This is a genomic window from Bradyrhizobium sp. 26S5 (assembly GCF_036923295.1).
Classification (GTDB): Bacteria; Pseudomonadota; Alphaproteobacteria; order Rhizobiales; family Xanthobacteraceae; genus Bradyrhizobium; species Bradyrhizobium septentrionale.
On record NZ_CP145948.1, the window covers coordinates 4974875 to 5032545 of the forward strand.

A 57671-nucleotide genomic window follows, 5' to 3' on the forward strand; every position below is an offset into this window, starting at 1 on the left:
GAACTCCTCATTTGCCTGAAAATGAATGACTGGGACTCGCCATCGGCGGTGCCCCCGCAAAGGCGCAAGCAGGATTCAAAAACGCCAGGTAATTAAAGGTTTCCGGGCCCCCATCCGCAAAGTGCCCAAACGCTTCGAGGAGTTTTTACGTGCAAGGCATACGAAATGGATTTTTGGCGCTTCTGGCCTTAGGAGCGTTGCCCCTGGAAGGTCACGCGCAAACTCTGGTCGCAGCATTGGAGTGCGATTTTCCGCTCGCTTCAACTGACGATTGGAGCGTGGCCGCGTCGACCCTGCAATACTACATCGATACAGCAGGAGGTTGGAGAGTGAACCAAGATTCCTTCTCCTTCGATGGCCCGATAAAAATTACTATCGGTGGAAAGGATACCGCAGCTTCGCTTTCGATCACTATTTCCCGACAGTCAGGCAAGGCTACCAAAACCCTGTCGTCGGAAGGGAAATCCCTTACAGTCAGCGGGGAATGCAAAAAAATGGATTCCTCCGGACGTAAATTCTAACCGCCTCGAGTCATCAGCGAGCTTTCAGCCACCGAGTGGTTGCCTCATCGATAGTTGGTGGGAGGTCGGTTCTGACATATGGCAGTTGGATGGTCGCGCCAGCGTGCGTTGAGAGTGTCCGGGCTGCAAATCCTGAATATGTCGGCCAAGACGCTGGAGGGCTTAAGGGCGAAGATCCGGTGTCCCGAGGCATGGTCGGGCGGAAAGATCGACTGCATCGATGGTTGCGCCGAAGAGATGGTGCTCTCGATCATCGAGAACATGGCCGCGGCCGGCACCAGTTAGATGCGCGAAACTGCGCCGCCGGGCTCGAAATACGTTGTCCGGCGGCGTCATTGTTTTCCAGCGCTGGGCCCTGAATTCCCAGTGCCGTCAATTTAGCAGGTACGTGGGCAAATGACTGTTGCAGTGCATACACAGACTTTGAGAAAGAGGAGCCGGCAGGCGGGACAGCGCGCCAGTTCCTCCGAAACGGTGACCGCAAGGCGTTCCGAAATCGGTCCCGTCCCTCCGGGAAGCCTGCGCCGACCTGCTTGCTGATTTGCTAACGGCTTCGGTTGGTCAGATGGAGAATAGATATCGTTTTCCGGCGAGGCTCGACGGGCCCGCCGCGCCGGGATCGCTCTCGTTGTACGGTCATTTGTGCGCTAGAAGCGCAACATCGATTATTATTCAGTATTTTCAATTTGATATGGCGGAAGGGGTGTCCTGTCAACCGTGCTGAAATAACGTGACTTTCTGACTTATGGTATCGGAAAGCTACGGTCTCGGCCACGGGCGTATCCGAGGGTGGAGAGTAGGGGATCTTTCTGCGAATCCGGGTCGGACGTCAATCGAAGGCAAAGATGCGCTTCCAGTCTTTCTTCATGTCGACCACGGTCCACTTGTTCACTGCTGCGGCGTCTAGCGCTACGTCGAGCTTCCCGAAATGCGACTGGCGGTCGTAGGCATATTCGCGCTCCGCGTCAGTATGGTGGACGATCAGGCCGAACCGCGCGCCGTTGGCGCCGAGCGTTGTCCATTGCAGCATTTCGAGATCGCCGTCGGAGTTGCCAAATGCAGCGATCGGACGGCGGCCGATGTGCTCGTTGATGCCGATCGGCTTCCCTGTCTTGTCGTCGATGAAATTGATATCGGGTAGGCGGAACAGAACCGGTATGGTGTCGCGCATCTCGAAACGGGTCTTTATCGACGATCCGATCACCTGCTCGGGAGGAATTCCGTAAATCCGCTCGATCCAGGGCCGCATGAACTCGATACCGCCGCCTGACGCGATAAAGGTCTTGAAACCATTGGCACGCAGATAGGTCAGCAATTCCAGCATCGGCTGGTAGACCAGTTCAGTATAGGGCCGCTTGAAGCGGTGATCGCGCGCGGTCGCCAGCCAATCCGTGACGATCTTCTCAAACTCCGCCGTAGTCATGCCGGCATGTGTCACGGCGATGATTTCGACCAATTCTTTTTCGCCGGAAGCCATCACCGCCTTCAGGTCGCCGTTCAGCACCCCCGCGAACGGCTGCTTGGTCTTCCATTCTGGATGCATCGGCGCCATGACCTTCACGCGGTCGAGGGCGAAAGCCAGTTGTACATACATAGGCTGTTCGACCCATAATGTGCCGTCATTGTCGAAGGTCGCGATGCGCTGCTCGACGGGTACGAAGAAAGGCCCGCCTTGCGTCGTGACGCGCGCGACAAAATCGAGGATCGAAGCTTTGGTCGCCCCCTCGTTCCAGGACGGGAGCGGATCGCTTGCCTGTGCCAGCGCGGCGGTGGAATGGAACGAGGCAGAGAGCAGGGGAAGCATCGCCAGCGACGAGAGCAGGGCACGGCGATCGATAACGGGAAGACGAATAATCGGCTTCATGGTGGGCTCCCTTTCGTTACCGAGCGGGCGCACAGGAACTCGGCGCGCCCGCCATAAATCAGTCGAAGCCAGGCGACTACTTCCCAACTGACGCGCGGGCCGCCTCGATTTTCGCCTTCACGGCATCGAGATTGAAACTCGCGCCTTTCTGCATCGGCGGAAACTCGATCGCCGTCATCGCCAGCTTTTCCACCTGCTGCTGAACAAACACAAAGCGCCAGAATTCGTACTTGAACCAGTCGAAGTATTGTTGCGCGCCTTCTTTACTCCCGTTATCGGGCCAGCCCGTGCGCTCGAACGGATCGAGACGAAGGTTGGTCAGGTAGGGCACGTCAACCTTGGATTTTTCACCAAGCCAGCCTCTGGGCTGGTCGATGAAACGATACTTGAAGTCGTCGATGCGCACGGCGCCGAGCTCGCTCTCTCCGAAGTAAAAGATCTCGTGCCGGTTCGACGGCCCCTTGCCGGTGATCATGTCCATCTGGTTATAGCCGTCCAGATAGCACTTGTAGGTTCTGTCACCGATCTGTTTGCCCTTCTTCAGCTCTTCCGCAATGTTCGGGTTGCCGGCCGCCGCCAGTAGGGTCGGAAACCAGTCCAGACCGGAAATGATGCCGTTCTCGACCTTGCCGGCCGGTACCTTGCCCGGCCAACGGATCATGCAGGGTACGCGGAAGCCACCTTCCATGACGGTACCTTTGCTCTGCGCGAAAGGCGTCTGTCCGCCATCAGGCCAGGTGAAGACCTCGGTGCCGTTGTCGGTGGTGAAGACGACGATGGTGTTGTCGTCGATGCCCATATCCTTGAGCTTCTGCATCACCATGCCGACGTCGTCATCGAGCTGCGCCATGCCGGCTTCATGTATCGACCAGCCGTTCCTGGAGTTTCGCAGGCCCTGGTATTTGGGCGAGAGGTGGGTGACGATGTGCATCCGGGTTGGATTGAGCCACAGGAAGAACGGTTTGTTGTCGCTCTTGGCCTTCTCGATGAACTTCAGGGCAAGATCGCGAATTTCGTCATCTACGGTTTCCATCCTCTTGGGATAAAGCGTTCCGGCGTCTTCGATCCTCTGTTTACCGACCTTGCCCCAGCGCGGATCGACAGTAGGGTCGTCCACGGCGGTTGCGTAGGTATGGAGCATGTTGCGCGGACCGACGACGTTCAGCAGATCCTGCGGGTAGTTCGGATGTGCAGGGTCTTCCATGGCGTCGAGGTGATAGAGGTAACCGAAGAATTCGTCGAAGCCGTGCACCGTCGGCAGAAATTCGTTCTTGTCGCCGAGGTGGTTCTTGCCGAACTGACCGGTGGCGTAGCCCATGCCCTTCAGCGCGGTGGCGATGGTAACTGCCTCCGCCGGTATACCGATGGCTGCGCCGGCCTGGCCGACCGTGGTCATGCCGGTGCGAATTGGCAGCTCACCCGTGATGAAGTTGGCGCGACCCGCCGTGCAGCTCGCCTCGGCATAATAATCAGTGAACAGCATGCCTTCCGCAGCCAGCTTGTCGAGATTGGGCGTCCGGCCGGCCATCAGGCCGCGGTGATAAGCGCCGATATTCCACATGCCGATGTCGTCGCCCATGATGACGACGATGTTCGGCCGTTGCCCCGCCGGCGCGGGTGACGGTGTTGGTTGCTGCGCCTGCGCAGAACTTGTGAGCCCGACCGCGGAGAGTGCCGAAGCGGCGACGAGAGAACTGCCGCTCAACAACAGATCGCGGCGTTTCATTCTGCCGCCCGATTGTGGCGCAACGTCGTGGGATTCTTCCGGCGGACGCTTGTTACTCATGACGTATTCCTTCCGTTGTGATGCAATCGGCTCCGTTCGCTTGATGCATCGGAAGCCGACGTCGCTGTGGAGGTGCCGACCGGTCCGGCGGCGGCTTCCTTGATCACTTTGCTCGCTGTCCGCTGGTGGGCGCCCCGTCGCGGGGCGCCCGCTTCATCCGATCACGCTCGTCGCACCCGACTAGTCGCTGCGACCGGCCGTCTTCATTTCCCGAACCTGCTGCATCACCTGTTCCAGGTTGTAGCTGGCCGGGTCCTGCAGCGGCGGGAATTTGATGTAGGTCTCGAGGTGCATCAGCCACAACTGCTGGCCGATAGGCAGCATGTTCCAGTCATAGACATAGGCGGTAGACGGAGAAGCAATCGCCCCGCCCATACCGAACAGCGTCTTCTGCTGTGAACCAACGGAGGTCTCGAAGGGATCGCGTTTGATGTTGACGACCTGTGTCCAGTGGTAGGGCAGCACACCGGAAATGAAGCCCGAGGGCGCGTCTGACACCATTGCAAAGTACATCTTCCAGTTCTGGTAGCGGACTGCCGACGGCTCCTTGCCGGAGTAATAGAGGAAATGGTCGCGTGCCGACTTCTCGGATTTGCCGGTAAGATAGTCGATCTGGTTCACGCCATCGAGCGTCGTCTTGACGAGCCCGGGATACTCACCGGCCTCGAGCCGTTGCTTCAGTCCGTCGCCCTTGGGCCCGCCGGCGATCTCCACGAACGTCGGTAGCCAGTCGAGGGAGGCAAACATTTCGTTCTTGATGGTGCCTGGCTTGATGACGCCGGGCCAGCGGATGACGGCCGGAGCGCGCATGCCGCCTTCCCAGGTGCTCAGCTTGCCACCCTTGAACGGAGTTGTGCCGCCGTCCGGGAAGGTGATTGTCTCGGCGCCGTTGTCGGTGGTGAACACGACGATCGTGTTGTTGGCCTGGCCCATGTCTTCGAGCTTCTTCAGCACCACGCCGATGTTGTCATCCATCTGCTTCATGCCGGCTTCGTTGACTCCCCAGTCCTTGCCGCCTGGCTGGCCCACCATGGCCTGGTACTTGTCCGACAGCACGGTCGTGATGTGCATGCGCGCCGGGTTGTACCAGGCGAAGAACGGCTTGTTGGTCTTCTTCGGATCGTTGCGGTCGAGGAAGTCGACGACCCTTGCTGAGATTTCTTCGTCCACCGTCTTCGAACGATCGAGGGTCAGCGGACCTTCGTCCTTGCACGTTTGTTTAGCGCCAGTGCCGTCGGATGACGTGCACGCGAGCACCGGACGCGGCGGTGTCAGGCAGACCGTGGTCTTGGGATCCACGGAGCCAAGAACCTCGGGCAGGCCGGGGACCGGGGTGTTCTTGCATGGCGGCGCGAGGCCCTGCTGGGTCGGCGTCTTGTTGATGTCGGGGAAACTCACACCTTGCATGGCGTCGAGGTGATACAGATAGCCCCAGAATTCCTGGAAGCCGTGCGCGGTGGGCAGAGAGTCGGCGTGGTCGCCCAAGTGGTTCTTGCCGAACTCGCCGGTGTTGTAGCCGAGATCGAGCAGGAACTTGGCGAGCGTCGGCGTCCCAGGCCGCAGATAGGATGGGCTGCCGGGAATTTCCGGCAAGACCATTCCAACGCGAACCGGCTGCATGCCGGTGATGAAGGCCGTACGCCCAGCCGTGCAGCTTTGCTCGGCGTAATAAGTCATAAAGGTCGCGCCTTCGTTGCCGATGCGATCGATATTGGGCGTCTCCCCGACCATAAATCCGCGGTGGTAGATGCTCGGCTGGAACAGGCCAATATCGTCGCCCATGATGAAGAGGATGTTCGGCTTCGCCGGCGCTTGGGCCACAGCCGGTGTGGTGGCCGGCCCGGACAGCGACATCAACATCGTCGCGCCGAGCAGCGTGGCACAGGACTGCTTGAGCAAACAACGCGTCTTGCGTGGCGGCGTCGCAATAAATGGCCGCTTGGCAGCGAATACGGTACTCAACATGGCTTCGCTCTCCCTTTTTTATGATGCTTCAGTCGCTCCTCGCCTGATGCATCGAAAGCCGAGGTGACTGGTGGAAGTATCGACCGGCTCCGCGTGGCGCGCTGCCGGCCGGTATCGCCGGCAGTAGTTCGGCGCGCACAAATGCGAGCCGCCTTTGATGACCTTTCGTGGAATTTTCACATTGGTCGTTCTGGGGTCGTAACTGTCGGTCTCGCGGCCGCCACGCGGGTTCTGCGGAATGCAGCAGGCCTTCGGCGCATCCGCCTGATGCTTCGGTGAATACCAGTCGGCCGTCCACTCCCAGACGTTGCCGATCATGTCGTGCAACCCGTAGCCGTTCGGAGGGAATGCACTGACCGGCGAGGTGCGCTCGAAGCCATCGGCATTCGCATTCTGGCGAGGGAATTCTCCCTGCCAGGTGTTTGCCATGTGACGGCCGGCCGGCGTGAATTCATCGCCCCACGCAAATTCCGCGTCCTCGAGCCCGCCACGCGCTGCAAATTCCCATTCCGCTTCGGTCGGCAAATCCTTGCCGATCCATTTCGCGTAGGCGAGGGCGTCGTTGAACGCGACATGCACGACAGGATGGTCGTCCAATCCACGAATGTTGCTGCCCGGGCCGTAGGGGTGTCGCCAGTCAGCGCCCTTGGCGAACGTCCACCACTGGCTGAAGTCGTGCAGGCTGACCGGATGGTTGGGCCGCGAGAACATCAGCGAACCGGCATAGACCATGTGCGGGAGTATTCCGGGATAGTCCTTCGGGTCGGGCGCGATTTCGGCGAGTGTAACGTGGTCGGTAGCCTTCACGAACTCCTTGAATTGCCGGTTTGTCACCGGATAGCGGTCCATCCAGAAACCGTCCACGGTGACGCGGTGCGCCGGAGCTTCTTCGGGATAATGCCTGTCCGATCCCATGCGAAAGGTGCCGCCGGGTATCCAGATCATTTTATCGATGTCTAAAGGACCGTCACAAATGGTGACAGCGGACGCAAGCTTGGTCGCAGGGTGCGCTGTCATCAATCCGTTACCTCCCCACCGATGCACGCGACGCGCATTCTGAGCGGAAATACGCTACGTGGAAGGATCCTGCCCCGCTATTGGACCGTGGGCCAATAGCGGGGCACAATCTGCATAGTACCTATCGGTCGACTTTCCATGTTCGCGGGGGAGCAGAGTGCCGTGAAGGGCTTGCCCTCGAGGTCAATGTCGCTTCGTTGATATTGCTGACAGAATGCGACGACCCAGCTCGTTACCATCGCCTGAAAAACGCGTCGAGCCTCCGCTCGCAGCACGAAGAGGTCAAAACATGATCAGCCTATCCATTCGGCGGAAGATCATGGGCATCGCGGTCGTATTGATCGCGCTGATGGCGGTTACCGCCCTTCTATCGATGGCGTCGGTCATACAGGTGGGCGGCCAGCTAGATGAACTTACCCAGAGCTACATTCCTGCTTACGGCAATCTTGCGCGAGCCAATATTCGTTCAGTGGAGCGCGCGCTCGAGCTGCGGCGGCTCATCATCGAAAAACTCCTGTCGTCATCGAATGACGTCACCGCACTCCGCGCCAGATTCGATGCCAAGGGTGGTGAATTCGACAACGAAATAGAGGCGGCGCGCAAGCTTATCGGCGGCCTGATAGAAAAGAACGCCGCCTCCGGCGATACACGTTTGCTGGTTCGGCTTCAGGTGCGTCTCGATGCGGCCGTTGACGACTCCCGGCGACATCTGAACGATGAAATCAGCCGTCTGCTGAATCTGCTGGAAGCGGGCAACGCCTCGACGATTGACGAGAGCCTGAGCCGTGTGGATGCGCTTCGCGATGAGCTCAACAGCAAGCTCGACGGGATCCGGGCAGACATGCTGGTGCTCCTGCGCGCGGATGCGGATCTGACCGCGCAAAGGCAACGTCGTGTGACGTTGATTGCCGCATTCCTGACGCTGCTTGCCGCGGTTCTCGGACTGGTGTTTTCGCTCTTGGTCAGCGCTGGGGTCACGCGCCCGGTCAGGCGGCTACTCGAAGGCGCAAAGGCGGTGGAAGCGGGCAACCTGGATGAACAGGTGCCCATTACGTCGAAAGACGAAATTGGGCATTTGACGACGGCTTTCAATCAGATGATAGAGCAATTGCGCCTCAAGGAGCGAATCCGCGAGACCTTTGGAAAGTACATCGATCCGCGCATCGTCGAAGGACTCATTGACCGGCCCATGCTGGCGGTGGAGGGGCAGCGGCGCGTCATGACCGTGCTGTTCTGCGACGTGAGGGGATTTACCAGCACAAGCGAGGGAATGACACCGCAGGGTCTGGTGAAGGTTATGAATCGTTACTTTTCGACGATGTCTGCTCCGATCCGCGATCATGAGGGAATCATCGACAAATATATCGGCGATGCGATCATGGCGTATTGGGGCCCGCCGTTTACGGACGACGCCGCGCAAGCGCGGCTCGCCAGCCTGGCTGCCCTGAAGATGCTCGAGTTAGTTCCACAGTTGAGGACTGAGCTTCCCGAACTTCTGGGAGTTCGCACTCTTCCCACCGCATTCGATCTGCGCATAGGCATTGCGACCGGCGACGTGCTCGTGGGCAGCATCGGCTCCGAATGGATGAAGAATTACACCGTGATGGGCGACACCGTTAATCTCGCCTCCCGTCTGGAGGGCGCCAACAAGGAATATGGCGGCCGCATTCTGGTGTCGGAGGCAACGATGGCCGGCGCCTCCGACGCGGTGGACGCGCGCGAGATCGACCGAGTTGCCGTGCTGGGACAAAATCAACCCCAAGCAGTATTCGAGATCATGGCGCGCAAGGGCGAGCTTTCGCCGGCGCAGCTTAAGCTGCGTGATCGTTTCTCGGAAGGATTGTCCTGCTACCGGCGTCGAGAATGGGACGAATCGCGTCGCGCGTTTGCGGCGGCGCTCGCTATCGTCCCCAATGATGGCCCGTCGATAACCTTCATCAATCGTCTCGATAAATTCATCCTGCGCCCGCCCGGCGAGAATTGGGACGGCTCGTGGCGGCTTGAGCAGAAGTAACGCGCGAACGCGTAAGTCCATCAAAGACTTGATTGGAGAAAAGGCCATGAATCCAATACCATTCGCCATTGTTAGCCTTTCGCTGTTTATCAACCCGGCCTTGGCGCTGACGCAGCTTCCGCCGCCAACGTCCGTACCTCCCGCGACGGAATCCGCAGCCAAGGCTGCGTTTGGCGTTCTGCAGGGTCGCTGGGTCAGGGTGCAGGGAGGCTACGTGATCACGATCAATTCGGTAGACGCCGATGGCCGGCTTGACGCCAGTTACGCCAATCCGAGGCCGCTGCCTTTTCACACGGCCGTCGCTACCAGCGACGGCAACAGTCTCAAACTTTTCTTTGAGCTACGCGCCGCCGGCTACAACGGTTCTACCTATACGCTGAGCTATGATGCGGCGAATGATCGACTGATAGGTGTTTACGATCAGGTCGTCGTCAAACAGAAATTCGAGGTTATGTTCGTCCGCTCCAAATCGTGACGCAGCAGCCGATTGGCGACAATATGGTGCGGTCACTGCATGCGTGGCCCGCAAAATCGAGCGGACGGGTCAGGCAAGCGACTATCCGTTTGATCGCGCTCAGGAATTGCTAGAGAGGTATGCCGGGAAAACGTGGTAAGGTTATGTATCTCCAGGCGCTTTGTGAATCCGCATCGGTGTATTTTCGGCGTAGCGGTCTTTTCCGGAATGACGAGGACGACGCGCATAGTTTGGCGGAGCTTGGCGCTCCTTTTTCTTTTCGCGGCGGAGTCGTATGCCGCTGAGCCGCGACGCGTGCTCATGCTGCATGCCTTCAACTACACATTCCCCGCCACGACACTGATTGCGGATGGCGCTCGAAAGCGATTATTGGAACGTTCGCCACAACCACTCGAAATCGATGCGGACTTTCTTGACCTGGCGCGAAACACGGATGCCGAGTACGAATCCCGGATAGCGATGTTTCTGCTACTAAAGTACGGGAAACGCCCCCCCGACGTCGTGATCACGCTGGGCAGCGCAGCTTTGCCATTCGTTGTCAGGCACCGCGACAACATCGCGCCAAATGTCCCTGTCGTATTCACGGCCATATCCCCACAAAGCTATAGTGCGTTGCGGCTACCGCCGAACATCACCGGAATCGTTTCCGAGTTTAGTCTCGACAAGACGCTTGCGCTTGCGGAGCGACTGCAGCCTGAAGCGACCCGTCTGTTCGTCATCGCCGGCAGCGGGCAGGTGGATCGGCGGTGGCAATCGGTCGCTCGAAGAACCATCGAGGATCGTGAACGAAAATTCGAGGTGACATATCTGTTCGATCGCTCCCATGCGAAGCTGATGGAGGAGGTGGAGAATATCCCCCATGATGCGATCGTACTATACTTGACGTTTTTTGCCGACAATGGAGGCAGAGCCTTTGTCCCTGCTGAAGTGGCAGGCTCTCTGGCCGCCGTGTCACCGGCACCGCTCTACGCGCCTTATGACACCTATATTGGCAACGGTATCGTTGGTGGCTTCGTTGAGACATTTGAATCGGTTGGTGTCCGAGCGGCAGACATGGCGCTTCAAATCCTTGCCGGGAGAGACCCCGCCACGATTGCCCCGGAAACAAATCCGGGACAGTCCTATCGAGTCGATCACAGGGCTTTGGCGCGGTGGAAGCTTCAAGAGAGCCGACTTCCTCCCGATACTGTTGTGCTGTTCAAAGAACCGACAATCTGGAGTGAGCATCGAGGCATCGTCAGTGCCGCCATCCTGATTGTTGCCTTGCAATCATTAGTTGTTGCCGCGCTGCTGATTCAGCGGCGGAGACGGTTGCGCGCCGAAAATCTGCTCAAGGAAAGCGAGGAGCGGATGACGTTCGCAGCCGCTGCCGCTAATATCGGGCTTTGGCAATTTGACCGGCATCGCAATGAGCTTTGGACGACGGAGCATTGCAGGGCGCTGTTTGGTCTTGCGCGCGATGCGCCGTTGACCCGCGACGCGTTCCTTTCGGTCGTTCACCCCGACGATCTGCAAACTGCCACCCAATCGCTTCAAAAGTCATTCGAGACGGAGCAGCCTGCCATCAGCGACGTCCGAATTGTCCTGCCGGGTGGAGAGGTGCGTTGGGTACGCATGCGAGCCCGCTCTCGTTCAGAGGGCGGCAGCCGACCGGATCACCTCGGCGGCATATTTATCGATATCACCGAACAGAAGTCGGCCGAAGCTGAGGTCGCGCTGCAACGTCGGGAAGTTGAACATTTGATGCGCGTCTCCGTGCTCGGTGAACTTTCCGGATCGATAGCGCACGAAGTCAACCAGCCGCTCACGGCGATCTTGTCCAATGCCCAAGCGGCTCTGCATCTCCTCGCGCAAGATTCACCGGACCTCGTCGAAATCCGCGATGCGCTCGAAGATATCGTTCATGAAGACAATCGAGCCGGCGAGGTTATCCACCGTCTCCGCGGTCTTCTGAAGAAGGGCGAGCGGAACGCGGAAAACGTCAATATCAATGACCTTGTCAGGTCAACCATCAGCCTGCTGAACAGTGAGCTCATTGGCCGCGATATTAACGTCAGGCTTGATCTGGAGAACAGCGCGTTTTTTACGCGGGGCGATTCTGTGCAGCTACAGCAAGTCCTGCTGAATCTTGTCATGAACGCGATGGATGCTATGGCCTCGACCCCGATAACACAGCGCTCAATCTTCGTCTCAACACGAGGGGATCAAGCTGGAATGGTAGATGTGCGCGTGAAGGATCAGGGACACGGCATCGGTCCAAAGGAAAATGGCCATTTGTTCGAGCCATTCTACACCACCAAGGACCATGGTCTCGGCCTGGGTCTGCCGCTCTGTTCGACGATCATACAGGCGCATCAGGGGAAGCTGAATCTGATCAACGATGAGGGCGGGGGCGCCATTGCGGTATTTTCGTTACCAATCCAGCAGCCGGAAATGGGTAATGCATGACGGAAAAATTTACGGTTTACCTTGTCGACGATGACCCCGGAGTGCTCAAGGCGCTGTCGCGCCTACTCCGCGGCAGCGGCCATGACGTCAAGGAATATTCTTCGCCGCGGGTATTCCTCGAAGAGCACGACGTAGCTCTTCCCGGCTGCGCTGTGCTGGACGTTTCGATGCCCGGTCTCGACGGTTTGGAGATTCAGCGGGTGCTGACCGTCGGCGACTATCATCGTCCTGTCGTGTTCGTTACCGGAAAAGGCGACATTCCCACCAGTGTGCGTGCCATGAAGGCCGGCGCGATCGATTTCCTGACCAAGCCCGTAAAGGATAGGGAACTCTTCGATGCGGTTTCCCGTGCTGAAGCCAGGGACGTCGAGTCGCGTCGGCTTCATTCCGAGTTGGAATCGATGCAGGCGAAGGTAGGCACGCTGACCCCGCGCGAACGAGAAGTGCTTATCCATGTGGTGGCGGGGCGGCTCAACAAGCAGATCGCCGGCGATCTGGGTACGGTCGAAAAGACCATCAAGGTCCACCGCAGTCGGATGATGGAGAAACTGGGAATTCGCACCGTGGCCGACCTAGTTCGGATGGCCGAGAAGCTCCGCCTTACGAAATAGGGGAACATTGGCCCAAGGGCCAACTCGACGCGCGCTCGCCGCACCAGCAATAATCATTTATGGTGGAAGCTTCCCCGTGGATTGCGATTGTGGACGATGATCCGGCCGTGCTCAAGGCTTTGAGCCGGTTGTTGCGTACGCACTCATTTCAGGCGCGAACTTTTGCATCCGGACAGGAATTTCTCGCGGCATTGCCAACTGGTCTTCCCGAGTGTCTGATTGTCGATCTTCAGATGCCCGAGATGAACGGTTTGGAACTGCATCAGCATCTCGTAAGCAACGGCATAACAATTCCGACGATTCTGATTTCTGCACATGACAACGACGTGTTGAGCGAGCACAAACGAGGGTTTGTGGCCAGCCTTCGAAAGCCGCTGCAGAAACAGGCTTTGTTTGAGGCTATCGGAAAAGCGGTAGGGACGCGGAGCACAAAGTAGCGCGGGGTGAGCACGCTAAGCGAGCCAAAAGAACATACAAGGAGCGCAAAGACGCCTATATCGATTTCCATGATCGTCGTGAGTTCGCAGCTGGTCGTCGCGGTCGCGGACGGGGTGCCGGCGTTCGATATTTCGCGAAGCTGCAGGTTCGACCTGGCGGCGACAGCAGGGCTCACTGTCGATCAGTCATCAAAGACCTGCATAGGAGACGAAACCAGGGCGCGACAGCGGCTGGCGCGCCAATGGTCGAAATATTCCGCTTCCAGTAAGGCGCAGTGCGTACCGCAGGAGAGTATCGGCGGCACACCGAGCTACGTCAGTCTTATGACTTGTCTAGAGATGGGGCAGTGGGCTCGCTGACGGTTCTGCGGCATTCGCTGCGGGGCGCCAGCAAACGTCAGTCGGACGATGAAGCCCAGGCGAACATCTTGTCCTTCACCTGGATCAGGGCCGGCACCGGCAGCAGTTTGGCCGGCGCCGCAGCTTTCTCGCCGCGCGCCACCAGCTGGGCCATCCAGATCTCGCCATCGGTGTAATAGGGATCGCCTTCGCCATTGCGGCCGTTCAAGGTCGGACCAATTCCTCTGATCTGATAGATTCTAAGCACCGAACGGCCGAGGTCCAATCCGGTAATCAGGCGGTCACGCTCTTGATCGACGTTTGGTGCAATCTTGTGCGTTACCTGTCCTGTATCGCGGCTCAGGGTTACACCGGTATCGAAGCTCGCCGATCCGAGCCAAACAGGACTGCCATCGGCGCCATTTGACAGCACCAGCCATAACCGGACGTGCTGCCGACGGTCCGCGCTTATCCCCTCTGGCTTTTCGAACGCCAGATCCTCACGTCGTCCGTCGAAGTAGAGCGGGCTGACAGGCGCGTCCTTGTAGGAGCGGTCAAGCAACACGCTGCCGATGATCTCCAGGCTGGTCCGCAACGTAATCGGATCGGCTGGATACCAACCTGCGGCATGAAATGCGAAAACCACATCCTCTCGCGTTCCGATCAGACCGACGTTGATCGGGTCCCCCGGCATGCCCTCGGCCGTCGACGTCACCATCGGCCGCTTTGATAGGCCTGGCTCATGTTCGATCCGAGCCCAGGTTGCAGGCAATATCAGATAGCTGACCAACACATAGATCGAGATCACGGCTAAGGGAAGCCAGAGATAGCGGTGCCCATGTGCCACAAATGACGGCTTCATGGATGTACCTCCTATGAAGTGCTGACGGCGAGACGCCCGACGTGGTGGCAGAGGGCTACCCGACAGTTGATAACACGCCGCGACGGCGTTGCCTTGGTCTACGGCATTCCGAAACGACAAAATTGCCTTAGTAGGTCCTACGTCACGCCTTTGCCGTCGCGAGACAGGACCCCGAGGTTGGTTTGGGCGAAGGCGTGGCGTTGCTCCGCCGCTTTCCGAAACCATTATGCTGCAGCTGAGTCGTCCCATCGCACGCCGCGGCCTGTCGCATGCGCTACCCCGGGATCGAACTGGGCTGTGCCGTTGCCAATCACGGGCCAGCGGCCGAATAAGACGCAGAGCATCTAAGTAATCGCGTCTAGCAATAGCATCAATCCCATCCTCGAACGTGCGGATTAGACGAACTTGCAGGCCCAGGAGAAACAGAGCGTTGGCACAACCTGCATAGTGGCTCCCTGGTCTCAGTATGAACCTTTTTCCTAGCCAATCGAGCCGGGCTGATTTTTACATGGTGAGCCCTGCTTGCTCTGGGTTACGCTGTCACTGGATTCTATTCGGAGGCAACGTGCTTACGGAGTGTAACATGACAGCGGAACTGGTCGTACCGAAAAGAGGGCGGCCGACTTCAGCACATCGACGCGGACTTGGCGTTGCTGCGATCGTCTTGGCGCCTGCGATCATGCTTTCTTCCCATCGTGCGCTGGCCGACGAAGGCGGCATTAGCTTCTGGATCCCAGGCCTCTTTGGGAGCTTGGCGGCCACGCCGCAGCAGCCGGGATGGTCGCTGGCGAATATCTACTACCACACCTCCGTATCCGCCGGCGCCGACGTCGCGCGGGCGCGCGAATTCACGCTCGGCAGGGTTCCGGCCAACGTTACCGTAAACGCGAATCTGAATTTGAATGTCAACGCCACCGGCGACCTTGGCTTTGTGCTCCCGAGCTATGTATTTGCAACGCCAGTGCTCGGCGGCCAGGCGTCAGTGTCCCTCCTGGCAGCCTATGGCGTCGTCGGCACCAGCCTGGCGGGGACCTTGTCCGGCGTGGCCACGGGCCCGTTCGGCAACACCGTTCCCTTCGCGCGGTCCGACACCATCAGCGACACGACATGGGGCTTTGGGGATCTGGCGCCGCAATTCGCATTGCGCTGGAACGCCGGCGTCCACAACTACATGACCTATATCACCGGCGACATCCCGGTTGGCGCTTACCAATCCGATCGCTTGTCGAACCTGGGTATCGGACACGGCGCGATCGACGCCGGTGGCGGCTACACCTATTTCAACCCGCAGACCGGACACGAATTCTCCGGGGTGCTCGGCTTCACCTACAATTTCAAAAATACTGCGACGCAGTATCAAAACGGCGTCGACATGCATTTCGACTGGGGCGCATCGCAATTCCTGTCGAAGCAGGTCATGGTTGGCCTCGTGGGCTATGTCTACAAGGAGCTGGGCTGCGACAGCGGCTCAGGAGACCGTGTCGGCTGCTTCCAGTCCCAGGTGGTTGGCGTCGGCCCCCAGATCGGGTTTCTGTTTCCGGTCGGCGACATGCAGGGTTATCTCAATTTTAAGGCTTACGGCGAGTTCGCTGCGGAAAACCGGCCATCCGGCTGGAACACCTGGGTGACCTTCGCTATCTCGCCGCCTGCGCCCGGAGCGCCTCCGACAACAAAGCCCATCGTCAGAAAATATTAGGATCGACCAACCTGCGGCTTGATCGCTGACCGATAGTTCGGGTGGGCTGCTCGGAGCGACCAAAACCCCAACGGACCCGTGGTTTTCAACCGTAGCTTGTAAACTCACTAAAGGCTGCTGACTGAAGAAAGCAAGCATTTGTAATGGTTTCTTAGATCGCGTTCGGAGGATGGACGTTCCGTCGCGGGGCTCACGTTGAAAATCTGATGTCGGCCAGGTGCGGACAGCGCCCAGCATCCATTCTGCGCATTCGTTAGGGCCGTCCGTCAACACACCTTGCCGGGCACCCCTTCCTTTTTGGCGTCGATCCGGGAAGGGCCGATCTTGGTGAAAGCAGACATCCGGCAGATTGCCGATGTGGGCTAAGGGCCAAAAGCGGTCAAGGAGCCCCGCGTGACGACTGCACGCGCATTTGGCATCGAGCCCGCGGTTCCTTGATCGCTCCATGGTTTTGGATTCACAGAACGAGTTCGACCTCGCTCGGCCGCCAGGTTTTGGTGAAGAACGGCTCAAGCGGGCTGTAAAGCCGCAGACATGGGATGAAGCCCTTGCCCGGCATGGTCTGTATCCAGTTGCCCCGTTTGACATTCGCTGGTTGCGTAGCGCCGAAGTAGACCGTCGTCGTGCCGTCGGCGTTCGCTTCCGCAGCGGGTACTTGCCGCGGACCCATCATCGATTCAAGTCTCCCGCCCACACCGACAGAATGAATCAGTGATCTCCTTCGGATTCAACGGTCGAGTTTTTCAACACAATAGGCGCAAAGCGGTCATTCCAAATGTCGGCTGCGTCGGGATGGCCGGAGACCGAATTGTCGTTCGAAAGGCCACAAAAGGGGGAACAGAGGAAAGGTGCATAACATGGGACTTCGAGAAGCGGTCGCTATTGAGCAACGCATCGCACAATGCCGTCGTTTATTCCGATCGTTCCTTCGAAACATCGGATCGCGGTAACAGCGATCTGGCTCAGACCTGATCGCTTAGTTGCTTCCTTGCTTACCGACCCTAGGCGGTTCGAGCGTGACCTCCTTCAAGCGATCACCACTGGCGATGACGACCACGAAGTTGAGTTTGCCATCCTGGTTCATCAGACCTCCGGCAAGAGCGCTTCCCGCTGCAGCCTTCTCAGCGATGCGTACGGCGTCGGACAGCTCTTGCTCAACTGACTTCAGGGCAACGATGTTGCCCAGATCCTCTCGGTCGAGGTCCCTCAGCGATGACGAAAGTTCCTTTTCTGTAACGCTTCCGGTGTTCGCATCTATCACATTTTCCCAAAGTCGCTCATTGCCTACCGTCCGCACGCGATAAATGGCCGGACCGGAAATCTCAAAGCTAACATCTGCGGTCCTTGAACCGTCATGCAAATGCTCGGCGATCGCCACCGCCTGACTGAGCGGTATTTTTATTGTGCGAAATTGCGCGAGCAGGCGACGAATCGTCGCCTCATCGGCATCGCCTTGGGCGGCTACGCCTCTATTTGCGGCGTCCAAAGGCGAGTGGGTGACGTCGGCTCTCGCGCCCGTAGCAGCAAACGTGGCGGACAGAACGATAATCGCAAACAATCGCTTCTTCGACATGAGGTAAATCCCTTGGCTGTCCGTGAAAAACTGATCGGTGGTCTTATGGGTGTGCGAGGGTCCACGACGGGCCTATCGACATGAACCTTGGCCCAGTGAAGCGCTCCGTTCGAGAGTGGTATCCAAACTCGAATGCCGAGCAGGTCGCCGTCGCTTCTCGGAGTGAGTCCGAGCGAAATTGCGCCGTGGTTTCGAGGCAGGCCTGACTGGCCTCGCGCTTGAGCCGGCTTGATCGGAGACTCCCAGACCGAACTGCGCCAACGTTTCATGGAGATGGGTCGGGATTGCAGGGCTACCGTCACTCGCATAAGCTTGCTCGGATATAGACGCGGGCGGCTGTCGTACGGCATCGGCCACATCCGAGCTAAGCGGCGAGGGGACTGCAATCTCCCGGTCCGGGAGCATAGGCAGGAAGCCGGGCTGGCTGGTATCGATGACGACTGCTTCCGGTACCTTCAACTCGGAGGCGATCCGGATCGGCGGAAGCGTGGAATGCGATTCGATGAGCCCGCTCGGCGGGGTCGCGGGCAGCAGGGAATTGGCTGCAAAGAGCAGCACGAGCAAGGCTCCGCCGACCCACAGAAAGTAACCCCGCACGGGAGCTTGAGCCTCGACTGAACCGGGCGCACGCATTGACAAGACGGATGTTCTGCTCACAGCGCTCGGCTCCCGCGCTGAAGTGCTTTCGGCGCAATCCAGGACCGCCCGCCGGCGAACGCGTGCAACCCGGCAAGCAACGATATCGTAACGCCCAGCAACAGGCTCAGGCCCACGAGAGACAGAGCCACGACCAGGTTCAGGCATGCGAGCGCAAGCCCCGGCCACGGATTTTCCTTCGCGAGCGACCACAAAAGTGTTGACATTCTCGGCTCCATAACTACACTAAACCGTATAGTTCATATACATCCCGAACCGCGGGGTGTGTCAAGAGCGAAGACTCACAAGCTCGTGTTCAGGCAGTTCGACGGGCGAAGAATCGGAGCATCACGCTGCGTTTCCCGTCGGGTCTCAGGAGAAGAAGGGATTTTGTATGTTCAAGTACACATTAGTCGTCATGCTGGCGGCGACGTTCGGCAATGGAACTGCCTTTGCGCAGGAGAACCGCGGCACTCCCGAACAGAGGGCCGCATGCGCGCCTGACGCCTTCCGGCTGTGCCTTAACTACATCCCCGGCGCCACGAATGTGGAGGCCTGTCTCAGGCAAAGAGAGTCAGACCTGAGCGATGCTTGCAAGGCCGTCTTCGACCGCGCTGCGGGAACTGCTGCGGTCAGGACCATCGGATCGCCCCGCTACCGCGGCGCAAGAGATGAGGACTGATCGTATGAACACGATTTATGCTCCCGCTTTCGCCGCGTTCGGGGGCTCGGCCTTCGGAGCGATCTCCACGATCGTGACCGGATGGGCGAGTCGGCGCCGCAAGCTTCGCGAGCGTCACTATGCCCGGTCGATTTCCAAGCGCGAGCGGCTCTATCGAAGCTTTATCGAGGAGGCCTCCCGGGTCTACGCCGACGCGCTCGTCAGCGACAAGTCCGAGATTCCGCAACTGGTCAATCTGTATGCGCTCATAGGACGGATGAGGATTCTGTCCAGCGATCAAGTGGTTCAAGCCGCGGAGCGGGCGGGTCGCCTGATCATCGAAACCTACTTGTCGCCAAACCGCGAATTTGGCGATCTGCCTGAGTTCCTGGAGGAAATGGATCCCTTGCGTGGCTTCGGGGAAGCCTGCCGACGCGAATTGCATTCGCTCCCATCTCGCTGAGGTCTCAAGCGATGCCGCATCGGATACGCCAGGCCGGGTCGTCGTGCATCCGTCGGCGGATCGTACAAGCCGCGACCCGATTGCACCGCGAGATCGGCTTCAGGAAGACCACCGTCGCCGATATCGCTCGCGGGGCGTCGATGTCGCCCGCCAACATTTACCGCTTCTTCCCTTCAAGGCAGGCGATCGAAGAGGCGGTCGTGGCAGATTTGTTCGAACAGGTCTCCGCGGCCGCAACGCTAGCCGCTCTCTTGAGCGGCTCGGCTCTGGACCGTCTAACGGCCGCTTTGAGCGCAATCTCGCAGCTGCACGAACATCGGCTGGAAAACGACAGCAAGCAACACGAATTGGTCGCTGCCGCGGTACGCGAGAACTGGGCGGTCGCCCTGTCTTACGCAGACCGGATCCAGGGGCTTGTGCGCGCGATCATTGCTGGCGGACAGGCGAGCGGCGAGCTACGACCGGGAAGTGCGGTGGCAATGACCTGTTGCCTGCTTGAAGCAATGGAGGGGCATCTCAATCCGTCGCGGATCAACGCGGCTGCCGTTCGGCCCACGTTTGACGAGATGATGGATTTCTGCGCTGGCGCCCTGCGTCATGGACCGCGGAGGTCAGTCGACCTGGCCGCCGATTTACGTCCCAAAGCCGTGGCGCAAGGATAGCGAGCGGGGTCTGTGGCTGGTTCACTGCCTCCAGTCCGCCTCGCAAGCCGCGAGAAAGAAATTGACCCGTTCGTGCAGGAACGTCGGCAGCTCTTTTTTTAGATCCTTCAGTTCCTCACCCATCAGAGATCTCATCAGCATCGGAAGCAGAATGAGATCCATAAACATTTGAGCTGTCGCAACGCTCCGCTTTGCGCTGAAAGGTCCTTTGGCTGTGCGCGCGACCCTCTGCGTCGCCTCGTTCAAGAGTTGCGAAACTGCCCCAGCCGCACGGTCGCGCGCGGCGTCGTGAACATTTCGACTCAACTCGGGAAATCGCCGTGCCTCGGCGATCGTCGCGCGTGTGAGGTCCAACGTGTCCTCAACGAATCTCTCCACGATCTCGATGCCGAGATTGGCAAGCTTTTCCTGGATGGTGCGGCCCGCCGGCGTGAACCCCTCGAAATCTGTCAATCCGTTGATGGTCCGGGCCACCACAGCAACGAACAGCGCCTCCTTGCCGGGGAAATGCGCATAAATGGTCGGTTTGCTCGCAGGAGCCAACTCGGAGATATCGTCAATGCTGGCACTCCGAAACCCTTTTTCGAGAAAGAGCTGCTGGGCTGCATCGAGAATCCGCGCCTGGACGTCGCCGGCAAGGTCCTTGGGCGGTCTGCCGCGTTTCGGGCTCTTGTTCTTCGCCATCACCGTCTCCTCATCATGAGTTTTTGCGTGTCTGGATTCCACTTGACATGCCCGGGCAGGAAATGCAATGAAAAGAAAATATACGGTATAGTGTGTTTTTTGCGCGGATAGGCCGACTTCGTTTGCCAGGCTTGCGCCAGCTCATCCGGAAGACCGGTCGGCCGCCAACAGGCGCGTTCGGGATGCTCATCCGGTACAACCGAAAGGAGATCGTCGTGACGATGTGCGGCCCGGAGTCGCCAATTGTGCAGCAGGGCATCCTGCTGCGCGAATTGAATCATCGGATTAATGGTGGACTTGCCTCGGCGATCAACCTGGTCTCGGCCGCGGCCGTCCGGGTCGAGGGGGCGGAGGCCAAGCGCGCCCTAAGCGACGTCGTCGAGTTGTTGCATGGCTATGCCGATGTGCAACAGGCGCTCGCAGTGCCCAAGGGCAAGGCGCTGATCGACGCCGCGACATGCATCCGAATGATGGGCTGCGCCATGCGCCGTTCGTTGCTGGATCGGATGAATATCCGGCTGGCACTCGCAACCGAATCTCTTCCGCTCCAACCGGAGCGATGCCGGCAACTCGGATTGATCGTCCACGGGCTCGTAACCAATGCAGCGAGGCATGCGTGCTTCGAGGCCCGGACCGCGGAAATCAAGATCAAACTGTCAAGAATCGGTGCGCTGGTGAACTGCGTCGTCCTGAACAATGGATCGCGGCCGTCACGGAGCGCTGCGGGGCGCGGACAGCGGCTCAGCAATGATCTTGCCAAGTGCCTCGGCGGCCGGGTCGAGCACGGCTTCGGCGACGAATTCACGTCCGTCGTTCTGTCGTTTCCGCTGGCCGCACGTGAGCGGCAGGCGAACGGGGCGATGGTGAAGTCGCCTCGCCGGTCAAACGTCAGCACGTCCGATGCCTCGGCGATTTGCACCGGAGCGAACTGCTCCGGTCGGGACAGCCGCCCCGTTGCGACCCGACCGGATTCCACTCCGACCCACGGAGCCCAACCGGTTTCTCCCCGTCCAGCGGCGGATGTGCTGGGCGCCTTGTTGTCACCCCGTCACCGCATGGACCTGCTATGACCCATCATTCTGCGAACCTCACCGAAATCGATCAAGCTGCCCGCAAACGCAAACTGAGGGGCCCCGGTGGCCTGGCGGCCGCGCTTGTCGCCATTGCGTTGAGTGGCTGCAATGATCATTCCGCCGCTCCCGTCACGCACGCTGCGATGGTGCGGACGGAGATCGTGCAGTCGCGCGACCGGCAAGCCGCCGTCACGCTGACCGGCGAAATCCAGGCCCGTTTCCACGCCGACCTGTCATTCCGCGTCAGCGGACGTGTGCTCGCCCGCTATGTCGATGTCGGCGCCCACGTCGAGGCTGCTGAGATCCTGGCTGTGCTCGATCCAGCCGAGCAGCAGGCCGACGTTGATGCCGCGACCGCAGCGGTGCTGGCCGCAGAATCTCAGCTGCGCGTGGCCAAGGTGACTTTCGAACGACAAAAGGCGCTGATCGCAAGCGGTTTTACCACGCGGACGGTCTACGATCAGGCGCAGGAAGGGTTGCGAACCGCAGAAGGTGCGCTTGAAGCCGCAAAAGCGGAGCTCGGAACGTCGAAAGACGCCCTTGGCTATACGGCGCTGCGCGCCGAAGCGGCAGGCATCGTCACCGCGCGCAATCTGGAGGTCGGCCAGGTCGTACAGGCCGCGCAACCCGTATTCTCGCTCGCGCAGGACGGTGAACGCGATGCCGTGTTCGATATCTACGAATCTCTCTTGTTTGGCGATGTCGACGACCGCCGCATATCGCTGGCGCTTGTCTCCGACGCAGGTGTGGCGGCGAGCGGGCATGTCAGGGAGGTCTCGCCCGCGATTGACGCGAAGAGCGCGACCATCCGCGTCAAGGTTGCCATCCAGGATCCGCCGGCAGCGATGACGCTTGGAAGCGCCGTTGCGGGAACTGTCAAAGCGAAGCCCCAGCAGCAGATCGCGTTGCCCTGGAGCGCATTGGCGGCGGCCGGATCGAAGCCCGCGGTTTGGACCGTCGATCCAGTGACCAAAACAGCTGCGCTCAAGCCGGTGACGATCGGCGGTTATGAAGCCCGTGAAGTGCTGATCAAGGCGGGACTCAAGCCGGGCGAGCGCGTCGTGATCGATGGCGGCAAGTTGCTGAGCAATGGCCAGGCTGTAACATATGAGGGAGACCCGTCATGAAGAGGCGCGTCACGATTGCAGCCGGCACGTTTGTATCAGCGCTCGCGCTGGCTGGATGTCAGCAGGATGCGAAGGCGCCCGAGCCTGTGCGACCCGTGCTGTCGATGGTCCTTGAGCCGAGCCGCCCCGACGGCATTGTCGCCGTGGGCGTTGTTGAGCCGCAGTACAAGACCAATCTCGCGTTCCGTCTCTTGGGACGTCTGACCGGGCGTCCCGTCTCCGTTGGTGACGTCGTCAGCGAAGGACAAACGGTCGGTGTCATCGATTCCATGGCTCTGGAGCTTGCGGTGCGCTCGGCGAAGGCTGAGCTCACCAAGGCCGAAGCGCTTCTGTCGACTGCCAAGGCGACGGAGGAGCGGCAGCGAACCCTCATCACAACCGACGCCACCACAAAGCAGACACTGGACAATGCCGAGCAGGCGCGAGCCGGTGCCGCCGCGTCGGTCGCGCACGCACGGGCGAACCTGATCAAGGCCACCGAGCAACGGGGCTATGCCCAGCTCAAGGCCGATTTCGCCGGCGTCGTCACTGCGGTGAGCGCAGAAGTCGGACAGGTGGTCTCTCCTGGCCAAAATGTCGTGACGGTTGCGAAGCCCGACATCCGGGAGGCGGTGGTCGATATCGGGGAGGATTTCCCGGTGCCGCTTGAAATTGGCTTGCCGTTCACCGTCGGCTTGCAGTTGCTCCCCGCCGTCCGGGTCGAAGGCAAGCTACGCGAGATCGCTCCGCAGGCAGACCCCGTGACGCGCCTGCGGCGAGTCCGTATCGCCCTGAACAATCCGCCTGAAAGCTTCCGCTTGGGCACGACCGTCGCCGCGACGTTCGACAGAACGCAAAGTCCGACATTGCGCGTTCCCGCCTCAGCGGTGCTCGCCAAGGATGGCGCAAACTTCGTCTGGGTCATCGATCAGCCGGCCAGCACCGTCTCGCTGCACAAGGTCGATCTCGCCGGGGACCCCGCAGGTGCCCGCGTCGCCGACGGGCTTTATCCCGGCGCGCGCATCGTGACCGCCGGAATCCACAGCCTCAAGCCAGGACAACACGTCCGTATCGAACAGGATCAGAAGCCATGACGTCGTTCAACCTTTCCGACTGGGCGCTCCGTCACCGTTCGCTCGTCTGGTATTTCATGATCGCCTTCATGGCGGCAGGCCTCTTTGCCTATCTTCAGCTTGGTCGTCAGGAAGATCCCGACTTCACCATCAAGACCATGGTGATCCAGGCACAGTGGCCGGGCGCCTCGCCCGAAGAGATGACGCGCCAGGTCACCGACCGGATCGAAAAGAAGCTCGAGGAGCTGGAGTGGCTCGACTACACCAAGAGCGTGACGGTCGCGGGCCAGACCACCGTATTCGTCTATCTGCGCGACACGACAAAGGCGGCTGACGTCAAGCCGACCTGGGTCCGCGTCCGCAACATGATCGCGGATATCAAGGGCGAATTCCCGCAAGGGGTGATCGGGCCGGGCTTCAACGATCGCTTCGGCGACGTGTTCGGCAATATCTATGCTTTCACCAGCGACGGCTTGACCCAGCGTCAGCTGCGCGATGAGGTCGAAGGCATCCGCGCCAAGGTCTTGACCGTGCCTGACGTGGGCAAGGTCGACATTCTGGGAACGCAGGACGAGGTGATTTACCTCGAATTCTCCACCCGGAAGGTCGCCGCCCTTGGCCTCGACGTCCACTCGATCATGGCCTCCCTGCAGGGACAGAACGCGGTCGCGCCGTCCGGGGTGTTCCAGGACGGGCCCGAGCGGATCAGCGTGCGGGTGAACGGCCGGTTCACATCGGAGGCAAGCCTGAACGCGGTCAATCTTCGGATCAACGACCGCTTCTTTCCGCTGACTGACGTCGCGACCGTCACGCGCGGCTATGATCCGGCCAAGACCTTGTTCAGGTACAACGGTCAGCCTGCAATCGGGCTCGCCATCGGCATGAAGTCCGGCGCAAACCTGCTTCACTTCGGCGAGGCGCTGAAGGAGGAGATGTCAAAGGTCATTGCCGACCTGCCGATCGGCGTCGGCGTTCATCTGGTCGCCAATCAGCCGGTTGTGGTCGAGCATGCGGTGTCGGGCTTCACCGAGGCGCTGTTTGAGGCCGTGGTCATCGTTCTCGCTATCAGCTTTCTCAGCCTGGGCATGCGGGCCGGGCTCGTCGTCGCAATTGCGATCCCGCTGGTGCTCGCCATTACTTTCGTGGTGATGGCCTATGCCGGCATTTCATTGCAGAGAATTTCGCTGGGCGCACTGATCATCGCGCTCGGCCTTCGGGTCGATGACGCCATGATTGCCGTCGAAATGATGGTGGCCCGGCTGGAGGTCGGCGATCCCCTGGAAAAGGCGGCGACCCACGTCTATACGTCGACCGCATTTCCCATGCTGACGGGCACGCTTGTCACCGTCGCGGGCTTCATTCCGATCGGGCTGAACAGCAGCAATGCCGGTGAATTTACCTTCACCCTGTTCGTGGTGATTGCGGTCTCCCTGATCGTGTCTTGGATCGTCGCGGTGCTGTTCACCCCGCTGCTCGGCGTCACCATTCTGCCGGCAAAGATGAAGGGGCACCACGGGGAGAAGGGCCGGCTGGCGCAGATTTTCTCCCGTCTGCTGCTCGTCTGCATGCATCACCGCTGGATCACGGTCGGCGTGACGGTTGCAGCGTTCTTCGTCGCGTTGTTCGGCATGAATTTCGTGCAGCAGCAGTTCTTTCCCTCGTCGGATCGCAGCGAACTCGTGATCGACTGGAATCTCCCGCAGAACGCTTCGATCGCCGACACCAATGCGCAGATGGCGCGTTTCGAGCGCGAAGAGCTGCAGGACAACGGCTCCGTGGAACATTGGTCGACTTATGTCGGCACCGGCGCGCCGCGGTTCGTGCTGTCGTTCGACGTGCAGACGGCCAATGCATGGTTTGGCCAGCAAGTCGTGGTGACCAAGGGCGGCATCGAGGCCCGCGATCGCGTCAAGGCGCAATTCGAAGAATATCTGAGGAAGACGTTTCCAGGCACCGACAGCTACGTCAAGTTGCTCGAGGTCGGCCCGCCCGTGGGGCGTCCGGTGCAATACCGCGTGAGCGGACCGGACGTCGCGAAGGTCAGAGATCTTTCGCAGGAACTCGCTGGCATCGTCCGGAGCAACCCCGATCTCGGCAACGTCGTGTTCGACTGGATGGAGCCTGCGCGGGTCGTCAAGGTCGACGTTCTCCAGGACAAGGCCCGCCAGCTCGGCGTGACGTCGGAAGACATCGCCACAGCCGTGAACTCGGTGCTCGAGGGCACGCAGATCACACAGGTTCGCGACAGCATCTATCTTGTCAATGTCACTGGACGCGCGACCGCGGTCGATCGCGGCTCGATCGATACGCTCCGGGATCTGCAGTTGACCGGGCAGGGTGGGCAGTCGGTGCCGCTCGGGGCCGTGGCCAATCTGCGCTATGAGATCGAGCAGCCGACGATCTGGCGCCGCGCCAGGATTCCCACGATCACGCTAAAGGCCGGCATCGTTACCAGCGTCCAGCCGAAGACGATCATGGACGAGTTGGCGCTGAAGGTGGCGGAGTTCAGCAAAGCACTGCCGGCGGGTTATTCGGTGGCGATCGGCGGCTCCGTGGAGGAAAGCGCCAAGAGCCAGTCGCCGATCGTCGCCGTCGTTCCGCTGATGCTGTTCGTTATGGCGACCGTCCTGATGATTCAGTTGCAGAGCTTTCACCGCCTGTTCCTGGTGTTCGCGGTCGCACCGCTTGCCGTGATCGGCGTCGTTATGGCCCTGTTGCCGAGCGGCGCACCTCTCGGCTTCGTTGCCATCCTGGGTGTGCTGGCGCTGATCGGCATCCTGGTCCGAAACTCGGTGATCCTGATCGTGCAGATCGAGGATCTAAGGAAAGAGGGGCGCCCGGCCTGGGATGCCGTCGTGGAAGCGACGGAGCATCGCATGCGGCCGATCCTGCTGACCGCGGCCGCCGCAAGTCTCGCGCTGATTCCAATCGCGCGCGAGATTTTCTGGGGTCCGATGGCCTACGCGATGATGGGCGGCATTATCGTCGGCACGCTGCTGACGCTGCTCTTTCTGCCGGCGCTCTATGTGGCGTGGTTCCGGATCCACCCTGTCCAAGACGATGGCCGGCCAATGTCTGAGACGGTTGAGCCGGCGCACGAGACTCATTCGTCGAACCCGACTCTTGCGCCGGCCGCGCCGGTGCCGGTCCTTGAAACGCAAATCTGAAACGGAGACTATCATGTCCAGGAAGACACTCTTGACGCTGTCGGTCAGCGTAACGCTCGCAACGATTTCGTTGGCGCCGACTGCGGTGTTTGCGCAATTCCCCGGTCTGCCTCCAATGGGGCCGGGTGGTCCTCCGCCGATCGCGGCCGGCGGTCCTCCCGCATTCGCAAGTCCACCTCCCATGGGGCCCGGCGGTGCGGCCCATGCCGGCCTTGGCGGTCCGACTCCTCGGTTGGGCGCCGGCGCTGGTCCTCGCGGCGATCTAAGGGCGCTTGGCGGCGTCCCCGCCGGCGGTCGTGACGGACCCGCGGTTGCAGGCTCGGTCCAGGCTCGCTCTGCATCGGTCAGCTATAGCCGTTCCGGAAGCTTCAGCCATGGCTATGGCGCGCGGCGGTACGGTTATGGTGCAGCCTACGTCGCTGGAGCCTCTGCCGGCTATGCCTATGGCAGCTCGAACGATGTCAATTATTCCGATAGCGATTGCTACTACGCCTACGGACGCCACCGACACGTTCTAGTCTGCAACTGATAATCACGAACCCGGGGGCTGCCCTTGACGGAGATCGCTTTGTTAATCCCAGCTGCGCGCCCGGCATTGCCTCAGCGTGTCGAGCTGGTTGCGACAGTCGACACAAGGTCGGACGTAGGTGGGCCTCGAGCAGTTGCAGCACGAGCTTGTGAACGCGCCCTCTTGACGCAATAATAACGAAACTATACGGTATAGTATATTAAACCGGCAAAGCCCGCGATCCGGACAGAGCGCGGGCTTCGGCAACCGCAAACCAAGAGCACAGAACCATGAACTTTCAGCCTCGACCACACTTGGCGACCGCCGACCGGCGTCTGCCATTCGATTGCATCGCGTTGCTCTTGCAAGGCGGCGGCGCTCTGGGGGCTTATCAGGGAGGCGTCTACGAGGCCTTGGCCGAAGCCAACATCCATCCCGATTGGATTGCCGGCATTTCGATCGGAGCGATCAACGCTGCGATTATCGCGGGCAATCCTCCCAATACCCGCGTTGACCGGCTTCGCGAGTTCTGGACGCAGGTGACGTTGGATGCGCCGTTCACCGATTTGATGAATAGCGATCACACCCGCGATTTTCTCAATCAGGTGAACGCGAGCTTTGCGGCGGTGTTTGGCGCGAACGGGTTCTTTTCTGCGCGGCCACTGGCGCCATGGCTGCAAGCGGGCGGAACGCTTGCCGCCACCAGCATTTACGACACGAGCGCGTTAAAGACGACATTGGAGCGCCTCGTCGATTTCGATCGCATCAACGCCGGTATGACGCGGTTCAGCGCAGGTGCCGTCAATGTGAGGACCGGCAATCTGGTTTATTTCGACACGGCCAGGCACACGATTCGGCCCGAACACATTCTGGCAAGTGGGGCGCTGCCGCCGGGCTTTCCGGCGGTCGAAATCGATGGCGAACATTATTGGGATGGCGGCCTCGTATCCAATACTCCGTTGCAGTGGGTGATCGAGTGTGGCGCCCGTCAGGACACGCTTGTGTTTCAGGTCGATCTCTGGAGTGCGCGCGGCCAGATTCCGCGCAATATGGCCGATGTCGTTACGCGTCAAAAGGAGATCCAATACTCAAGCCGGACACGAGCGAGCACAGACCAGTTCAAGAGCCTGCACCGGCTGCAGCGTGAGCTGGCGGCTCTCCTGAGCAGGCTGCCCGAAGATCTGCGCGAGCAAGAAGACGTCAGACTGCTCAGGACGGCTGTCTCTCACAACGTGCATAGCCTCGTCCACCTGATCTATCGCGCGCGGGACTACGAAGGTCACTCCAAGGACTACGAGTTTTCCCGCCTCTCGATGCAGGACCATTGGCGCGCCGGTTATCACGATGCGTTGCGCACCCTTCGTCATCCCGAGGTGCTGGCCCGCCCGACCAGTGCGGACGGCGTCTCCACATTCGATCTTGAGCAGGATGGTCGCGAGTAGGCCAGCCGCTCATTCCCACTCATAGGAAAATTGATATGCACGAGAATGAAGTGGCGAGGCGGGCGTTCGCGATGCCGCTCACCAATCCCGCCTATCCGCCGGGACCGTATCGCTTCGTCAACCGCGAATACCTGATCGTTACCTACCGCACCGATCCGGCGAAGCTGCGATCGGTTGTTCCGGCTCCGCTCGAATTTGACGAACGCGAAGCGCTTGTCAAATACGAATTCATTCGTATGCCGGATTCCAACGGTTTTGGCGACTACACCGAGAGCGGTCAGGTCATCCCGGTGTCGTTCCGGGGGCGCAGGGGCGGCTACACCCACTGCATGTTCCTGAACGATGAAGGACCGATCGCGGGCGGCCGGGAGCTCTGGGGCTTTCCGAAAAAACTCGGCCAGCCGACGTTGCGCACCGAGGTCGATACGCTGATCGGCACTCTGGATTACGGACCGTTGCGGGTAGCAACCGGCACGATGGGATACAAGCACCGCGAAGCCGACCTGGCGCAAGTCAAGGCCGCTCTCGAGGAGCCGAACTTTCTTCTCAAGATCATTCCGCATGTCGACGGCAGTCCGCGCATCTGCGAGCTCGTCGAATATCACCTTGAGCAACTTGTCTTGAAAGGAGCGTGGACCGGACCCGCGGCTCTCTCCTTGATGCCTCACGCGCTGGCTCCCGTGGCCGATTTGCCGGTCCTCGAGATCGTGTCCGCGATTCACATCCGCGCAGACCTTACGCTAGGGCTGGGCAAGGTCGTTCATGACTATCTGCAACAGCCGGTCCGACGCCCGCTCCGGAGCTACGAGAAAACCCTGGTCACATGATGGACGGCTGCAATTGGCCGCCAAGAAATACCTGCGGCCACGAACCGGCGGACTGTCACAGATCAACAAGGAAAAGCAATGAGAATTCTGAAAGGTAAAGTCGCAGTTGTGACCGGCTCGACCAGCGGCATCGGTCTCGCGTATGCGCGGGCTTTTGCGGGCGCCGGAGCCAACATCGTGCTCAACGGGATTGGGGCACCGGCCGATGCCGAAAAAACGCGGATTTCAATCGAGAACGATTTCGGGGTGAAGGCCATCTATTCGCCCGCGAATATGGCCGAGCCAATCGAAATCGCCAACATGATCTCATTTGCCGAGAGGACGTTTGGCCGCGTGGACGTGCTCGTCAACAACGCCGGCATCCAGCATGTCTCGCCAATCGAGGAGTTTCCGGTCGAAAAGTGGGACGCAGTCATCGCAATCAATCTCTCCTCCGCATTCCATGCAATCCGTGCCGTTACTCCTGGCATGAAGAGGCGCGGCTGGGGCCGTATCATCACCACGGCCTCGGCGCATTCGCTGGTCGCTTCGCCCTTCAAGTCGGCCTATGTCGCGGCCAAGCACGGCATCGTGGGACTCACCAAGACTGTGGCGCTGGAACTCGCCCGGTCGAAGATCACCTGCAACTGCATCAGCCCCGGCTACGTCTGGACTCCGCTGGTGGAGAAGCAGATCCCAAACACGATGAAGGCGCAACATGGATAGGAATCAGGTGATCAACGACGTCCTGCTTGCCGCGCAGCCGACCAAGGAATTCGTCACGGTCGAGCAGGTAGCTTCGCTGGCGCTGTTCCTTTGCAGCCAAGACGCCGCTCAAATCACCGGCGCCAATCTCTCTATCGACGGCGGCTGGACGGCCGCGTAGGGCCCGCCGAAATGCACACCGGCTCTTGAAACGCAGCGATAGACCAAGAAGACAACAATACCCAACACCTACGACTGCTTCTTTCTAAGCATCAACCAATTTCTCTGGAGAGAAGATCATGAACAGGGGCGGATACTAGGAAGGCTCCTGATGTAGCAGAGCAGGGAAGTGGATTCTGCGCCATCTGAAGCCAAGCGTTTCCAATGACGAGCGGCGCTGGCTGACTGAACTAGCGACACCAACGGGCCCTTAAAAGTAACCTGCGTAACCTCGAAAGACACGCTCGTAACCTTAGCCGCGAGCACAAATACCATGGTCGATGTATAGCAACGATCAGCCGTTACGTACGCAAACCGTAGATTCCGACCGTAGCGTTTTTGTTGCCCCTTCGAAATACGTAGTATGGACAATAGAGTGTGGAGGAGGCGATCTCCGCCAAGGCCCGGGATAACGGTCTGTTCTTTGTTGTGGACGACTTTCTCGGTGGTGGAGCTAGCGAGATCGGCTACTTCGCCTGCGTCGCTGCCTTCTCCCTCTGCCCGCGCTTTATCGCGAGGAGCCGGTGGGCTTCCGCAAAGCCCTCCAAACGATGCTTCTTCTTGCCGCTCGCCTTCTGAGCGTGAGCGCGCATCAGGCCGGCCATCCTCTGGTGCTGCTTCGCGGTCAAACGCATCGTATCCCCTGGGACCGATTGTATCATCAAATTCCGCCGGTGTTGCGGCCTTGTGCAGGCCGCAATCGGGTAGTCTGGCCGCAGTGGGAAGTAGTGGGGAAGCGGTGGAAGACTTACCCGCCGGCACGTTCGATTCATCGGTTTTTATATGAGCGAGCCTTTTTGGATCCCAAGACCGGTCAAGACTTCAATACGCGCTGATTAGGAACGCGCGGTCGCACGTAGGTTTGCCCGTCTCAGGGGCGGAGAGGCGGCCACTTTTCGAAGCTGTTCCAGTGCCCCGCGTACGAAGAAATAGCCTGACCAATCGCCATGATCGCGTAGTGGGCCCTGTGGCGCCAGATTTTGCGAACCTCCTCGCTGGTCCACTGATGATCGACAAGACCGGAGTTCTTTTCGTAAGTTGCCATGTATTTTGCGACGGCTTTGGTCAGATCTTGCTCAAAGACGCGGACGGGTTCGGTCATCGCTTATGCTCCACGGTCGGTGATAGCTGGCAGATGGCGAGAGCGACAAGTTCGCGCAAGGTCGAACAGTCGATGAGACTATCTGCAGTGCCACGTAAGAACGCAGTGGGCCCCGCCAAGCCGTTTCAGGGAGTGCCTCACTCTACCGCCGTTGAAGGTAAATCAGCATCCAGCGGACGAGACATTGGGACATGAAAAACTGTTGGCAGAACTGCGAAAATCACCTCGGTGTCCCACTGTTCCGTCGCCTGACTCGAAACACCTTTCTTCGATTGGAACGCGCCAGGCCTCTGCACTTCAGCGACAACATTGGTTGGGCAACAGCACAAGCGGGAAATTTGGATGAAGTTTGGGTTCATCCACAATCGGCAGATTCCCCCAAAGCCCTGTAGACGGTAGCCCGGCCGATGCCCATAGCCCGTGCAATCTCAGTCGCTCCGAGACCTTGCGCCTTCAGTTCACGCACCCGGTCCACTCTAATCGAGGGTGGGCGGCCCCTATAATTCCAACCTCGTTCGCCCTCGCAATTCCCTCGAGCTGCCGCTCCTTGCGTAGATTTGTCTCGAACTCGGCGGTCATGCATCGCGAACCGTGGATTTGGACCGTAGTTTTTTGTCCGGCGACGCGAACGCTCAACGAAATCAAGCCGGTGAGGAGGAGCGGTGATCCGTTGGAGAAAACGATGGAGGGACGAAGCAGCAATAGCCCGCACCGGCCAGCCGCAGGCCTTCTGTCGTCCCTTGTCCCCTTACGTCACCTTCGCAATTGCCCCCTAAAGGGGGCAACTGTGACGTGACGGGAGACAGACGCCGTCACAGAGCGCCATTGTGACGGGTTGTGACACTACGTGACGGGCCAAACGAAATCCTCGCAAATGTCGATAAAGCCTTCCTTTTTTAGCGTCACATGAATGCGGCGAAATTGCTCTCGCGGATTGCCCTTAGGGTTGATGATGGAGAACTCTTCTAGGCGACTGCGCCACGTTTTCATTGTCACGCCTGTGACGCCTGCCGGCAGCTGTTCGCCTGCAGGTCGAAGTGCGGCACTCTCGGCCATGCATTTGTGCAGCGCCTCTAGTGCAGCTTGAAGATTAGGCTTCGAGGGGAGCTTCTTCGCACTAATGTAGGCAGCACCAATGTCATTTCTTTCTTGGGCGAACTCGGTGGTCACGATCGCGGTGGTGATCGGCTCGCCGTCATCGTCCCGGCCTAGTTCGAAGGCCTCGAGCTTGAATCGCGCCACGGTGCGCTCAGGTTGATCGTTGCCTTTAATGATCCGCGCGACCTTGGTGACCTTTCCGCGGATCTGTACCATGACGTCGACGTCACCAACATGGGCGTTACTGCCACGCGCGCCGCGGTTCTCGTCTTTACCGGTGTGGCCGACGAGGGCGATGTGCACTTTCAGCTGGGCATGTACCCTGCGCAGATTGGCCGCGGCACGGTTCTGATCACGGGCCTTGTCTTCGTCGCCGCCGTTCGCCGCGATGCCTTTCGCGTAAGTGTCGACGATGATCAATCCTACTTCGCGACCAAACTGCCGCTCGGCTGCCCTCACTGTCGAAACGATGATATCTACGCAATTTGGATCGATCAGATCAATGATTGCGTCGGCCACCGCGATCGGCAGGCCTTTCAACTCGTCGCGCTTATGGTACACGCGCAGCCGGCGTTTGAAGAGGTCGCCCCGCTCCAGCGCCAGCACCACCACGCCATAGCCGACTTTTGCCCGATGCCCTCGCCAGTCGACTTGTGCCGCGCAGTGTACGGCTATCTCGGTCAACAGCGCTGACTTGCCAGCGCCTGGCGGCGCAATCCAAGCAGAGGTTTCGCCAAGGGCAATGATTCCCTTGAGGATCCAACGTTTTTTTTACGTAGGCGCCGCACTCGTCGAAATAGGTCAACTCGAGCGGCTTGGCCGATGTTATATCGACGCCGACCTTCGGCAGCACGCCAGTGAATTCGGACGCCCCCGCACGTGCTCCATTGCTTGGCGGGTGATCGGGTGGCGCAACCGTCGCCGCTGCCATAAGGGTTTGCATAGTGCCAACCGAAAGGCCGTGGCGCTCACCCATCGCATGCAGACGATCGACGAGATGCTGCCAAAGGTCAGGCATTTTTTCATGGGATGCAAACCGAAGGACCTCGGTTGCTGCGCGGGTGAATTGCTTCGCTACGAGCTTTCGCTCAACGTTCGCCAGTATCCGGTCCCAACTCTGGAGCGCTTGAGAGACCTCACCTGGGATTACTAGAGCGTCCGTTTCAACGTCGCTTCCAGTGCCATCGTTTGCTGTCTCCGCAGTCGCAAGCTCCAGCGGATAACCTTCGTCCGCTGTTTGGGCCTCCGAGGCGTGCAGTGGTAGGAGTTCATCGAGGCCACGCGCGACGACTTTCGATTGTTCGATCTCCATCGCAAGTTGGGGCAGCTGCAACACGGGATGGACGGTCCTTACGCGTTGGGTGGCGTCGCTGATTTGATAGCAAGGTGCATTGCCGGTGGTTACCCTGCTATGCGGCACGCCCGCGGCGCTTGGCTTCCTCGGCCAGCCGGCGCTGCACATAAATCTCAATGCTGCGCCACGGTATCTTGCGCGACGCACCTTCGAGATAGCTTTCCAGTTCCCCCGAATTCAGGAGCTCATAAAGTTTTGCGCGTCCGATCTTCAACGCGGACATTGTTTCGTTCACGCTGGCAACAATCGGGCGAGTGTGGCCGAGCTTGATTTCTTCGGATCGGTTTACGGACATTTGCCGTGTTCCCTTTGTTCTTACCTGTTCGAATGAACACCAGAGAACGGCGTAGATGTAAATCTAAAAATCGCCGTAACGCACTGACAATATTCGTATATTACCCCTCTGGTGGGGGACGGGTTCTCTACCGGTAGAGCACCGCTTCTCTACTCGGGGAGAATTGGGTTCTCTACCGGTAGAGCACCGGTTCTCCACTCGGGGAGAACTGGTCTTTATTCAAAGGGCAGCGCTTTCCCACCGGGGAATGCACGCATCATTCAGAGACAATGTCCGCATGGAACGAGCTAGCGTCTCTCGTATGAGTTAAGCGCTGCGGTAATACTTATGCGGGCATCGCGAGCACCGGTCGCGGATATCATCCTCCGAAGCAAACTGATTACGTTGAGCTTTTTTGTTCGACAACCAAAGCTACGGTGAAAACCTACGGCTAGCGAAGGAAAATCGCCGACCGCTGCAGGCGAGAGGGTCCGTGTCGCGTCCATTTGGAATGGCGGCTTCCGGACGTTCGTTGAGGGCGCAAAAGAGCAGGGGCGGATTACGTTCGTCCCGCGCGATCCGCTCATGCAGACGCGCGCCTATTTCGAGATCGGAGGGACCGGCGCGCGCGCGGACGCGGTGTCGATCTGGATCGCCCAATTTGTCGGGCAGGCAATCAACGTCCTGGACTACGAGGCGCAAGGCCAGCCGCCATCGGTGCATGTCGACTGGATGCGCTCCCGCGGGTACGGCAAAGCGTATAGGCGGAATGTCAGAATGAGACCGGTTGTGCTTCGTGGGAGACTCGCGTCGCGGCCTTCAGGCTGTTAACTTTGAGCATTGCCTGTAACTCCGGAAGGGGACTTTTATGACCACCTATATTGGAACGCTGGGCGACGACAACCACACCGGGTCCGAAGATGTAATGTATGGCCTCGATGGCAACGATACGTTGTTTAACCCTGGGGCTGTGTCCATCCTCTATGGTGGCGAAGGCAACGACATTATCAGCGTCAGTGCCGGAACAGCCTACGGTGGTAACGGAATTGACCAGATGTCCGGGTTGGGCCCCGGCGTAACTCTCTACGGCGATGGCGGCGACGACTACCTGTTGGGCAGTGGCCTGATTGAAGGCGGCGACGGCAACGACTTGATCGTCTTTAATGGCAGCGGCAGCTGTCTATTCTATGGCGGCGCTGGCAATGATTATATTTATGGGGGCGCTGAATCTGACACGCTGGTCGGCGATGCGGGTATCGATTTTCTAGAGGGCAGCGCTGGAAACGACTATCTCTATATGCCGTCGGGCGGCGGCTCCGGCTATGGTGACACCGGCGACGATGTTGGCGTTGGCTCGCTCGCCAACGATATCTTCATCATGTCTGACGGCAATGATGTTGCCTACGGCTATGGCGGCAGTGACTATTTCTACGGCGGCTACGACAACGACACGATGTTCGGTGGCGAGGGCGTGGATGTCCTGATCGGCGATGCCGGAAACGACTATTTGGATGGCGGCGCCGGCGTAAATTACTACTTTGGCGGGAGCGGTGGCGATCCGGGGACCGGTTTGGGCAACGACACTTTTGTCGTCAATGACGTTCCGGGGGTGCAGGTCGTTCAAGACTGGTCGCCAAGCCTCGACGTCGTGCGGTTCGAGGGATCCGGCTTCACTTCATTCGCCGATGTCCTGTCGCGCTCCTACCAGAACGGTGCCTACTTCGTGATCCAGGTGGACGGCGACACTGCGGTCTGGCTGAACGGCGCCACCGCAGCCACGGTCACGACGGGGAATTTCTCAATCGTGAGTTAGATGCCAAACCACGGCTTCTGCGGCTTCGGCCTGATGTGCATTGACTACGTTCAGCCGGCCGGCGCGCCGCCTCCGCGCGATCGGTACCGCGACCGCCGCAGCTCGGGCGGTGGATCGTGGCAAGCGCCTAGCCTTGGGCCGTCCAGGTCAAGGTGACGAACGCTTCCGCCGCCACTCGATCCGCTGCAAGTCGTCCGATCGCTCGAAAACCGTCGAGTCGATGTCCGGCAAATAGATCAGGATCCCGTGTTCTCCTGACATGATCACGTGCCCTTGTACCGTCCCAGACTTTAACGTGATTTCAGCGGGGCGAATCCGTCCTTGCTTGTATTTCCGAATCATCAACTTCGAGATGTCCTGTGACATGGTCAGCGCGAGCATGATCGCGATCGCAGCGAATAGCGGTAAAAGGACAGGACCGGCCCACGGTTGGTGGAAAAACGTGAGGTTGAGAATAACGAGAAGCGCGAACATCATGAGTACGTACTTCGTGAGCCGCACATTTGCCCAAGCGGTGGAGTTGAAAGAGAAATAGGCGAACCACGCATTCAGAGCGATGAACACGATCACAAGGGCAACAGCGATCAGGGCTTTCGCAATCTTGGATTTTGGCATCCGCTTATAGAAAGCTGCGATCATTGCCTGCCCTTCGGGTTGTTGGGCAGCAGCGGCCAGCACGTTGGGGATGTGAAACAAGAAAAACATTGCTGCGCAAGCAACGGTTACGATCAACGCAAACGGCAGGGCCTCCATAGCCGAGAGCAAATGTTCCGAGAAGGAAAATTGCAAGAAGCCATCAAATGGCAAAAAGCGCCCCACCTCCCAAGCTATTGCTAGTGAACTTGCGAAAAGGGGTATGATAACAACTGCGTCCTTCAATGTTGGTGTTTTGTCGTCGGCCATCCTGTCCCCATAGAAATTCGCTTCCCGCGCGATGGTAGCACCGAAAACCAATCCAATCGGATGACTTTTGATGCTGAACGACGCGGGGGCTACGAGGGCGAGCCATGCCGTTCGTTCCGCCCTCCATGTCTCAGGCCGCCTAAATGCTGTTGCCGCGAGTGCCCTACGAGATCAAGCGCGGACAATCTTTACGAAACGCCTGATGCACGGAGTGGGACGATATTCGCGGGGGTGATGAAGTCGGCCCAGTCCTTCATCAGGGTGCGACGCTTCTCCAGCTTGGCCCCGCGTTGGTAGGCCGCTGTTGTCTCTGACTTGTACTTGTGCGCCAGCGCCGCTTCGCGGACGCCGTCGGGATAATCCGTACACTCCTCGGCCCAGGTCGCGAAGGCCGCCCGGAAGCCGTGCACAGTAACGTGTCCGTAGCCCATGCGATCGAGGACCGCGAGCATCGCATTTTCGGAGAACTCTTGGCCGTCTGGGTTCGTAAAGATCAGATCGCTTTGCTGGCCATTGCCAAGTTCGTCGAGCACGGCGAGTGCAGATTGTGACAGAGGAACGACGTGATCCTGGTCCATCTTCATTCGCTCGCCGGGAATCCTCCACACTGGACCGGTTGCGAAGGTGCGGTCGACTTCTGTCCATTTGGCGCCAACGATTTCATTCGTCCTGCAGACGGTGAGGATCAGGAACCGTAGCGCCACCGCGGCGCGCCCCTCTACGCTGCCGAGCTTGCCCACGAACTGCGCGGCCTCGGCGTAGGGTAGGGCCGGGTGGTGACGAACGACTCGCTTCGGCCGCTTGGGCAGCTTTTCCCGCAGCTGCTTGGTGAGTTCGGCGGGATTTCGGAATTCGGGATCGTCGATATTTGCGTGCTTGGCTATGATGGTTTCGATACGACCGCGCACGCGGTTTGCGGTCTCGCGCTTGGTCACCCAAATCGGCTCGAGCAATTGATGGATGTGGCTCGGCTTGATTTCCGTGATGATTAGCTTTCCTATCGTCGGATAGGCATATCGCTTAAGCGAGGAGGGCCACTGGTCGCGGTGTTTTTCGCTCCACGTGGACCACAGCGCGCGGATATAGACCTCAGCGCACTCCTCAAAGGTCGGCGCCGCGTTCTGCACCTCTACTGCCTTCGCCTCTTTGCGGGCCTCTCGGCGCTCTTGCACGATATCTACGCCGGCTGTGTTACGATCTCCCTTCACGCGTAGGCGGGCTGCGTCACGTGCGAGACGGGCATTTTTGAGGGTTACATCCTTGAAGGAACCGAGCCCATGCCAGCGCTCCCTGCCGTCTTTCCAATAGCGATAGGACCAGCTCTTCGCCTCGGGGCCGGTGACGATCAGGTAGAGCCCGTCACCATCAGCGTACTTGCCGGGTTTCGTTTCGCGCTCGACATCGAGCGGCTTTAGTTTTCCAGCCACGTGATCCTCCAGTCAAAACCATCCTCCGAACCTACGGTCCCAAGCTACGGTTTGCGCTTTGATTGTGGGGAACGACGGCGAACTAGGGAAGACGGTCGGCCGGCGAAAGCGCTGATTTTGCTGGGGATTCCGAACAGTGGAGAACAACGGAGAACACTGTACTGGCGGAAGGGGTGGGATTCGAACCCACGGTACCCTTGCGGGCACGCCGGTTTTCAAGACCGGTGCCTTAAACCACTCGGCCACCCTTCCAAAACTTGAAATCGTTAGGCTTTTTGTCGGGGTCGGCAGCACAGATCTAGAACTGTGCTACCAGCTTGCTACCCAACGGTCGTCGCTTTCTATGCAGCAAGCGCTCAAACGTCAACGCGCTGTACCCGAGCGCGTACGGGGTGGGCTAATCGTCCTTCTTTGGGCGCTTTAGGTCCAGCCGCTCGATGCGCTCATCGATCAGTCATCCTTCCGCGTATCCCTCCTGTAGAGGCTACCATGCAGGCCAATGGCAACGAGGCTCAGGACAACAGCAAGGACCAGGAGATAGTAGGACCAGTCCATGTCGGGCAGCTTCTCTGCACGTGCCAATGAGGAGAGAGCAGGGGAACCTGCGGTGAATTTTCACGGTTTTCCGATGTCGAGCTCAAGATAGCTTTGATGAAGGCTGACCGGCGTTTTCATGCCGTCAAAGAGCACGCGAACAGCTAATTTGCTTGCTTTGCCCGCGCCAACGACCGATCCGGTCGTATAGAGGGCTCTCTTCATTCGACTAGCGCCGAGTTCGCTCAGGTGGACCCGATCGCCGATCTGAAAAATTGGCTGTTCGGTTGGCAAATGATTGAAGCCGCGCAATTGAAAAACCTCGATCCGGAATTCCCTCTCCATCTTGTTTGGTGAAGTGGGCGGGACCGTCGCTCCGTGGCCCGGAGCGGCGATCCCTTATCGCGCGATGGTCGGGGTGTGGTGTGGATGTCGGCCAATCCGCACGACTAGGGATACAGTAAATCTGCAAATGCTCGTGGCAATTGCCATTCTGAACTAGCCCCAACCAGCGGCGCGATAGTCTGGCCCGTGGCGCAAAGGTGGTAGCGCGCTGCAGCAACAGCGAATCCTGATGGATGAAATTAGAAAGAGTCGTAACGTCATGGTCGGAGGTTGGCCGCTACAGCCTCCGGTGTCGCCGTTAGCCCCAGCTCGCCCCCTGAGCTGGGGCTCGCCGTACCACTGCTTCTCGAATTTTCTCCTCGAATATTCGGATCGTATCCAGGCTCGTTGGGATCGGTGATCGCAATTTCAACAGGGAACTATCCGCCCCCAGAATGATTAACCGAGTTAATCTTGGAGACTCGAGAATGTCGGATGAAGACATCGCTCTGCAGGCCGTAAGCGCCGCCCAGGAAATCCTTGAAGAGTATCTCGAACCTCGGCCGCGCACCAATGAACGGCTGATCCTTGACCGACTGGTTGAGGTACTTGAACAGCCCAGTCTTATCGTTGCAGTAAATCGGATGCAGCGCGGCTATCGCTGAGCGTGCAGTCTGTGATTGAGTTGGACTGCGCGAGCGCTAGCCAATCTCTGGCCAACGCAAGCCATGCGATGCGATCGTCGGCATGCCGCGCTTCCGAAGCGCGCCTTTCACAATGCGCTGCCAACTCACGTAAACGAGCCAGATCGTCGAGCAGAACGGGGCCAGCGTAGCGCGACGTCATGGTACGCGCTCTGGATTGGGTCGGGATACCTGCGCAATGAGGGATTCCGTCAGCGTCTGCTTGACGTATTCGGCCTGCTCCTTCGTTAGCTTCTCGGCGAATGGGCCATTTTTTTTGAGCTGCGCCGGCCCCTTGAGTTCCCGATCATAAACCATCCAGTCAGCGCTTCCTCGCCGAACGAGGAACCTGGCTTGTTGATGTGCTGTGTAATGCAACGATACCTCCCGAATGGCGGTCCGCCGGTCCTAAGTATACACACCAGGTGACCGCTTATTCCCGAACCGGGACACTGAAATTCCCGGCAGCCAATCAGTTGCACAGTTCATGCCACTCCAATGCGGTTAGCTCGACCACTCCAGTCGCAATCCTGGCGGTTGGAAAATCCGGCTTGACCGACGTCTTGCGCCAGAAACAGCCCCGTGCGCCAGTTGTCGCAGATTGTGGCCCGCACCAGGGATCCGCGGTTCACTTGCACGGTCGCCGGCAAGCGAGGTTCGATCATTCGTTCGGTGGACGCGCCGCCCAAAATGCGTACCGGTCAGGTCGCTGCCGCGCCCGATCGCGCGTAGGGTGTTTGTGACCTGAACGATCTGTCGGCCGGAATGATCCGCAGGCGAAGATCAGCCAGCGCGGTGTTCATGTTTCAGACGGAAACATGAGAGGCCGACGACATCCATCTTCAATGGGTGTGGATGGCGTCGTAGACGTGGGCGCTAAAGATAGCCGCGCTCAAAAGCAGCAGCCCGATGACTGTGGCTTCGATCATGACACTTCCCCTTATCTTTTGCGGACGGTTTACCGACCAAATGTTTCAGGCCTGTTTCGCGGGCCGGTTAAAATGGTTTCACGGGGTAGGGATTAGGCTGGGTGCCGCGGCCGACTGCGCGTCGTGGGGAGGGATAGAATGCCCAAGTGTGGCCGAAATGGCCGGCATGCTGGCAAACGCCATTCTGCCGGCGTCACCAAACCCGGGCTGCGGCTCATTGCGGCATGCACGCAACGGCGTTGACCGCGAGCGCCCGGCTTGGCCATCATGATGCTCATGAAGCGAGTCCTCTTCCTTTGCACCGGCAACTACTATCGCAGTCGATACGCCGAGGAGCTGTTCAATCACCTTGCAAGCGCCGAACGGCTGGTGTGGCGCGCATTCTCCAGAGGCGCGGCCGAACGCGGATCGCCCGACAATGTCGGGCCGATGTCAGGCTTTGCTGACGAGCGTCTCCGCGCAACGGGCATCATACCGGAGGGCGCGGCACGCTATCCGCAGCCATGTTCGCTGGCTGACTTTGGCGATGCGGACCTGGTGATCGCACTCAAGGAGGCGGAGCATCGTCCGCTCATTGAGCGCCGGTTCCCCGAGGCTGCCGGCAGGGTGACGTACTGGCATGTCGACGATATCGACGTTGCGCTTCCCTCGGTTGCGCTGGCCATGATCGATAACCGCGTCCGCGAACTGGTTTCAGCCCTCAGGTAATCGGTTCGCGTTTCAGGAAGATCGCCAGCGCATACTCCGCGGGGGCCGCCAGCGTGCCGCTGAGACGTTCGAGTTCGTCGATGGCGACGATCACAAGGCGGCCTTCGGTGACGGTCAACCTCTCGGCGGGCACGTCCTGCGCGAGAAACACCTCGCCGCGAAGGCTGCCGTCTGGCGTTGAATAATCCGGTCCGGAATACCGGCCGATGAGCTCAAAACGCTCGGGCGGCAGGTAATAGCCGATCTCCTCGTGGACTTCGCGCACCACGCATTCCAGGAAGGTCTCTGTGCCTTCCCGGCGTCCGCCGAAGAGGCTGATCTTTCCCGGATCGGAGATGTGAGGAAGGTCGTCGCGCCGCTGCATCAGAAGGCGGCCATCGGTGCTGACGAGGAGGGCGGATGTTCCCTCTCTTACTTTCCCGCCCAAGACATTCAATTGGGCATCCAATGGGTCAGCCGAAAGCGAAGGCCAGCAGGCTCGAGCACAGCAGCACAAGGCTTGCTGCGGTCAGGGTCAGAAACCCGTCGGAGACCAAATCGTGATTACGCATGATACACCTGCCTTGATGTGATGCTCATCCGAATTGATTAAAGCTTTCCGAACATTCGCTCCAGGAAAGGGTGACGCGTCTTTCCGCCGTTCAACGGACCGTCAGGCCCGGTACCGATAGCCTTCCACGGCATGCGCCAAGAAGATCGCCGCACTCACCAGGCCCATCACCGCTGTAACCGTCTCGATCATCGCAAACTTCCTTTGCGCCCCACGCTCGGGAGAAAACGATTGCAGGCTTGCACAGTCAAAAAGATTCAATTGTTGGAATCGAAGATGCCCCCCAACTGATGATTTGCTGCAACAGTGTGTCTGATCGCGGGACAGGCGAGGGCGTTTTGGACGGCGCAGGCTCCGTAGAACAACTGAGGAGGCGCAACAGGCAATTTACCAAGGTGCCATAGCCTTGCGGCTCACCGCATTTCCGCCGTGTTCCGGTTGCGATATCGTCAAGCGCTGGTGCGGAGGTGGGCCGCATCGTGACGAAAACGATCCCGACGCCTCGGAGTAGGCGCAGGTCCGGCAGAATGGTACTTGGGGCAGATGGGGACTAGACGGCCAGATTCGATGATCCGGACGGCGCGCGGCGCCGTTGCGGTGGCGACGTGCCTCGTCCTCGCCAGTTGCGCCGCCTCGAACCAGTTCGCGAGCCGCGTCGATCCCAAATACGGCGTGTCGTCGAGCCCGCGCGTCGTCGCGCTCGGCGATCCCGTGCCAAAGGGCGGCGGCACCTACCGTGTCGGCAAGCCCTATGTCGTGGCCGGCCGCACCTATGTGCCGGAGGAGAACGAGAACTACCGCGCCGAGGGCATGGCGTCCTGGTACGGCGACGATTTCCATGGCCGCCTGACCGCCAATGGCGAAGTGTTCGACATGGGCTCGCTCACGGCAGCCCATCCGACCTTGCCGATGCCGAGCTATGCGCGCGTCACCAATCTGAGCAACGGCAAATCGCTCGTCGTTCGCGTCAACGACCGCGGGCCGTACCACGGCAACCGCCTCATAGACGTCTCGAACAAAGCCGCCGAACTGCTTGAATTCAAAGGCAATGGCGTCGCCCGCGTCCGCGTCGAATATGTCGGCCGGGCGCCGCTCGAAGGGTCCGACGACCGCCAGCTGATGGCGACCTTGCGGACCGGTACGCCGGCGCCGTCACCGTCCATGGTGCGGGTCGCCTCGGCACGGCCGTTCGTGCCGGAAATGACGTCCTCGGCAGGCCGTATCCGCGGCGATGTTCCGGTGCCAGAGGGGCGGCCGTACAGCCTCGGCAACACCCAGGCCGACTATGCCTCGGTGAACGCCACCTCTGAAATGTCGGCCTCGAGCCGGTCGCACCGCCGCGCCCTGAACAATCCGCGCGAGGTCTCCTACGAGGGTGACGCGCGCTATGCCGCGACCCCAAGCCCGGCGGCAGCCTATGTGCCGATCGACGCGCGCGGACCGGCCGAAGTCCTGAGCGGACGCGGGCTCTACTGAATCAAAGTGTTGTGAATCAAGTCCTTGGCCTGATTATTTCAGAAATGCGATCAGCGCCGAATTGACCTCGTCAGGGCGCTCCTGCTGGATCCAGTGGCCGGCGCCCTCGATGATCAGCTTCTGCCGCAGGTTCGGCAGCACACGCTCCATGTCGGCAACCCGCTTGGCGCCGATCAGCCCGGTAATCACCGAATCATTCGAACCGGCAATGAACAGCGACGGCTGATGGATCTGCGCATCCTGCCAGGGCGCGGTCAGCTCCCAGTTGCGGTCGAGATTGCGATACCAGTTGAGGCCGCCGCGGAAGCCGGACTGCCGGTAGCCCTCGGCGAATTCGGCGATGTCGGCCTCGGTCAGCCAGGCCGGCAGCGGCATTCCGGTCGGCAGCTTGCCGAGAAAGCCCTTGGCCTCATCGACGAACATCGAGCTCGGATCGGAGACACCGCGCCCCAGCACCAGCCGCATGGTGTCGGCGATGTCGCGCTCGAACTCGGCCTCCGCTACGCCGGGCGGCTGGAAATACTGCCAATAGAAATTGGTGATGCCGCTCTCGCGCAGGGTCTCGAGCGGACGACCACGCCCGCGGAACGGCGGCGGCACGCTGAGGCCGGCGACCTTGGTGAAGATATCCGGTCGGAACAGGGCCGCGTGCCAGGCCACCGGCGCCCCCCAGTCGTGGCCGACGATCATCGCCTGCTTCTCGCCCAGCGCGGCCACCAGCGCGACCATGTCGCCGACGGTATCGAAGATCGTGTAGGCGCCAATGTCGGCCGGTGCGCTGGTGCGGCCGAAGCCGCGCATGTCAGGGGCTGCGACCCGAAAGCCGGCCGCGGCGAGGGCTGCGATCTGGTGCCGCCATGAATAGGACAATTCCGGCCAGCCATGACAGAGCACGACCAGCGGGCCTTGCCCGGCCTCGCGCACGAACATGTCGATGCCGTTGGCGGAGATGGTGCGGGAGGGTGACATCGCGTTTCCGCCTTGTTTGCCGGTTCTGGTGTCGTGAGCTGGTTCGAAGGATACGGATGTTCGGTACAGCCGGCAATCCAACCGGCGGTGCACAGCGCAGAAACCTCAGTTGTTTGCGATACTTCCACCTGTTAGAACGCAGCCTTTCAGGACATCGCCGATGGCAGCCCCAACCGCAGTTCCCAGCACGTTCCTAGCTTGCGGCTGGCGTGAGCTGGTCGCGGCTCTGGTTGCGCTGGCGATCGGCTGCGGCGGGGTGGTCTACGCCGCCAACAACAGTGTCCAGGGCGCCAAGAAGGACGAGGGCGGGTTCGACGGCGATGCGCCGACCGCGATCCTGGTTGAGGCCTCCTCGGGCAGCGTGCTGTTCGAGAAGAACGCCGACGAGCTGCGCGCGCCCTCCAGCATGATGAAGCTGATGACGGCCGAGGTGGTGTTCGACGCCATCAAGAAGGGCGACATCAAACTGTCAGACGAGTACCGGATCAGCGAAAATGCCTGGCGACGGGGCGGCGCGCCGTCCGGGACCTCGACGATGTTCGCGGCAATCAACAGCAAGGTCTCGGTCGACGATCTCCTGCATGGCGCGATCATCCCGAGCGGCAACGACGCCTGCATCGCGCTCGCCGAAGGCATTGCCGGCAACGAGCATACATTCGCGACCGACTTCATGACCAAGCGTGCCCGCGAGCTCGGCATGACGAAGTCGACCTTCGGCAATTCCAACGGGCTGCCCGATCCCGCCAACAAAATGACGGTGCGGGAACTCGCGCTGCTGGCGCGGCACATCATCCTGACCCACCCGGACCGCTACAAGCTGTTTGGCGAGAAGGAATTCACCTGGAACAAGATCCGCCAGCAGAACCGCAATCCGCTGCTCAACGCCTTGCCCGGCGCCGACGGATTGAAGACCGGCTACACCAAGGAAGGCGGCTACGGCATGGTCGGCTCGGCCGTGCAGAACGACACAAGGCTGATCGTCGTGGTCAATGGCCTCGAGGATTCGGAGGACCGCGCGACCGAAGCCAAGAAGATGCTGGAATGGGGGTTCCGCAGCTTCGAGACCCGGGTCCTGATCGCGGCCAACCAGCCGGTCGGCTATGCCCGGGTGTTCGGCGGCGAGAGCCGCTCGGTCAAGCTCGTCAGCCCCGATCCGATCAAGGTGATGGTGTCGAAGAACGGGAACGACAAGCTGCTCGCGCGCGTCGTCTATAACGGTCCGGTCAAGGCGCCGATCACGGCCGGCCAGAAGATCGGCGTCGTCCGGGTCTGGCGCGGCGGCAATGTCGCGATGGAGACGCCGGTGTTCGCGGCGGAGGCCGTCGGCACCGGATCGACGATGCGCCGTGCGCTCGACGGCGCCCAGGAGCTCGTCATCGGCATGTTCCGCGCCGGCGTCGAGAAGCTCTGACATGACGGAAGCAGCAGCCGAACGGCCGAGCTTGCGCGGTCGCTTCATCACCTTTGAGGGCGGCGAGGGGTCGGGCAAATCCACCCAGATCCGCAAGCTCGCCGAACGCCTCGATGCCGCCAGGCTGCGCGCGATCGTGACCCGCGAGCCCGGCGGCTCGCCGGGAGCGGAGATCATCCGCCATCTCGTCCTGTCGGGGATGGGCAAGCTGCTCGGACCGGACGCCGAAACGCTGCTGTTTGCCGCCGCCCGCGACGATCATGTCCGCACCGTGATCCTGCCGGCGCTCAATCAGGGCATCTGGGTATTGTGCGATCGCTTCTTCGATTCCACGCGCGCCTATCAGGGCCAGCTCGGGCACGTGTTGCCCGGCCTCGTCAACGCCATGCAGCGCGTCACCATCGGCGATCTCAAGCCTGACCTGACCTTCATCCTCGACGTGCCGGTCGAGGTCGGGCTGCAACGCGCCGCCGCGCGCCGCGGCGATGCCACGGCCGATCGCTTCGAGGCCGAGGGCATCAAGTTCCATCAGGATTTGCGCGAAGCGTACCAAAGGATCGCGGCCGAAGACCCGCAACGCTGCGTTCTGATCGATGCCACGGCCGACCCTGATACGGTCGCGGGCAGGATATGGGCCGCGCTGCGCGAACATTTGCGCTCGACGTTCACGGCGGACAGTCCCGCATGAGCGCGCGCAAGGTCGAACAGGAGATTGCGGCCCGGCATCCGCGCGCAACGCCCGATCTGTTCGGGCATCGCGAGGCGGAGACCGCCTTGCTCGATGCCTATCGCAGCGGACGAATTCCGCATGCCTGGCTGATCGGCGGCGCGCTAGGCATCGGCAAGGCGACGCTGGCCTACCGCATGGCGCGGTTCGTGCTCGCGTTCCGCAATCCGAAGTCATCCCAGGTTCAGGCGGCGCCGACGTTGCGGGTTGATCCCGCCGATCCGGTGGCGCGCCAGATCACGGCTGGCGCACATGGCGGGCTGCTGGTGCTGGAGCGGGGCCTCAATGACCGCGGCGTGATGCGAACCGTGATCACCGTCGACGAGACGCGGGAGACGATCTCGTTCTTCGGCTCGACCGCCGCAGTCGATGGCTGGCGTGTCTGCATCGTCGACACCGTCGACGAGCTCAATCCCAACGCCGCGAACGCGCTGCTGAAGATCCTCGAGGAGCCGCCGCAGCAGTCGCTGTTCCTCCTGGTGAGCCACGCGCCGTCCCGGGTGCTGCCGACCATCCTGTCCCGCTGCCGCAAATTGCTGCTGCGGCCGCTGGAGACGGGCGACGTGGTGCGCGCGGCCTCGGCCGCAACCGACATGGCCGCCGACGATCCTGCGCTGGCTGAAGCCGCGGCCGCCTCCGAGGGCAGCGTCGGGCGGGCGCTGGCGCTGCTCGGCGGCGACGCGCTCAAGCTGCAGCAGCGCACGGCCGCGCTGCTCGCGACGCTGCCGAGCGTCGATCCGCGCGAGCTGCATGCACTGGGTGACGCGCTCGGCACCAGCGACCGCGTCGCGCTCGCCGCTTTCATCGACGGCATCGATCGCTGGATGAGCGAGCGCATGCGCAGTGGCGATGCCAATGCCAATCTGCCGCGCCTTGCACGGCTGGCGGAGGTATGGGAAAAGATCGTCCGCGCCGCACGCGATACCGAAGCCTACAATCTGGAGCGCAAGCCGCTGGTTTTCTCGGTGTTTTCGATGCTCGCGGAAGCGACCCGATAGACGGCCCGTCTGAAGACACACCTGTCCGACAACACACTCGTCTGAAAAAACTCCCGACAATCTCGTTTCGATCTGCAAAGGATTCCGTGGTGGCGACCGCTAAGAAGAAATCGTCGAAGAAGGCCAAGAAGACGAAGAAGGCATCGCCAGTTCGCGCGTCCAGCAAAGCCACCGCGAAGTCGAGTGCCGCCAAGAAGGGTGGGCGCGTTACCAAGAAGGTGAAGAAGGCGGTCAAGGCCAAGTCGGGAGCCAAGAAGTCGGCGACGAAGAAGGCAGCTAAAAAGACCGTCAAGAAAGCCGCGAGAAAAACAACCAAGAAGGCTGCCGCGCAGGCCACCAAGGCTCCGCCGAAAAAGGCCGCCGCAGCGGCCGTGGCACCGGCTGCAAACAAGCCAGCTCCTCCGAAGCCCCCGGCTGCCGAGAAGGCCCCGAAAGCGGCAACGGTTCGTGCGCCGAAGCAACCCAAACCGACTGCGGCTCCGGCGCCTGCATCCGTCTCCGCGCCCACCGCGGACCGCGGCAACGCTTTCTACATCACGACCGCGATCGCCTATCCGAACGGCCAGCCGCATATCGGCCACGCCTATGAGGCGATCGCGACCGATGCACTGGCGCGCTTCCAGCGGCTCGACGGCAAGGACGTGTTCTTCCTGACCGGCACCGACGAGCACGGACAGAAGATGATCCAGACCGCGCAGGGCGAGGGGATGACGCCGTTCGATCTCGCGACCCGCAACGCCGCGCGCTTCAAGGAGATGGACGAGCGGCTCAATGTCTCGTTCGACCGCTTCATCCGCACATCTGAACCTGCTCACCACAAGTCGGTACAGGAAATCTGGCGCCGCATGCAGGACAATGGCGACATCTATATCGACGCCTATGCCGGCTGGTATTCGGTGCGCGATGAGGCCTATTACGCCGCGGATGAAACCACTGTCGGTGAAGACAACGTCCGCCGCGGCCCGCAGGGCACGCCGGTCGAATGGGTCGAGGAGAAGAGCTATTTCTTCAAGCTGTCGGCGTACCAGGACAAGCTCTTGCACCTCTATGAGAGCCAGCCCGATTTCATCGGCCCGGACTCGCGCCGTAACGAGGTGATGAGCTTCGTGCGGGGCGGGCTGAAGGACCTCTCGATCTCGCGCACCACGTTCGACTGGGGCGTCAAGGTCCCCGAGGATCCCGAGCATGTGATGTATGTCTGGGTCGACGCGCTGACCAACTACATCACCGGCGTCGGCTATCCCGACGAGAGTGACGAGCGCTGGCGCTACTGGCCGGCCGACGTTCACATCATCGGCAAGGACATCATCCGCTTCCACGCGGTGTACTGGCCGGCCTTCCTGATGTCGGCCGGCATCCCCTTGCAGAAGCGCGTCTATGCGCACGGCTTCCTGTTCAACAGGGGCGAGAAGATGTCGAAGTCGGTCGGCAATGTGGTCGATCCGTTCAATCTGGCCAACCAGTACGGCGTCGACCAGGTGCGCTACTTCTTCCTGCGCGAGGTGCCGTTCGGCCAGGACGGCAACTACAACCACGAGGCCATCGTCGCGCGCATCAATGCCGACCTCGCCAATGATTTCGGCAATCTGGCGCAGCGCTCATTGTCGATGATCGCAAAGCAGCTCGGCGGCGTGCTGCCGGAGCCCGGCGAGTTCAGCGACAACGACAAGTCGATCCTGGCGCAGGCCGACGCCATGCTGGAGACGTCGCGGACCGCGATGGCGACGCAGCAGATCCATCAATGGCTCAACACGGTCTGGGCCGTGGTCGCCGAGGCCAACCGCTACTTTGCCGGCGAGGCGCCGTGGGCGCTGGCGAAGACCGACCCCGCGCGCCAGAAGACGGTGCTCTATGTCACCGCCGAAGTCGTGCGGCAGATCGCGATCATGGCGCAGGCCGTCATGCCCGAATCCTGTGCCAAGATGCTCGATAGCCTCGGCGTCCCCGCGGACGCGCGCAGCTTTGCGGCGATTGCCGAGCGGATCAGGCCCGGGACGGTTCTGCCGGCGCCGGTCGGCGTGTTCCCGCGCTATGTGGAACCGAAGACCGAGTGAGCGGTTCGAAATTCATGCTGGTCGACAGTCACTGCCATCTCGATTTCCCTGACTTCGCCGACGATCTCGACGGGATCGTCGGACGCGCCGAGGCCGCCGGCATCGGCCGCATCGTCACGATCTCGACCCGGGTCAAGCGGCTCGGCGGCCTGCTTGCGATCACGGAGCGCTTTCCCGACGTCTACTGTTCGGTCGGCACCCATCCGCATCATGCCGATGAAGAGGATGGCATTCCCTCGAGCGAACTGATCGAGCTGACCAGGCATCCGAAGGTGGTCGCGCTCGGCGAGGCGGGGCTCGACTATTTCTATGAGCATGGTTCGCGCGAGGCACAGGCGCGCGGCTTCCGCGCGCACATCGCCGCGGCACGCGAAACCGGCCTGCCGCTCGTCATCCATACAAGGGAGGCCGACGTGGATTGCGGCCGCATCCTGGAGGAGGAAGTTGCGAAGGGCCCGTTCAAGGCCGTGCTGCACTGCTACACCGGCGGCCGCGAGCTCGCGATGAAGGCGATCGCGCTCGGGCTGTCGATCTCGTTCACGGGCATCCTGACCTTCAAGAAGTCGGACACCTTGCGCGCGCTGGCAGCCGAGCTGCCGGCCGACCGCATCATGGTCGAGACCGATGCGCCATATCTTGCGCCCGGAATATTCCGAGGCAAGCGCAACGAACCATCTTATGTGGTCGAGGTCGCCAAGGTGCTCGCCGAAACCCGCGGCGTCTCGCTGGAGGAGATCTCGCGGCAGACCACCGAAAACTTCTTCCGGCTGTTCTCCAAGGTGCCGGCGCCGCCGAAGGTTGCTGCATGACGCTGACACTGACCATCCTGGGCTGCGGCTCATCCGCCGGCGTGCCGCGCCCGGCGCTCGGCTGGGGCGCCTGCGATCCGAACAATCCCAGGAATCGTCGTCGCCGCTGCTCGATCATGGCCGAGCGCACCATGGAGCACGGCACCACGCGGGTCGTGATCGATACTTCGCCCGACCTGCGCGAGCAGCTGATCGACGGCAATGTCGAGCACATCGACGCGGTGTTCCTGACGCATGAGCATGCCGACCAGACCCACGGCATCGACGATTTGCGCTCGGTGGTGCTGCACCAGCGCCGCCGCATTCCGGTCTACTTCAACCAGTCGACCGCCAAGGACATCATGGCGCGGTTCTCCTATTGCTTCATCTCGCCGGAAGGCAGCGACTATCCGCCGATCCTGACCCGGCATTCGATCGAAGACGGCGAGAGCCATACGGTGCAGGGGAAGGGCGGCCCGCTGAAGCTCGAGGCCTTCCTGGTGCAGCATGGCCGGATTCCGGCGCTCGGCTACCGCATTGGCGACGCCGCCTACACGCCCGATCTGCACGACATCCCCGCGGAGAGCTGGCCGGCGCTTGAAGGCCTCGACCTCTGGATCGTCGATGCCTTGCGCTATGCACCTCATCCGAGCCATTTCAGCTTGGCCGATGCCCTGTCATGGATCGAGCGCTTCAAGCCGAAGCAGGCGGTCCTCACGAACCTGCATTCCGACCTCGACTATGAGGTGCTGCGGCAGAGCCTGCCGGCCGGCGTGATCCCGGCCTATGACGGCATGCGCCTGACGCTGGATCGGGCGGGCTGAAAGCTCAGGCCGAGATCGCCTTCGCCGAGCCGACCTCGTTGCGCAGCAGGAATTTCTGGATCTTGCCGGTTGAGGTCTTCGGGATCACGCCGAACACCACTGACTTCGGCGTCTTGAAGCCCGACATGTGCTCGCGGCAATAGGCGATGATCTCGGCCTCGGTCGCCTTGGCGCTGTCCTTCAGCTCGATGAAGGCGCAGGGCACTTCGCCCCATTTCGGGTCCGGCTTGGCGACAACAGCCGCGAATAGCACGGCCGGGTGCTTGTAGAGGATGTCCTCGACCTCGACCGAAGAGACGTTCTCGCCGCCGGAGATGATGATGTCCTTCGAGCGATCCTTGATGATGACGTAGCCGTGCTCGTCGAGCACGCCGAGATCGCCGGTGTGAAACCAGCCGCCGGCGAAGGCTTCCTGCGTCGCCTTCTCGTTCTTCAGGTAGCCCTTCATCACGATGTTGCCGCGGAACATGACTTCGCCGATGGTCTCGCCGTCGCGCGGCACCTCGCGCATGGTCTCGGGATCGAGCACCGTGACGCCTTCCTGCAGCGGATAGGACACGCCCTGGCGCCGCTTCAGCTGCGCGCGCGCATCGGCCGACAATTCGTCCCAGCCCGGCTGCTCGGCGCAGACGGAGGCGGGGCCATAGACTTCGGTCAGCCCGTAAACATGAGTGAGCTTGATGCCGATGCGCTCGGCGCCTTCGAGCACTGCAACCGGCGGCGCCGCGCCGGCGATCAGGCCGACGACCGGCTTGGCCTTGCCGCCCGTGAGCGCACCCGGCGCGTTGATCAGCGTGTTGTAGACGATCGGCGCGCCGCACATGTGGGTGACGCCGTGCTCCGGGATCAGTTCGAAGATCTTGCCAGGATCAACCTTGCGCAGGCAGACATTGACGCCGGCGGTCGCCGCGATCGTCCAGGGGAAGCACCAGCCGTTGCAGTGGAACATCGGCAGCGTCCAGAGATAGACCGGATGCTGGCCGAGATTACCGGCAAGGATATTGCTGACCGCGTTGAGATAGGCGCCGCGGTGATGGGTGACGACGCCCTTCGGATTGCCCGTCGTGCCCGACGTATAGCTCAGCGCGATCGCATCCCATTCGTCGGCCGGCGGCCGCTCCACGAAGCCAGGATCGCCTGACGCCACCGCCGCCTCATACTCGATCTCGCCGATCCGCTTGCCGCCGGCAAACGCAGCGTCATCAACGTCGATCACGAACGGTTTTGAGCCCTTCATCAGGGTCAAGGCTTCCGCGATCACGCCGGAGAATTCAGGATCGACCAAAATGATCTTTGCGCTGCCATGGTCGAGCTGGAACGCGATCGACGCCGCGTCGAGGCGGATGTTGAGCGCGTTCAGCACCGCACCGGTCATCGGCACCGCGAAATGCAGCTCGTTCATCGCCGGAATGTTCGGCAGCATCGCCGCAACCGTGTCGCAATGGCCGATGCCATGGCCCGCGAGATAGGACGCAAAGCGCTTGCAGCGCTCGTAGGTCTCTTTCCAGGTGAAGCTGCGGCCCTCATAGACCGCGCTGACATGGTCGGGATAGACCGCGGCCGAGCGCGCCAGGAAGCTCAGCGGCGTCAGCGGCACGTAGTTGGCGGGCGTCTTGTCCAGCCCGATCGTGTACTGGTTTTGAGCTGCACTCATGGCTCTATCCCGTCCTCAAGGTGCTTAGAGGAAACCGATCGATATCCAGGGGAAGATGGCGACGATGATCAGGCCGATCAACAGCGCCAGCATGTAGCCCCAGATCGGCCGGATACCCTCGGCCGGATCGACGCGCCCGATGGCGCAGGCGGCATAATAGCCGACGCCGAACGGCGGCGCGAACAATCCGATGCCCATCGCCAGGATGATGATCATGGCGTAGTGCACCTCGTGGACGCCAACCTGGCGCGCAATCGGAAACAGCAGCGGCCCGAACAGCACGATCGCCGGAATGCCCTCGAGCACGCTGCCGAGGATCACGAAGGCCAGGATCGAGACCGCGATGAAGGTCGCCGGACCGCCGGGCAGCCCGGCCATCGATGCCGCCAGCGCCCGCGAGAAGCCGGACTGGGTCAGGCCCCAAGCCATGCCGGTCGCGGTGCCGATGATGAAGAGGATCGCGCCCGACAGGCAGGCCGTGTCGATCAGCATCGGCAACAGCCGCCGCCAGTTGAACTTGCGGTAGATCAGAAGACCGATGACGAAGGCGTAGACGATGCCGATCGTCGAGACTTCGGTCGCGGTCGCGATGCCTTCGACCACGGCATAGCGGATCACGAAGGGCAGGGCCAATGCGGGCAGGGCGAACACCAGCGCCTTGCCGATCTCGCTGCCGGTGGCGCGCTGGACGTGGCTGAGGTCCTCGCCGCGGTAGCGCCACCACACAAGCCCGGACAGCGTGATCGCCAGCACCACGCCCGGCAGCAGGCCGCCGGTGAACAGCGCCGAGATCGAGACGCCGGTGACCGAACCGATCGTGATCAGCACCAGGCTCGGCGGAATGGTTTCGGTTTGCGCGCCGGTGGCGGCGAGCAGGGCGACGAGATCGCCCGGCTTGGCGCCGCGCTCCTTCATTTCCGGGAACAGCACGGGTGCGACGGCCGCCATGTCGGCGGCCTTCGATCCGGAGATGCCCGAGACCAGGTACATCGCGCCGACCAGCACGTAATGCAGGCCGCCGCGGACATGCCCGAGCAGGCTCGCCAGGAACGCCACCATCGCGCGCGCCATGCCGGTCATCTCGATCAGGAGACCGAGGAAAACGAACAGCGGCACCGACAGCAGGATCAGATGGCTCATGCCCTCGTCCATCCGGCCGACCAGCACCATCAGCGGCGTCCGCGTCGTCAGTGCCAGATAGCCGAAGATCGCCATGCCGAAGGCAAAGCCGATCGGCACGCCGGCGAACACGCAGAAGCCGACCACGCCGACGAAGAAGATGATCAGATTGAGGTTGCCGAGCGGCCGCAGCATCGGCTGCGCCAGCCAGAACACCCCGATCAACGCCGCCACGGTGAGCGCGGCCAGCAGGAAGGTCTTGAACTCGCCGACCCGCGCCAGCCGCAACAGCGCAAACAGCGCCATCAGGCAGGTGCCGACCGGCAGCGCTGCGGCGCGCCAGGTGTTGGAGATCTGCAGCGCCGGCGTCGTGATGAAGCTTTCCTCGTAGGCGTATTCATAGGCCGGCCGCACGATCAGGATCAGGAAGGCCAGTGCGGCGCAGGTCGCGACCACGTCCAGATAGGCCCAGAGCCGCGGTCCGGCGCTCGCGACCAGCGCCGTCATCCGCATGTGCTCGCCGCGGCGGAACGCGACCGCCGAGCCCAGCATGGCAAGCCACAGGAACAGGATCGACGCCAGCTCGTCCGACCAGATCAGCGGCGCATGGAGCACGTAGCGCGCCACCACGCCTGCGAACAGGATGACGACCTCGGCGACCACAAGGATCGCCGCCGGTATTTCCACCAGCAACCCGAGGGCGGCCTCGATGGAACCGAGTAGGGAGCGGCGGCGAGGGGGCTGCGACGCCGCCTCGCCGGCCACGGCCGGCGTCATCTCGACATGAGCCATGGCAAGCCTCCCGCTTGATCGATCAGGACAGTTTGCCGACCGACTTCTCGAGCAGGTCCCAGGCCTTGTCGCCGTACTTGCCCTTCCACTCGGCGTAGAAGCCGGCGGCGCGCAGCTTGTCGCGGAACGGCCCAACCTCGGGCTGGTTGAACATGAGCCCCTTGCCCGCGAGCTCCTGCTTCACGGTGGCGTTCAGCTTCTCGGTGTCCTCGCGCTCCTTGACGGCCGCCGCGTTGACGTTCTTGGCGACGATGGTCTTGATATCGTCGGGCAGAGCCGCCCAGGCGCGGCGGTTCATCAGGAACCAGAAGCCGTCCCACATGTGGTTGGTCAGCGAGCAGTATTTCTGGACCTCGTACAGCTTCGCCGCCGAGATCAGCGCCAGCGGGTTCTCCTGGCCCTCGACGATCTTGGTCTGCAACGCCGAATAGACCTCGCTGAAATTGATCGAGGCGGGCGATGCATCGAACGCCTTGAACATCGAGGTCCACAGCGGCGACACCGGCACGCGGATCTTGAAGCCCTTGAGATCGTCCGGACCGTTGATCGGCTTGGTCGACGACGTGGTCTGGCGGAAGCCGTTGTCCCAGATCTTGTCCATGACCTCGAGGCCGGCCTTGTTGATCTCGCCGCGCACATAGGCGCCGAGGTCGCCGTCCATGGCCTTCCAGACCGTCGGATAGTCCGGGAATGCGAAACCGATGCCGTTGATCGAGGCTGCCGGCACCAGGGTCGCCAGGATCAGGCCGGACAGCGTGAAGAACTCGACGCCGCCGGAGCGCACTTGGCTCAGCATGTCGGTATCGGAACCGAGCTGGCTGTTCGGGAACACCTGCAGGTCAAACCGGCCGTTGGTCTCGGTCTTGATCGCCGCGGCCATCTCCCGGGCGCGCGCCACGAACGGATGCGACTCCGGCAGGTTGTTGGCGAACTTGTAAGAGAACTCGGCCGACTGGGCGCGCGCGACATAGGGCGCGCCAATCCCGCCCAGGACGGCGGAAGCGGCGGAGACCTTCAGTAGCGTGCGTCGTGAAAAGCTCATTGGTTTCTCCCAAGAGAGGCTTGTTGTTGTTCTGAGATGCCATCCTATACGGACCTGATGCCGCGGGGTCACCAGCGATCTCTACACAGCTGGGGCTTATTGCAGCGTCCGTACGCCGCGGCAATATCGGCTTTCAGACGAGACGTGCGGCCGTGGATCGCTGCGGCCTGGGAGCAAACCAAACGTATCGTCGGACGGCCCTCGGGACGGCGCTAACTTGCGGACTGGTGCGAAGATTTCCCACTAAATATCTGATCTAATTGTATATATAAATATTCCATAATATACCTTATGCGAATTACGGATATGGGGGTTTGCGCCGTGCCGGGGTCCGAATAGCGTCGGACCCCGGCACTGGCCATTGAACGAAGCATCGCGGCTGGATGCCCTCCGCGACCTCTCCCGATCTCCTTGGTGTCGCATGAGGTTCACGACATCGACGCGATCACCTCGAGCATCACCTCCGTCGCGCCGCCGGCAATGGGCAGCACGCGCGCGTCACGCGCGATGCGCTCGATCGGGCTCTCGCGCATGACGCCCATGGCGCCGTGGAACTGCACGCAGGCATACGCGACCTCGTTGACGAGTTCGGCACAGATCGCCTTCAGCATCGAGATCTCGCGCAGGCAATCGTCGTCGGCCGCCATGCGCCAGGCGGTGGCATAGAGGAACCCGCGGTTTGCCTCCACCTTCGCGGAGAGCATCGCCAGACGCTGACGGATCGTCTGCATGTCCCACAGGACGCCGCCGAAAGCGCGGCGGGTCTTCACGTAGGTGAGGGTCATATCGATCGCCGCCTCGGCCATCCCGATCGCCATGGCGGAGAGGACCAGGCGCTCGTTCTGGAAGTTGCGCATGATGGAGTAGAAGCCCTGCCCCTCCGCGCCCAGCACGTTCTCGGCGGGGATCCGGCAACCGTCGAAGACGAGCTCCGCCGTGTCGGAGGAGCGCCAGCCCTGCTTGTCCAGCACGCGTCCGACGGTAAAGCCCGGCGTGCCTTTCTCGACCAGGAACATCGTGATCCCGTTGCCGCCTGCCGCGGGATTGGTCTTGGCGGCGACGCAGTAGAGATCCGCATGGACGCCGTTCGTGATGTAGAGCTTGGTGCCGTTGAGGACGTAAGAGTCGCCTTCTCGCACCGCGCGCGTGCGGATGGCCTTCACGTCCGAGCCGGCATCCGGCTCTGTGATGGCGACCGCGGTGATCACCTCGCCGCTGACAATGCCCGGCATCCAGCGGGTCCGCTGGGCTTTGGTCCCGTCGTGAAAGACATAGACCGACGCCATGTCGGCCTGGACCAGCATC

At 60.9% G+C, this 57671-nt stretch carries 52 protein-coding genes, 1 tRNA gene and 3 pseudogenes (2 of these 56 running past the window's edge); 32 read left to right on the plus strand and 24 right to left on the minus strand.

The features are described from left to right. The 3 genes from V5279_RS23030 to V5279_RS23040 all read left to right on the plus strand — a co-directional run. Positions 1 to 96, plus strand: the 3' portion of a protein-coding gene (locus V5279_RS23030; RefSeq protein WP_338687994.1) for a hypothetical protein. It extends 267 nt beyond the left edge of the window; the window shows 96 of its 363 coding nt (coding positions 268-363); the start codon falls outside the window, past its left edge; its stop codon occupies positions 94 to 96. 53 nt (positions 97 to 149) lie between these two features. Next, positions 150 to 521, plus strand: coding sequence for a hypothetical protein (locus V5279_RS23035; protein ID WP_338687997.1), 372 nt, complete (start codon positions 150 to 152; stop codon positions 519 to 521). Between the two features lie 114 nt (positions 522 to 635). Further along, positions 636 to 806: a hypothetical protein gene (locus V5279_RS23040; RefSeq protein WP_338687999.1), complete on the plus strand. Its 171-nt coding sequence runs from the start codon at positions 636 to 638 to the stop codon at positions 804 to 806. A 544-nt stretch (positions 807 to 1350) separates the two neighbouring features. Here V5279_RS23040 and V5279_RS23045 read toward each other — a convergent pair. The 4 genes from V5279_RS23045 to V5279_RS23060 all read right to left on the minus strand — a co-directional run bounded on the left by V5279_RS23045 (position 1351) and on the right by V5279_RS23060 (position 7081). After that, on the minus strand, positions 1351 to 2325 hold the full coding sequence (locus V5279_RS23045; protein ID WP_338701353.1) for an HAD family hydrolase: 975 nt from the start codon (positions 2323 to 2325) through the stop codon (positions 1351 to 1353). 136 nt (positions 2326 to 2461) lie between these two features. Further along, a complete protein-coding gene (locus tag V5279_RS23050) occupies positions 2462 to 4111 on the minus strand; it encodes an arylsulfatase (protein WP_338701355.1) in 1650 nt (549 codons plus the stop codon). 240 nt (positions 4112 to 4351) lie between these two features. Beyond that, positions 4352 to 6025 (minus strand): arylsulfatase, encoded by a 1674-nt coding sequence (locus V5279_RS23055; RefSeq protein WP_338701357.1) that lies wholly within the window; start codon positions 6023 to 6025, stop codon positions 4352 to 4354. Positions 6026 to 6154: 129 nt separating this feature from the next. After that, positions 6155 to 7081, minus strand: coding sequence for a formylglycine-generating enzyme family protein (locus V5279_RS23060; protein ID WP_165128415.1), 927 nt, complete (start codon positions 7079 to 7081; stop codon positions 6155 to 6157). A 361-nt stretch (positions 7082 to 7442) separates the two neighbouring features. Between V5279_RS23060 and V5279_RS23065 the strand changes: the two genes are divergently transcribed. From V5279_RS23065 to V5279_RS23085, 5 genes are all read left to right on the plus strand, one after another. Beyond that, positions 7443 to 9167 carry an adenylate/guanylate cyclase domain-containing protein gene (locus tag V5279_RS23065; RefSeq protein ID WP_338688001.1) on the plus strand — a complete coding sequence of 575 codons (1725 nt, stop codon included), beginning with the start codon at positions 7443 to 7445 and terminating at the stop codon, positions 9165 to 9167. Between the two features lie 46 nt (positions 9168 to 9213). Further along, positions 9214 to 9642, plus strand: a complete 429-nt coding sequence (locus V5279_RS23070) for a hypothetical protein (protein ID WP_338688003.1) — start codon at positions 9214 to 9216, stop codon at positions 9640 to 9642. Positions 9643 to 9942: 300 nt separating this feature from the next. After that, positions 9943 to 12090 (plus strand): sensor histidine kinase, encoded by a 2148-nt coding sequence (locus tag V5279_RS23075; RefSeq protein ID WP_338688005.1) that lies wholly within the window; start codon positions 9943 to 9945, stop codon positions 12088 to 12090. Next, a complete protein-coding gene (locus tag V5279_RS23080) occupies positions 12087 to 12701 on the plus strand; it encodes a response regulator transcription factor (RefSeq protein ID WP_029084455.1) in 615 nt (204 codons plus the stop codon). The genes V5279_RS23075 and V5279_RS23080 overlap by 4 nt, the downstream gene beginning before the upstream one ends. Positions 12702 to 12790: 89 nt before the next feature. Next, the gene (locus V5279_RS23085; RefSeq protein WP_245284878.1) at positions 12791 to 13138 is read left to right on the plus strand and encodes a response regulator transcription factor; all 348 of its coding nucleotides are present in this window, start codon (positions 12791 to 12793) and stop codon (positions 13136 to 13138) included. Between the two features lie 397 nt (positions 13139 to 13535). Here V5279_RS23085 and V5279_RS23090 read toward each other — a convergent pair whose 3' ends face one another. Further along, entirely contained in the window at positions 13536 to 14339 is an 804-nt protein-coding gene (locus tag V5279_RS23090) for an LssY C-terminal domain-containing protein (protein WP_338688018.1), read from the minus strand. 679 nt (positions 14340 to 15018) lie between these two features. Here V5279_RS23090 and V5279_RS23095 point away from each other — a divergent pair. Continuing rightward, positions 15019 to 16035: a SphA family protein gene (locus tag V5279_RS23095; protein ID WP_166307872.1), complete on the plus strand. Its 1017-nt coding sequence runs from the start codon at positions 15019 to 15021 to the stop codon at positions 16033 to 16035. A 457-nt stretch (positions 16036 to 16492) separates the two neighbouring features. Here V5279_RS23095 and V5279_RS23100 read toward each other — a convergent pair. The 3 genes and pseudogenes from V5279_RS23100 to V5279_RS23110 form a co-directional block, all read right to left on the minus strand. Beyond that, positions 16493 to 16687 (minus strand): annotated as a pseudogene (locus V5279_RS23100) (DUF1214 domain-containing protein); the annotation flags it as partial. 324 nt (positions 16688 to 17011) lie between these two features. Next, positions 17012 to 17608 carry a PepSY domain-containing protein gene (locus tag V5279_RS23105; RefSeq protein ID WP_338688020.1) on the minus strand — a complete coding sequence of 199 codons (597 nt, stop codon included), beginning with the start codon at positions 17606 to 17608 and terminating at the stop codon, positions 17012 to 17014. Between the two features lie 653 nt (positions 17609 to 18261). Continuing rightward, entirely contained in the window at positions 18262 to 18471 is a 210-nt protein-coding gene (locus V5279_RS23110) for a hypothetical protein (RefSeq protein WP_338688023.1), read from the minus strand. 167 nt (positions 18472 to 18638) lie between these two features. Here V5279_RS23110 and V5279_RS23115 point away from each other — a divergent pair, with 167 nt between their 5' ends. From V5279_RS23115 to V5279_RS23125, 3 genes are read left to right on the plus strand one after another with little or no spacing between them, the layout of a single operon-like run. Next, a complete protein-coding gene (locus tag V5279_RS23115; protein ID WP_338688026.1) occupies positions 18639 to 18926 on the plus strand; it encodes a hypothetical protein in 288 nt (95 codons plus the stop codon). Between the two features lie 4 nt (positions 18927 to 18930). Then, positions 18931 to 19368 (plus strand): hypothetical protein, encoded by a 438-nt coding sequence (locus V5279_RS23120; RefSeq protein ID WP_338688029.1) that lies wholly within the window; start codon positions 18931 to 18933, stop codon positions 19366 to 19368. An 11-nt stretch (positions 19369 to 19379) separates the two neighbouring features. After that, entirely contained in the window at positions 19380 to 20030 is a 651-nt protein-coding gene (locus tag V5279_RS23125; protein WP_338688031.1) for a TetR/AcrR family transcriptional regulator, read from the plus strand. A 21-nt stretch (positions 20031 to 20051) separates the two neighbouring features. Here the strand turns inward: V5279_RS23125 and V5279_RS23130 are convergent, their stop codons facing one another. Next, positions 20052 to 20714 carry a helix-turn-helix domain-containing protein gene (locus V5279_RS23130; RefSeq protein ID WP_338688033.1) on the minus strand — a complete coding sequence of 221 codons (663 nt, stop codon included), beginning with the start codon at positions 20712 to 20714 and terminating at the stop codon, positions 20052 to 20054. Between the two features lie 182 nt (positions 20715 to 20896). Between V5279_RS23130 and V5279_RS23135 the strand changes: the two genes are divergently transcribed. The 8 genes and pseudogenes from V5279_RS23135 (at position 20897) to V5279_RS23170 (ending at position 31392) form a co-directional block, all read left to right on the plus strand. Then, positions 20897 to 21784 (plus strand): sensor histidine kinase, encoded by an 888-nt coding sequence (locus tag V5279_RS23135; RefSeq protein WP_338688036.1) that lies wholly within the window; start codon positions 20897 to 20899, stop codon positions 21782 to 21784. Between the two features lie 164 nt (positions 21785 to 21948). Beyond that, entirely contained in the window at positions 21949 to 22914 is a 966-nt protein-coding gene (locus V5279_RS23140) for an efflux RND transporter periplasmic adaptor subunit (RefSeq protein WP_338688038.1), read from the plus strand. Beyond that, complete coding sequence (locus V5279_RS23145; protein WP_338688040.1) at positions 22911 to 23987, plus strand: efflux RND transporter periplasmic adaptor subunit; 1077 nt, start codon at positions 22911 to 22913, stop codon at positions 23985 to 23987. The genes V5279_RS23140 and V5279_RS23145 overlap by 4 nt, the downstream gene beginning before the upstream one ends. Further along, complete coding sequence (locus V5279_RS23150; RefSeq protein WP_338688043.1) at positions 23984 to 27133, plus strand: efflux RND transporter permease subunit; 3150 nt, start codon at positions 23984 to 23986, stop codon at positions 27131 to 27133. The genes V5279_RS23145 and V5279_RS23150 overlap by 4 nt, the downstream gene beginning before the upstream one ends. A 798-nt stretch (positions 27134 to 27931) precedes the next feature. Beyond that, entirely contained in the window at positions 27932 to 29083 is a 1152-nt protein-coding gene (locus V5279_RS23155) for a DUF3734 domain-containing protein (RefSeq protein ID WP_338688046.1), read from the plus strand. Positions 29084 to 29118: 35 nt separating this feature from the next. After that, entirely contained in the window at positions 29119 to 29910 is a 792-nt protein-coding gene (locus V5279_RS23160; RefSeq protein ID WP_338688049.1) for an acetoacetate decarboxylase, read from the plus strand. 78 nt (positions 29911 to 29988) lie between these two features. Continuing rightward, positions 29989 to 30775: pseudogene (locus V5279_RS23165) on the plus strand (3-hydroxybutyrate dehydrogenase). A 416-nt stretch (positions 30776 to 31191) separates the two neighbouring features. Further along, the gene (locus V5279_RS23170) at positions 31192 to 31392 is read left to right on the plus strand and encodes a hypothetical protein (RefSeq protein ID WP_338688052.1); all 201 of its coding nucleotides are present in this window, start codon (positions 31192 to 31194) and stop codon (positions 31390 to 31392) included. Positions 31393 to 31684: 292 nt separating this feature from the next. On the opposite strand, the gene V5279_RS23175 is transcribed toward V5279_RS23170, so the two are convergent. The 3 genes from V5279_RS23175 to V5279_RS23185 all read right to left on the minus strand — a co-directional run bounded on the left by V5279_RS23175 (position 31685) and on the right by V5279_RS23185 (position 33772). Continuing rightward, the gene (locus V5279_RS23175) at positions 31685 to 31915 is read right to left on the minus strand and encodes a hypothetical protein (RefSeq protein ID WP_338688054.1); all 231 of its coding nucleotides are present in this window, start codon (positions 31913 to 31915) and stop codon (positions 31685 to 31687) included. 355 nt (positions 31916 to 32270) lie between these two features. Further along, positions 32271 to 32498 carry a helix-turn-helix domain-containing protein gene (locus tag V5279_RS47095; protein ID WP_338701361.1) on the minus strand — a complete coding sequence of 76 codons (228 nt, stop codon included), beginning with the start codon at positions 32496 to 32498 and terminating at the stop codon, positions 32271 to 32273. Between the two features lie 260 nt (positions 32499 to 32758). Continuing rightward, a complete protein-coding gene (locus V5279_RS23185; RefSeq protein ID WP_338701363.1) occupies positions 32759 to 33772 on the minus strand; it encodes an AAA family ATPase in 1014 nt (337 codons plus the stop codon). Between the two features lie 202 nt (positions 33773 to 33974). Between V5279_RS23185 and V5279_RS23190 the strand changes: the two genes are divergently transcribed. Next, positions 33975 to 34166, plus strand: coding sequence for a hypothetical protein (locus V5279_RS23190; RefSeq protein WP_338688056.1), 192 nt, complete (start codon positions 33975 to 33977; stop codon positions 34164 to 34166). 256 nt (positions 34167 to 34422) lie between these two features. Here the strand turns inward: V5279_RS23190 and V5279_RS23195 are convergent, their stop codons facing one another. After that, the gene (locus tag V5279_RS23195; protein ID WP_338688058.1) at positions 34423 to 34662 is read right to left on the minus strand and encodes a DNA-binding protein; all 240 of its coding nucleotides are present in this window, start codon (positions 34660 to 34662) and stop codon (positions 34423 to 34425) included. A gap of 483 nt (positions 34663 to 35145) precedes the next feature. On the opposite strand from V5279_RS23195, the pseudogene V5279_RS23200 reads away from it, so the two are divergent. Continuing rightward, a pseudogene (locus V5279_RS23200) lies at positions 35146 to 35400 on the plus strand (PBSX family phage terminase large subunit); the annotation flags it as partial. Positions 35401 to 35509: 109 nt separating this feature from the next. After that, a complete protein-coding gene (locus V5279_RS23205) occupies positions 35510 to 36454 on the plus strand; it encodes a calcium-binding protein (protein WP_338688060.1) in 945 nt (314 codons plus the stop codon). A 147-nt stretch (positions 36455 to 36601) separates the two neighbouring features. Here the strand turns inward: V5279_RS23205 and V5279_RS23210 are convergent, their stop codons facing one another. From V5279_RS23210 to V5279_RS23225, 4 genes are all read right to left on the minus strand, one after another. Then, positions 36602 to 37357, minus strand: coding sequence for a hypothetical protein (locus V5279_RS23210; RefSeq protein WP_338688062.1), 756 nt, complete (start codon positions 37355 to 37357; stop codon positions 36602 to 36604). 188 nt (positions 37358 to 37545) lie between these two features. After that, entirely contained in the window at positions 37546 to 38784 is a 1239-nt protein-coding gene (locus tag V5279_RS23215) for a tyrosine-type recombinase/integrase (RefSeq protein ID WP_338688065.1), read from the minus strand. Positions 38785 to 38946: 162 nt separating this feature from the next. Continuing rightward, positions 38947 to 39036 (minus strand) — tRNA-Ser (locus V5279_RS23220). Positions 39037 to 39399: 363 nt separating this feature from the next. Next, positions 39400 to 39663 carry a hypothetical protein gene (locus V5279_RS23225; protein WP_156928654.1) on the minus strand — a complete coding sequence of 88 codons (264 nt, stop codon included), beginning with the start codon at positions 39661 to 39663 and terminating at the stop codon, positions 39400 to 39402. Between the two features lie 467 nt (positions 39664 to 40130). Here V5279_RS23225 and V5279_RS23230 point away from each other — a divergent pair, with 467 nt between their 5' ends. Continuing rightward, the gene (locus tag V5279_RS23230; RefSeq protein ID WP_166295458.1) at positions 40131 to 40307 is read left to right on the plus strand and encodes a hypothetical protein; all 177 of its coding nucleotides are present in this window, start codon (positions 40131 to 40133) and stop codon (positions 40305 to 40307) included. A gap of 177 nt (positions 40308 to 40484) precedes the next feature. On the opposite strand, the gene V5279_RS23235 is transcribed toward V5279_RS23230, so the two are convergent. Continuing rightward, positions 40485 to 40643 (minus strand): hypothetical protein, encoded by a 159-nt coding sequence (locus V5279_RS23235; RefSeq protein WP_248114394.1) that lies wholly within the window; start codon positions 40641 to 40643, stop codon positions 40485 to 40487. 878 nt (positions 40644 to 41521) lie between these two features. Here V5279_RS23235 and V5279_RS23240 point away from each other — a divergent pair. Then, a complete protein-coding gene (locus V5279_RS23240; RefSeq protein ID WP_210297497.1) occupies positions 41522 to 41962 on the plus strand; it encodes a low molecular weight phosphatase family protein in 441 nt (146 codons plus the stop codon). Here the strand turns inward: V5279_RS23240 and V5279_RS23245 are convergent. Further along, positions 41955 to 42398 carry an NUDIX domain-containing protein gene (locus V5279_RS23245; protein WP_210297482.1) on the minus strand — a complete coding sequence of 148 codons (444 nt, stop codon included), beginning with the start codon at positions 42396 to 42398 and terminating at the stop codon, positions 41955 to 41957. The genes V5279_RS23240 and V5279_RS23245 overlap by 8 nt on opposite strands. Before the next feature lie 657 nt (positions 42399 to 43055). Between V5279_RS23245 and V5279_RS23250 the strand changes: the two genes are divergently transcribed. After that, entirely contained in the window at positions 43056 to 43988 is a 933-nt protein-coding gene (locus tag V5279_RS23250; RefSeq protein ID WP_414645831.1) for a septal ring lytic transglycosylase RlpA family protein, read from the plus strand. A 33-nt stretch (positions 43989 to 44021) separates the two neighbouring features. Here the strand turns inward: V5279_RS23250 and V5279_RS23255 are convergent, their stop codons facing one another. Next, complete coding sequence (locus V5279_RS23255; RefSeq protein WP_338688088.1) at positions 44022 to 44957, minus strand: alpha/beta hydrolase; 936 nt, start codon at positions 44955 to 44957, stop codon at positions 44022 to 44024. Between the two features lie 160 nt (positions 44958 to 45117). On the opposite strand from V5279_RS23255, the gene V5279_RS23260 reads away from it, so the two are divergent. The 6 genes from V5279_RS23260 (at position 45118) to V5279_RS23285 (ending at position 51759) form a co-directional block, all read left to right on the plus strand. Next, positions 45118 to 46368, plus strand: coding sequence for a D-alanyl-D-alanine carboxypeptidase family protein (locus tag V5279_RS23260; protein ID WP_338688090.1), 1251 nt, complete (start codon positions 45118 to 45120; stop codon positions 46366 to 46368). A gap of 1 nt (position 46369) precedes the next feature. After that, positions 46370 to 47056, plus strand: a complete 687-nt coding sequence (tmk, locus tag V5279_RS23265) for a dTMP kinase (RefSeq protein ID WP_338688093.1) — start codon at positions 46370 to 46372, stop codon at positions 47054 to 47056. Further along, positions 47053 to 48093: a DNA polymerase III subunit delta' gene (locus V5279_RS23270; RefSeq protein ID WP_166295448.1), complete on the plus strand. Its 1041-nt coding sequence runs from the start codon at positions 47053 to 47055 to the stop codon at positions 48091 to 48093. The genes tmk and V5279_RS23270 overlap by 4 nt, the downstream gene beginning before the upstream one ends. Positions 48094 to 48182: 89 nt before the next feature. Continuing rightward, a complete protein-coding gene (gene metG / locus V5279_RS23275; protein WP_338688096.1) occupies positions 48183 to 50147 on the plus strand; it encodes a methionine--tRNA ligase in 1965 nt (654 codons plus the stop codon). Positions 50148 to 50161: 14 nt separating this feature from the next. After that, positions 50162 to 50956, plus strand: coding sequence for a TatD family hydrolase (locus V5279_RS23280; protein ID WP_338701366.1), 795 nt, complete (start codon positions 50162 to 50164; stop codon positions 50954 to 50956). Then, positions 50953 to 51759, plus strand: coding sequence for an MBL fold metallo-hydrolase (locus tag V5279_RS23285; protein WP_338688098.1), 807 nt, complete (start codon positions 50953 to 50955; stop codon positions 51757 to 51759). The genes V5279_RS23280 and V5279_RS23285 overlap by 4 nt, the downstream gene beginning before the upstream one ends. A gap of 4 nt (positions 51760 to 51763) precedes the next feature. Here V5279_RS23285 and V5279_RS23290 read toward each other — a convergent pair whose 3' ends face one another. The 4 genes from V5279_RS23290 to V5279_RS23305 all read right to left on the minus strand — a co-directional run. Further along, the gene (locus V5279_RS23290) at positions 51764 to 53413 is read right to left on the minus strand and encodes an acyl-CoA synthetase (RefSeq protein ID WP_338688100.1); all 1650 of its coding nucleotides are present in this window, start codon (positions 53411 to 53413) and stop codon (positions 51764 to 51766) included. A 24-nt stretch (positions 53414 to 53437) separates the two neighbouring features. Further along, positions 53438 to 55324 (minus strand): TRAP transporter large permease subunit, encoded by a 1887-nt coding sequence (locus V5279_RS23295; protein WP_338688102.1) that lies wholly within the window; start codon positions 55322 to 55324, stop codon positions 53438 to 53440. A 22-nt stretch (positions 55325 to 55346) separates the two neighbouring features. Next, positions 55347 to 56366, minus strand: coding sequence for a TRAP transporter substrate-binding protein (locus tag V5279_RS23300; protein WP_338688104.1), 1020 nt, complete (start codon positions 56364 to 56366; stop codon positions 55347 to 55349). Between the two features lie 428 nt (positions 56367 to 56794). After that, a protein-coding gene (locus tag V5279_RS23305; RefSeq protein WP_338688106.1) for an acyl-CoA dehydrogenase family protein crosses the window boundary here: on the minus strand, positions 56795 to 57671 show its 3' portion. The gene runs 248 nt beyond the window's last position; only the last 877 of its 1125 coding nucleotides appear in the window; its start codon lies beyond the right edge, outside the window — the gene reads right to left on this strand; it ends in the stop codon at positions 56795 to 56797.

Coding starts and splice junctions, on each gene's coding strand:
- V5279_RS23045 (WP_338701353.1), bottom strand. CDS start 2,325: ATGCTTCCCCTGCTCTCTGCCTCGTTCCATTCCACCGCCGCGCTGGCA.
- V5279_RS23050 (WP_338701355.1), bottom strand. CDS start 4,111: ATGAAACGCCGCGATCTGTTGTTGAGCGGCAGTTCTCTCGTCGCCGCT.
- V5279_RS23055 (WP_338701357.1), bottom strand. CDS start 6,025: ATGTCGCTGTCCGGGCCGGCCACCACACCGGCTGTGGCCCAAGCGCCG.
- V5279_RS23060 (WP_165128415.1), bottom strand. CDS start 7,081: ATGATCTGGATACCCGGCGGCACCTTTCGCATGGGATCGGACAGGCAT.
- V5279_RS23065 (WP_338688001.1), top strand. CDS start 7,443: ATGATCAGCCTATCCATTCGGCGGAAGATCATGGGCATCGCGGTCGTA.
- V5279_RS23070 (WP_338688003.1), top strand. CDS start 9,214: ATGAATCCAATACCATTCGCCATTGTTAGCCTTTCGCTGTTTATCAAC.
- V5279_RS23075 (WP_338688005.1), top strand. CDS start 9,943: ATGCTGCATGCCTTCAACTACACATTCCCCGCCACGACACTGATTGCG.
- V5279_RS23080 (WP_029084455.1), top strand. CDS start 12,087: ATGACGGAAAAATTTACGGTTTACCTTGTCGACGATGACCCCGGAGTG.
- V5279_RS23090 (WP_338688018.1), bottom strand. CDS start 14,339: ATGAAGCCGTCATTTGTGGCACATGGGCACCGCTATCTCTGGCTTCCC.
- V5279_RS23095 (WP_166307872.1), top strand. CDS start 15,019: ATGCTTTCTTCCCATCGTGCGCTGGCCGACGAAGGCGGCATTAGCTTC.
- V5279_RS23105 (WP_338688020.1), bottom strand. CDS start 17,608: ATGTCGAAGAAGCGATTGTTTGCGATTATCGTTCTGTCCGCCACGTTT.
- V5279_RS23110 (WP_338688023.1), bottom strand. CDS start 18,471: ATGTCAACACTTTTGTGGTCGCTCGCGAAGGAAAATCCGTGGCCGGGG.
- V5279_RS23115 (WP_338688026.1), top strand. CDS start 18,639: ATGTTCAAGTACACATTAGTCGTCATGCTGGCGGCGACGTTCGGCAAT.
- V5279_RS23120 (WP_338688029.1), top strand. CDS start 18,931: ATGAACACGATTTATGCTCCCGCTTTCGCCGCGTTCGGGGGCTCGGCC.
- V5279_RS23125 (WP_338688031.1), top strand. CDS start 19,380: ATGCCGCATCGGATACGCCAGGCCGGGTCGTCGTGCATCCGTCGGCGG.
- V5279_RS23130 (WP_338688033.1), bottom strand. CDS start 20,714: ATGGCGAAGAACAAGAGCCCGAAACGCGGCAGACCGCCCAAGGACCTT.
- V5279_RS23135 (WP_338688036.1), top strand. CDS start 20,897: ATGCTCATCCGGTACAACCGAAAGGAGATCGTCGTGACGATGTGCGGC.
- V5279_RS23145 (WP_338688040.1), top strand. CDS start 22,911: ATGAAGAGGCGCGTCACGATTGCAGCCGGCACGTTTGTATCAGCGCTC.
- V5279_RS23150 (WP_338688043.1), top strand. CDS start 23,984: ATGACGTCGTTCAACCTTTCCGACTGGGCGCTCCGTCACCGTTCGCTC.
- V5279_RS23155 (WP_338688046.1), top strand. CDS start 27,932: ATGAACTTTCAGCCTCGACCACACTTGGCGACCGCCGACCGGCGTCTG.
- V5279_RS23160 (WP_338688049.1), top strand. CDS start 29,119: ATGCACGAGAATGAAGTGGCGAGGCGGGCGTTCGCGATGCCGCTCACC.
- V5279_RS23175 (WP_338688054.1), bottom strand. CDS start 31,915: ATGACCGAACCCGTCCGCGTCTTTGAGCAAGATCTGACCAAAGCCGTC.
- V5279_RS47095 (WP_338701361.1), bottom strand. CDS start 32,498: ATGCATGACCGCCGAGTTCGAGACAAATCTACGCAAGGAGCGGCAGCT.
- V5279_RS23195 (WP_338688058.1), bottom strand. CDS start 34,662: ATGTCCGTAAACCGATCCGAAGAAATCAAGCTCGGCCACACTCGCCCG.
- V5279_RS23205 (WP_338688060.1), top strand. CDS start 35,510: ATGACCACCTATATTGGAACGCTGGGCGACGACAACCACACCGGGTCC.
- V5279_RS23210 (WP_338688062.1), bottom strand. CDS start 37,357: ATGGCCGACGACAAAACACCAACATTGAAGGACGCAGTTGTTATCATA.
- V5279_RS23225 (WP_156928654.1), bottom strand. CDS start 39,663: ATGGAGAGGGAATTCCGGATCGAGGTTTTTCAATTGCGCGGCTTCAAT.
- V5279_RS23230 (WP_166295458.1), top strand. CDS start 40,131: ATGTCGGATGAAGACATCGCTCTGCAGGCCGTAAGCGCCGCCCAGGAA.
- V5279_RS23235 (WP_248114394.1), bottom strand. CDS start 40,643: ATGGTTTATGATCGGGAACTCAAGGGGCCGGCGCAGCTCAAAAAAAAT.
- V5279_RS23240 (WP_210297497.1), top strand. CDS start 41,522: ATGATGCTCATGAAGCGAGTCCTCTTCCTTTGCACCGGCAACTACTAT.
- V5279_RS23250 (WP_414645831.1), top strand. CDS start 43,056: ATGGGGACTAGACGGCCAGATTCGATGATCCGGACGGCGCGCGGCGCC.
- V5279_RS23255 (WP_338688088.1), bottom strand. CDS start 44,957: ATGTCACCCTCCCGCACCATCTCCGCCAACGGCATCGACATGTTCGTG.
- V5279_RS23260 (WP_338688090.1), top strand. CDS start 45,118: ATGGCAGCCCCAACCGCAGTTCCCAGCACGTTCCTAGCTTGCGGCTGG.
- tmk (WP_338688093.1), top strand. CDS start 46,370: ATGACGGAAGCAGCAGCCGAACGGCCGAGCTTGCGCGGTCGCTTCATC.
- V5279_RS23270 (WP_166295448.1), top strand. CDS start 47,053: ATGAGCGCGCGCAAGGTCGAACAGGAGATTGCGGCCCGGCATCCGCGC.
- V5279_RS23280 (WP_338701366.1), top strand. CDS start 50,162: ATGCTGGTCGACAGTCACTGCCATCTCGATTTCCCTGACTTCGCCGAC.
- V5279_RS23285 (WP_338688098.1), top strand. CDS start 50,953: ATGACGCTGACACTGACCATCCTGGGCTGCGGCTCATCCGCCGGCGTG.
- V5279_RS23290 (WP_338688100.1), bottom strand. CDS start 53,413: ATGAGTGCAGCTCAAAACCAGTACACGATCGGGCTGGACAAGACGCCC.
- V5279_RS23295 (WP_338688102.1), bottom strand. CDS start 55,324: ATGGCTCATGTCGAGATGACGCCGGCCGTGGCCGGCGAGGCGGCGTCG.
- V5279_RS23300 (WP_338688104.1), bottom strand. CDS start 56,366: ATGAGCTTTTCACGACGCACGCTACTGAAGGTCTCCGCCGCTTCCGCC.